Consider the following 57,671-nt stretch of genomic DNA (forward strand, 5'->3'; position numbering starts at 1 on the left):
TAGTTAACTCCTTAGTAATTCTTGAACCTAAAGACCAGCCGACTACTTTTTTACTAAATAAGTCTTCAATACTAGCAAGATAGAGCCATCCCTCATCGGTTGGTATATAGGTTATATCTCCAACCCACTTTTCATTTGGATTATTTGCACTAAAGTCTTGATTTAAAAGGTTAGGAGCAACTGGGTAGTTAAGATTCGAATTTGTTGTTGCTTTGTATTTTCTCTTTAATCTGCTTACAATTCCATTTTCGTTCATCAACCTCTTAATCCTTCTTCTTGAACAAAGTATTCCTTCTTTGATTAACAAGATTCTTTATGTATCCTATTTATTATTACAATTAAATCTTTATCTTTCTTCGTTCTATTACTTTCAGGTCGTTTTTGCCGTTCATACCTGCTATTGCTCGTTTTTCTCATTTGTATTTTTAGAGAATAAGAAAACCAGAAAATTTAATCCAACTCTTATATTCTCTGATGGTGTCTCGAAGGCAAAGTAAAACCCTAAAACTGCATTTACTACAGTTGGGGACTAAAGCTTACGGATAGATTTTACATTTAAAACTTTAAACTACTCTTTTTTTATTAACTTAAAACCATTATAATGTCAAATCGAAGTTTTCCAGGGTATTATCACTATAAAGGCATAAATAAAAACCGGAATAAATATATAGACTTTTATTCCGGCTCATTAATATTGAAGGTTTATATTTGAGCAAAGCTATAATCTTTCTTCAAATCCTCTGCTTACAACTTTTAAAATCATTCTTTTTTCAGGAAGTCGTATTGCCAGAGACTTCTCTGGTTGGCAACTTGTACATTTTTCATTACGGTTCTCTTTTAACTTTATTAACCTTCCACAAATGTAGTCGTTGAGCCAACTACAAACCCCTCATATTGCTTCATGGCATCCAATAAGCTGTTCAACTGCGAACTATTCATATCACGTATATAGGTACTTGCAGGCATCCCAGTTTTACTAACTATGTATCTTATATATGCAGCTGTATCATTTTCTGATGGTGGTGCATATTTATTCATCATTGCTTCAATGGTATAGTCCCTATATGTAGTGGTAATTAATGTCTTCTTTGCATTATAGCCTGTATCGTAATTAGGAAATATTGCAAATTGTCCATCAGTTCCAATAGCACCATTTGAAGAAGCAAAACTTCCATACTTTAGATTACCTGGGTTATTATTTCTCCATGATCGGCTACCTCCATAATTAATAGATACGAGTTTTCTGGAAGAATCAATATTTAATTCGTATCTAACCGCTATCTGGCCATTGTAAGTCGTAGAATATGCAGTAGTATAAGTTGTCGCAAACGCTGTCGCTGATACAATGAGCATGAACAAAGCTGTAATTGTCACCATCAATTTTCTTTTGTTTATTTCTAGTAATTTTTTCATATTTGAATCTCCTTTTTCGTATGTTTTTAAGTTTTTAATTAAATTTAGCTATCGCGATAAGCTATTTTGTTAAAAATTATATCATATATTGTAAAATAATTCAATATAATCCAATATATTATAATTAACTAAATTGTAATTTTAGATAAGAAAAACTGAAAATTCTGCGTAGCCGAAATAAAATAGGTTTCTGAATTTTGGAAGTAAAAAAGCCCCCGAAGTTGTATTTTTGCATACAGGAGGCTTACTTCAAAGATATTCACGATCAGATTATTTAATTACTTAACCTATAAAGACAACAATTGCTTTATCCTGAAATGCCTTTTCAAGCATTGTTTCTAGCCGTGTAACTCTTTCAACCATATAGCAGTTATCACCTTCGCTTAATTTGCTTTTTGACCATTCTTTAAGTTGGTAGGTTTCATTTAAGAAGTTGGGCAAATCTTCCTTTGTTAAATCTATTCCCACCGTAAGGCCTCTAAGCCAATGTAAGTTTAAGGTGTTAATAGCAACCATCATGTCAACAGTACAGTTATTATGAACAAGTAATCCATTACTACCGACAAAATAAGTATGGAAATCCGCTACGTTGAGGTATAAATTGGGTTCTACCCCTGTCCTGTTTTTCTTACTAAATTAAATGGATATATTCCTTCTTGTCTTTAATTATTTATCATTCGGAATAACATACACAGCTATATTTTTTGTCTTTTTCAATAGCCTTGTAATAGTAGATCCCCTTAGAAAGGTTTCAAGAGTTGTTCTTGCAGAGTGCCCAACAATTATTTGTGTTATATGTTTTTCCTGTGCAAATTTAGCAAGCTCTCCTGAAATACTTTCACCAATGAGTTCGGCAGTCTCAGCACCGAGCTGTTTTGCAAGAGCAAAATACTTATCAAGGGTTTCTTTGTGTTCTTTCTTATATCTAGGAGCAAATACATTTGTGCATTTTACACTAGCGACATACCAATCACATTTAAATCTCTTTGAAAGCCGTGCACCTATTCTTATGAGCTTTGTTGCCGACTTTCCTGTACTAATACATACCAGAACCTTTTCAGCAACTTGCCAATTATCTTTAATCCCATGTTCATTCATATATTCCAGCATGTCTTCGTCTACTTCTTCGGCAGTTTGTCTCAAAGCAATTTCTCTTAGTGCATTGAGGTTTCCCTTTCTAAAAAAATTCTTTAAAGCCTGATCTACTTTATCAAGCTTGTATACGCTTCCTCTTTTGAGTCTTTTTTGCAGGGCATCAGGAGTAATATCCACTACAACAATCTCATCTGCTTTTTCTACAACGATATCAGGAATTGTTTCACGTACTTTTATGCCAGTTATATCATAAACCATGTCATTAAGGCTCTCCAAATGCTGAACATTCAAAGTGGATATTACATCTATCCCATGGTTTAGGATCTCCTCAACATCTTCATATCTTTTAGCATATTTGGATCCAGGCACATTAGTATGTGCCAGTTCATCAACAAGGACAACCTGAGGACTTCTTTCAATAATAGCATCTGTGTCCATTTCCTCCATACTCATACCGTTATACAGGATATTTCTTCTAGGAATAATTTCAAGACTTCCTATTTGACTGTCTGTCTCAGCACGTTGATGGGATTCTACATAGCCAATTACGATATCCTTGCCTCTTTTATATCGTCTGTTTGCTTCATTAAGCATGGAATATGTCTTACCAACACCTGGAGCATATCCTAAGAATATTTTAAGGTGGCCTCTTTTTTGGTCATTTACTATCTCAAGAGCCTCTTCTGGTGTTAGTCTGTCTTTTTCGCTCATAATATAACCTCGTTGTAAATATATAGTTATTTTACTTCGTTTGCTATTAAATGAATATCAACATTGTTTAATTTTTTGATTAATTTACTTACAGTTGAACCTCTAAATATCAATTCAAATAAAGTCCTTCTGGGATAGCCTATAAAAATTTGGGTAATGTGTTTTTCGTTGCACCATTTAACAATTTCCTCAGTAACACTCTTCCCTTCTAGAGTAGCAACTTCAGCCCCTAATTGCTTTGCTAACTGAAAGTGGGTGTGTAAAAGTTGTCTATCTTTTAACGATTGCTTTTTAGCAAAACGGTTCGTACAGGTCACCGTGATTACATACCATTCGCACTTATAACGTTTTGCTATTCGGGCCCCTCTTCGAATAAGTTTTTTAGAGGATGGGCCTGCACTGATACATACAGTGATTCTTTCGGCAGTGTGCCAGTTATCCCTAATACCTTCCTTCTTCATGTACTCCGAAAGTTCTTCATCTACTTCTTCCGCAGTTTGTCTTAAGGTAAGCTCTCTTAAAGCATTTAGATTTACCTTTCTGAAAAAATTCTTAAGAGCATGAGTAACCTTTTCTGGATCATATATTTTTCCACGATTGAGCCTATTTTGGAGGGCATCAGGTGTAAGGTCCACTACTACAATTTCGTCAGCTTTATCCACTATATAATCTGGAATAGTCTCCTTTACTTTAATACCAGTGATTTGATAAACAACATCATTCAGGCTTTCAAGGTGTTGTATATTAAGAGTAGTAATTACATTTATTCCTTGGTTTAAAATTTCTTCTACATCCATATACCTTTTCTTGTTTTTTGAGCCAGGAGCATTTGTATGAGCAAGTTCATCAATTAGTACAACTTGTGGTTTTTTTGCAATAATAGACTCAGTGTCCATTTCATCCATTTCGGTTTTATTATAAAGAACTTTTTTTAGCGGAATTATTTCAAGATCACCTATTTGATCGTCTGTTTCAGTCCTGTTGTGCGATTCAACATAGCCAATAACTACATCCTGCCCATATTTTTTCCGCCGATTGCCCTCAGTAAGCATTGTATAGGTTTTTCCAACTCCTGGGGCATAACCTATAAAAATCTTAAGATGGCCCCTTTGTTCCTTATCCCAAATTGTTATAGGCTCGTTAATTGGCAATTTATCTTTATTTTCCATGACATTCTCCATAATTATTTATCTTCTATTTATTTTTAATAGCACTGGTTTCCTCATACTCATTAATATATCTATAAAGAGTTGCCCTGCTTACACCTATCAATTTTGCAAACTCTGTAGCGTTTATTTCTTGCTGATTTCACTTCTTATAATACTTTTCAAAATCTTTTGGTATAGTTCTTTCCGGCCTGCCAATAGCAATGCCACTTTTAGTTCCAAACTTTTTCGCCTTTTCAATTCCGTACCTTACTCTTTCAACAATGATTTCTCTTTCCATCTCCGCAACAGCTTCAAGGATAGCAAGTAAGAACTTATACATATTTCCGTCAGTACTGAAGCCTTCTTTTATAAAATGAACAGTAACACCCTTTTCTTTGAAATATTCAGTGATCTTGCGAAGATCATCAACGTTTCTACCAAGCCTGCTAATACTTTCAACATATATATTGTCACCCTTTATAGATTCGACCATAAGTTTATTTAACTGTGGTCTATCTGAGTTTTTTCCAGTAGCTTTATGAATATACTTCTTGTCAGACAAGCTGTTTGCTAATATCTAATCATATTCGAATAATCATTCGCAATCTTTAGGCTATCAAGAATTTGGCTTATTTGCCCTCGATGATGTGTTTGATGATTGAACACATGCAAAAGTAATTTCCCTTTCGTATAAGAATATGTATTCCGTTATTACACCTGCAAATATAATAATTATGGCACCTATTAATAATAAAATTTTTGAACTTGTTTTTGCTCTTTTCAAATACTTTACTCCTCTATTAAAATCTGCATTTTCCTATTCACTGTTCTTTCAATATGGAGGAAGCATTCTCCTAATAACATAAAATACAATTACAGGAATAAAAATAAGGTTTCGACATAGGCTCAGGCCCCAAAAAGGTTCTTTAATCTGAATTTCAGAAATTCTCTTGCTTCTATTACCAAGTACTTGTGCTATATCTTCAAAATACTTCGTGGGATATGGAAATAAGTAGAAGTTCTTTTGCAAGTCTTCCGGAATTCCTGCCGCTGTTACACTTCCTCCCAGAATACTTCCTAAAATAGCTGCTGTAGTATCAGTATCGCCACCACATTCGATCATTTCTATAATACTTCTTCTAAAGTCCCCCTTATAACTTAGCCATGAATGAATAACTACAGGAACAGTATGATATATATATCCGCTAATTCCTTTTTCTAATCCTATCCGTTTCACATATTCCTTAGAACTTTCTCCATTGTAAATACTCTTTACAACATCTTCAATAAGCTTAAGAAACTCGTTGCTTTCATAATCTATAAGAAGTTTTTTTAATCCCTCATGAAAACTTGAAGGTTCTACTGTCTTTTGTGTACTAGCAATAAAAGCAGCATATGCAATGGTTAAAGCACCAATTTCAGCTTTTGGATCAGTATGGGTAATCCTTGTAGAAATTCCCACCAGACTTTTCATTTTATCGTTATCATTACCATAAATAATTCCTATCAATGCACTCCTCATGGCAGGACCATTCCCAGCTGAAAAAACACCACTCTTTTTTGGTGAAAAACCAAAAAGCAATTTCACACATGCTCTTAACGATGCAAATCCAACCCCCAAAGGCATTGATATTATCCATTTTCTCAAGGATTTTGCAAGATGTTTTAAAAACATCACTTCATCTCCTGAGGAATGGTATAAAGCATGAGCAACCATCAGTGTATGCTCTGTATCATCAGAAATAAGGCTTTTGCCCATAAAAAACTTTTGACAATGGATATTTTTATAAAGTTTTTTTTGATGCTGTGCTGATAACCCTTCATATAATAATCCCAATGAATCCCCAACAGCCGCTCCCATTATTGATCCTAAAACTATTTCTTTCACAATTACTCAGATCTCCCCTCGGAAATTGATTATTCGATATTAAAAATCTTTAATGATGCGAATTATTAATCTTCAAAATATTTTATCATTGCACTTATTAAAATTAATAGTATGCTTACTATGAGTGAATAGTTGAAATAACTCTTAAATAGGTTATAACTCCAGCCATCTTCACCGATAATCCAGTATGCTATAGAATTATTAATTGAATAGCTTCCATCAATTAATGAAGTTGCACCAACAAAATTCAAACCAAGACATATGGTTACAATAATAGATATCATGGTCAATAAAGGTAAAGAGTTTGAGAGCTTAAACCCAGTGCCTTTTCTTTTCATCATAGAAAAGGTGTATATTCCCCAAACAACAAGAACTAAAATTACAAAAAGCAAAGAAATCCCTCCTCAAATCACAATTTAAATATTCCTTTTACTATACTTGAGAATCCCTGAAATATTCATTTGTAAGAACTATTAAATCACCATCCCAATCAGGTATATAAAGACTTCCATTGTAATAATCCATGCTGCAAATTTTAGGTAAGTTCAATTTTAAAGGATCAGTTTCTAGAGGGCTGTTACGCTCTTTAGGAGTAATAAATGTTTTCCCAGCAATTGTTGAAATAATATTTGTATATCTATCTATCATTCTTAATACATGGTTCTGTGTATCGCCAATATATATGTTACCTTTCTCATCTAGAGATAACGACCATGGACCATCAAATTCTTCATTAGGATTGCTTCCAAATGTCGCCTTTAGTGCACTGCCTCCATCACCAGAATACCCGGGTTTTCCTGTCCCTGCAATAGGAATCACGAGTTTCCTTCTAATATCAATCATTCTTACTGCATAATTTTTGCTATCCAATACATATATATTTCCTTCTGGCCCTAAACGAACATCATAAATCCAGTTGAATTGTACATCTCCAAACTTACATGCTTCATCCTGAAACCCCGTTTGACCGTTTCCAAGTGCCTGAATAGCATGTCCTTCTGCGGTAAACTGCCATATTCTACATCCCTGTATATCATTTATCCATATGTTGCCATCATGGTCAAGAACACAATTACCAACACTTGTTAGTCCAAATTCGTTACAGTCAATTAGAACTGCAATCTCCCAATTACTAGTATCCAATTTATATATTTTCTTATTTCCAGAACTCGATACCAATATCTTTCCTTCCGGAGTATCTGTAATATATACTGGATAAAGTAAGTCAAAGGTTATATGAAAAGGACTGTCTTCTATATGTTTACTTCCAGCTGTCCACCTTAAATTATTATCAGAATCTATACAACCAAACCAGCTTTCATTAGTGTTAATCGTATAGTTATTTCCCTGAGTATTATGAAACCCAAATTGGGCATATCCATCCTTCCATAACCCACCAAACTCAAAATTAATAATTTTTTTAATTTTCCAATTCACTTGTCTCCTCCTGAACTAACCAAATAGAACAAATTAAATTTATTACTTTGTGTAAAATAAACTTCAATGCCCTGCTTATTCAAATCCGTGAGTGCCGCTGTGCGGCCGGTGACACGGTTTGGTACTGATCTTCTATATGGAATGGCCAGCAGGGCAATTCTGCATGAATTTCTACCTGCACCTTCACGATCATGTGTTGATATACGTGGCCACATGGCCCTATATTCAGAGAAGCACAGAACGTAATTCTCTCATTCTTTAATGCCGTATTTATTCATAATCTTTTTCATTTCATCGCTCACAATTAAGAATTGTCCACCTTTATATGATGTCTCAAATATGTTTCCACCCCAGTATTGAAAATGTTGTAGGGCTCCACTTTTAAAGGAAAATGTAATTACAGTTCCTGTTGGTCCTTCTTTACGCCAATTACTTCGGTAAAAGCTAGCTCTCGACAGTGAGTTAACTAATTCTAATTTTTCACTTTCCATAAGTTGGATTTGAAAGCCTGTTATTTCAACATTATCAATCTTATCCCATTCAAAATCATCTCTCAATTGTTTCCATTTCACACTATCTGCAAAATTGTGATAATAATCACTTTGAGAAAACACAGAAAAACCTACTATAAGGATTAAAATTAATGTTACAGATATAAAGACTACCTTTTTCATGTCCCCCCCTTATTTAACTAAAAGTATATAATTCGACTCCTGTATACTGGGTATCATCGGTACTATGATAGTATCCGACTACCTTCATGGCATTTGCTTTTCTTGCTTCTTCAGCTTGTCAAGCATACTTCTTTCGAAGCCCTGATGGTTCTGCCTGAGTTCTCATACATTCATGATTTTCGACTAGGTAGTGCATTTGACCCCGGGTGAGTCTCTTTAGGCTTGCCATTAATGCCCAAATCAATACTGCTTTCCACACATTTGACTGCATCAGTCTCATCTAATACGGCACTTTTCGGGGCTCAATACATTTCACTGCTGGTTGCCAAGTCAGTCAATTCTACCTGACTGACTTTCTGTCTACGCTTAAAGTGCTTCGTTACCTAACACTTCCAAGACTCGATACAAGGCTGCTGGCTAAGCTTTGTCTTGACAGGGGTTACACCTGCTTGAATGTATGCCACTTCAGGACGCACCGGATGATAGACCCTCAAATAAACCTTCTATTGGATTCCTAATCCATATTTCCGTATGATATTTAATTCCTTTGCATTAAATAATCCTGCATCATACAAATTAATAAATTCTTGTGAAACACTTTGACCAAAAACTAAAATATCATCAGAATTAACTGTAACTTTTATACCATGATCAAACAAGGTTCTAATTGGATGATCTTTTATACTTTCCACTCGATTTAACATAACATTACTTGTAGGACATATATTTAACTGAATTTTATTATCTGAAAGCCAGTTCATTATTGCCGGAGACTTGTAAACAGAAATTCCATGTTGTATTTCATTTAACTCTAGCTCTTCAACCGCTTCTTTAACAGAATCTGCACAACCCCATTCGCCTACATGAGCTTTCAGCAAAAGTCCTTTTTCTTTGGCTTTTCGGTAAATTGGTTTAAAATTTTTGATTGGCTGAGCCATTTCATCTCCATACAAATCAATTGAAAAAAAACAATCCTTTTCTAGAAATGGTGCAATCCATTCCTCAAGCATGTTTACCGGACAATGCCTAGATAGACCAATTTGAAATCGAAATTCTATTTTTGGAGCAAACATTTCTTGCATTTCCTGAAATGTTTCAATTAACAGATTTACGTTACCGCCATAAAAATGTCCATTTGCCCAAACATCATCACCAATTTCCAAAACAGTGACACCATCATCATTTGCCTGAACAAAAGTAGCTTCAATCGCTAATCTTCTTTTATCAGTAGTACCGAAAATATCACCAATATTTTGCCCAACCCATGTGTGCATTTCATCCATGCTATGCAATTTATTACTTAGTTTAGGTATTGTAATACCTAAACGCTTATTAATATATTCTCTATTTCCACCGAGGAAAAAATGGTTATGTAAGTCTGATTTAGGAATCAATTTTAATGTTTGTATATCCCTATTCTCAATGGCACTAATAAATAACTTATCATAGTCTGACATCATATCCCATCCTTTACTTTAATCTTCAAAGCCCTTCTCAATCCATCTGTGCAGGACGCACGGATTTTTGCGTGGCATTTCATATATCGTTTGCATACAAGAAGCGACCTGTGATTCATTTCTACCCTTGTATGCGTTGTTATGCAAAGTCGCACCCCTAGTCTCAGAGGCCGACAGGACGCCATTAACAATCATCATTTTTTAACATCTATCTTATACTTTTTTACAAGCTGTAAATCCATCTTGTCATCAAATTTAAATTCCACATACTTAGCATCATCATCAACATTAAGTTATACATTAGTAGTTGTTCTTCCAATTTCTAAATCATCTGCATTATATGCTTTTGCTATTAATGTACTTTCAACAGCTTTCGATGCAATAAAATATACAGAAAAACCTTTTCCATCATTCAAAGTTTCTTGCTTAGAAACAGTTTTTGAAATACCAAGATCTGTTACTTCTTTAGATAGTTCAACCTCCACCATTAATTCTTTGTCTATACCTTGCCCTATTCCAGAAACAAATTTTGTTAACCCTTCTCCAACCTTATTTCCAGCATCCTTTTCGCCTTTCCTACAACCTACACATATAGTGCAAATTAAAGTAGCAACTAATAATACCCTTTTTATGAAATATTCCCCCAATGTTTATTTAGTATTAAGTTCTTCAAAAAATTATTTTATAAATCATTAATTAATCATCTTATCAGAACCATATTACGTTTATCAGAACAGAGGTTAAATCCCCGATCCTTACAAAGCCGTGCTTTCACCAACGCTGCAGGACGAGGCGGCTCGCTGCCTATATCGTGTACATGCCCGACGCCGTTTGAGCTGGACCCGCGAAGCAATCTTTATCCCCTTACTCAATCAAGTTTTTGTTATGATCTTGAATTTGTGATTCCATACTAATATATTTATTAATCTTTTCTACTACGTTAATAGCATCCGCAAGCGATTTCAAGTAACCGAAGCGTAATTTTTTACCTTTATAATTGAATTCACATTGAGTCCATATATCAGTTCTTCTCAAAAATTGATATGGTAGCAACGAATCTGAAGCAATAAAAGTTGACATATCTCGGTAATAAAATCTTTTTGTTACTCTAATTTTAAATAATGCCATTTTATAACTAAAGATTCCTCTCTTATTATCAAAAATCAAAATTTCCTTGCCAAAAGTATTAAATAACCAGTAGGTTACTCCATATCCACAAGATACGACTAAAAATACACCAAGAACTATGAACATTACTGAAGTATCTATATTTTTTAAAAATGCTAAGAATACAATATATATTAATGTCAAACCACAACTAAAACCAAGAAATACAAATATCAACATAGGCAAAATCCACTTTTGGCTATCTCTTACTGAAATTTGGATTTTTAGGTACTCGCTATTTTCATAGAAGTTAACGCTTTTCATTTTAATACCTCAACTTCGCTAAATTAAATATACATAAACTAACTTAAATCTTCATAGTCCCTACTTTCAAAATCGGTGCACGGATGCACCGACTTCCTCCCATGTAGTAGAACGTCTCGCATGGAAGACGTCGTTCGAACCAGCCCCAGTAGAAAGACCCGTGAGCGGCAGCTTGTCTGCCCCGCTAAGCAAGAACGGCAAGGATGCTGTGGCCTTACATAATCCTTACCTTAGCAAATACCTTTCTTTTTACAGAGCCTCTTTAATCTTCTTAATTCTCATTGCTTCATTCAGTACTTTTAGACTCCAATCTTTATCATCTTTAGATATAATTAATACATTGAAACCAAACTGTATTCCATTTTGTTTAACCGAAATATCATCATCAATATGTAAATCAATTCTAAATTTTGATGGTACTTTCGATGGCATAACTTCTTTTCTTGTTCCCTGAACAAATTCTTTATGAACCTTTTGATTTATAACATTACTCAACTTTATACGGTAAACGCCAAATAAGTGCTTTATATAACTAATACTTCTTTCTGATGTTGTATAAACACAAATATCAAATCCTAAAGATTTTAGTTCTTCACACAAAACTATTATTCCTTTTCGTAGCTTTTCTTTATAAAATAAAGCTTTAAAGCCCCTAACTGGCTTTTCATATATTGCATCCTTGTCAGTCAATATTAATGTATCATCTAAATCAAATGAAATCTTCATTTAAAACCTCACTGTTGTAGAAATTTCTTCAAAGGCATACCCTAAAACCCCGGCCATGGATGGCCGACAATGCGTGGTATTACACAGAACCGTTCGCCATTTGCGTCGTCGAAGAATCGGGCTTACAAAGCCCTTCTACTTTAGGCGGTGCTTGCACCTGATTGTTCGATGAGGGCAGAATTACTTCATACCTCTGCTCCAGAGAGCTTTCTTTGTGCCTTGCCCTTGATGTGCCCCTTAAACTATAAAATCCCAAAATTCAATCCCTAGTAAAAAACAATATTAACTTTCTCATACTACCTTTTATGTTCTGCAAGTGAGTTTTTATTCTCTTTCATAGCTTCTTCTATTTTGTTATATGTATTATCTGAAATTTCAACTACTGTCCGGTCTTGTTTTAATACAGTTCTACAGTCATCACCAGCTATCCATAATTTGGTTATTTCTTCTTCGTTTTTTGAAATAGTAATTTCATTATCAAAAGGACATGCTGCTGCAATTCCTTTAAAATCCTTGGAAGAAATAATAATAGGTTCTCCTTTAATACTACCAACATCATCTAATATTATATTTGATAAGTTATTACTTTTAACTTTAACTTCACCTTTATTATTTTTGATATGAACTAACATTTCATGTTCTTCTCTTTTTTCATCACTTCTTTTTGATAAACATGATGTAAATAGAGCTAATATACAAGCAATCAATATAACAATAATTACATTTTTCATAAACTAAAAATACTCCCTTTATTTAAGATAGCTATTTGCAATTCCCCCAATTGTCAAGACAATTTTTTTGTTGCTCTAAGTTAGGTCTCCTTTCTTTGTTTGTATTTTATGTTTCACTAGCTCGATTAGGTATCGAAATTTTGAAAATGTAGGGAGGGTGTAGCCCGAGGGGAATTTTCAAAATTTTGCCGCTTCGCGGGATGGACCTAAATAGCCGCTTTAATACTTCTGGCATTAAAATAGATATCTGCTGGTGTTTCATAGCCCAAGGATTCATGTGGTCTTACATTGTTATAGTATTCTATATAGTCCTTTGTAATCTGCTTTAATTTAGATCCAGCATCATAATCCTCCAGATAAAGCTTTTCCCATTTATATGACCTGAAAAACCGCTCTATCCTTTGATTATCTAGTGCTCGTCCCTTTCCATCCATAGAAATCTTGATGGAACCCCTTTTAAAAGGCTTATATATTTTTCGCTTGTAAATTGTGCCCCTTGGTCCCTATTAATTATTTCCGGTGTCCCATGTCTTTTAATAGCTTTTTTAATAGTGTCTGTTACAAAACCCGATATACTTAATTTCTTATTCGTTTTTTCGATCATTTTTATCCGGTCTTCACGGGGACAGGAATCGGCTAGATTTTTTTAAGCCAGGATACCTCATATGAGAGTTGTCCTATTTGCTTTAAAAGCTCATCTTTCTCCTTATCATGTGACTGTTTCACCTTTTCCACTTCATCACTTTCTTTGCTGAAGGCTCTGCCTGTATTCTGGATGAATTCCGCTTTCCATCGGCTAAGCTGGTTAGGATGCACTTCATAATATGCAGCTATTTCGGTAAGCGTTTTTTCTTCCCTTAAGACCTCAAGTACGATTTTTGCTTTTTGTTCCGGTTTGTAATTTCTTCTCTTTTCCATAACATAATTCTAACTTATTTTTGTGTGTTTGTCTGTACAGTTTTCTGGTATCATTATACCCCACTACTTCCTGACAAACCCGCTTTTTTAAATACATCAATTTTAAAACAAAGGTCAATTCTAAGAATTAAAGCTAAAGTTGTCGGGTGGTGTTCAATTGTAAAAAACGGCTCAATTATTTCAGAAGTCGCCCATATTTTGAATGGAGGACGTGGATTAGGAATCCAGGGAAGCCGCTCCCAATTACCTCCTTTGGGTAATCCATATTGCCGAATATCTTTCAAATCATCACCACCTATAATACAAAAAATTGGGATAAGCATTTTATAACTTGTTCGTACTTTATAAACTTTGCGACCTAATTAGAGTAATAAAATGTGCATTATCTAATTGTTGATATTATACACCATTACTATTAGTAACAAGTTGCTTAAATAAATAAATCTCATAATATGCGAGACTTTTAATCTCTTCATTTTGGTATTCTTTTATATAAACTTTATTCTTTTCAAGATGATGATAGTCAAATAAATCATTTTGGCATATCAAAGTTTCCATATCTCTCAGATAGTTGTAATTCTTCCTAAAAATAATTCCATTATATTGTTTGAAAAGCCAAGGTGCGGTTGTATACATAAGAAAACTATCAACCCGATTTATGATACTCATTATAAATAATGGCATTGAACCTTGTATACCGCTTTCAATGATTGTATATTTTCTTTTTTCCATAATAGAATCTATATAATTAAATGCATCGTTTTTTGCTTGTTGTAGGCATATAGATTCACATTTATTGAATTCTTGTTTATACATCCTGCAAATATCACAATAAGAAATATCTGGGTTTTGTGATATAATATCATATATCGGAGGGGTAATAAACTTGTAAAATATATCTCCATAATTTGAAAAGAACTTTCTGTTCAGCATTACAGGAATTACACAAGTTTGTGACATATTTTCCAAATGCTTAAAATTCAAGTATAATAGAAGTGTATCCCGCAATAAAAATATTAGGTCATTATTAAATTTGTTATTTTCCCGTATCCATTGTGCATATCTATGCATTTCGTTTAATACAAGAGTCGTTTTTTCTACCCAATCTTGAGATGCAATTTGTTTTATTACGTCAAAATTTATATCATTTGGACTAATATTTCTCAGAATATTTAAGTAGTCATTTAGCTCGTAAATTTTAACTGGACAAGTATCTTTTTCAAAATGAAAAGATACCTTTTTAGGGAATAAATAAAAAAGGTTTTCCTCTTTACCATTTAAAATAGTTAATCCTCTATTAATAACAGTATCTAATCTATTAATAGCATCTAATCCTATACAAAAAGCATCATATGTATCTTTATATCCTTCTTCTTTATTATCATTCAAAAATTTTTTTAGTGACGATGCTTCACTTAATGTATTCAATAAAGTATCCTTATCTAATTGGCTAAATTCTAAACTTTCATAATGCAGCAATTTATCTATATAATAATTATATATGTAATCGAAAAAGTCCAATACCATCCCTCCTTATTATTAATAAATATGCTCTTCTGGAATTTATGTTATATCCTGTTAATCCATAAGTTAAGTTTACGAAAAAATATATTACGTTAGCATAATATAACTAATGTGAACTTACTAAACTTCAAAGCCTAACCCGAGAACCGTGACAAGGATGTCACGGCAATTGCACCTAGCTTTCATATATCGTGTGTATCTGAGACGTCGATGAATTGGACCCATAAGGAATACCCGTGAGCGGCGTAAGCCCGATGAATCGATGTGGGCAGAATGACCCGTAAGCATGCCCTTTACTCAGATACTTTGATATGTGAAGGCCAGGTGCCCCGCGAAGCCGAAGCCGCACGGACGCGGCCCTTAAGAAAAACTACATCAGCCACTTTGTTTCGCTTTATATAAAGATTGCGAACCAACTTTACTTGGCATTAATGCTTATACTGCACTATAGCAATCTACTTGTCCCTTATCACTTAACAAAATCATTTTGTCCTCTGTAAAAACAATATCACGTGCATAGGACACCACTTTTTCTTTAAAGATTTCATCTCCACTTGTCATATCCAATTTATAAAAGTAATTATCCTCAGAAGATAGGTATACGAAACTATTTAAAATTACTACTCTTGAACTAATTGTATCACTAGCTTTATATTCCCATATTTTATTAATCTTAGATTTTTCCGTAACAAATTCCAAGCAGTACACCATACCAAAATCATTACCGATGAAAATCTTATTATCTTTGATAATTGGCTCTCGGTATATAGCACCGCCTGTATCAAAGTTTGTAATTTCTCTACCAGATGAACTTTCTAAAACATAAACGATGCCGTTTGTTGCACAAACAATAATTAAAGTGCCTAAGAGAAAAGCAGCAGACTTAAAATAAAGATTTTCTCCAAAAGTCCATTTGATTTTTTGTTTTATTAAGTCAAAACAATAGAAATACCCATCACTCAATCCATGATAAATAAAGTCCTCTTTTACAAGTATATGGCAACTTGAATGATTGGAAGGATGCTGGTAAGTCCACAAGACATTCCCTGTTGATTTATCAATATTAAATAGCTCTCCATTAAATGCTAGTATGCTCTTGTCAGTAACACCAATATGCCAATCTGGGTTTCGGTCTCCAAATTTACATTCCCATTTTATTGACAAATCTATATAATCAATACAATACAAGATTGCATTGAATGAGTTAATATATAAATACTCGTTATCAAACAAAACAGTGTTTCTGATAAGATGAGGAACTACTAAAATGATATTTTCTGCACCAGTATCTAAATCTACGGCAATCAACTGACTTTCATAAAAACCACCTTTGTCATATTTCACGGCAAAAAATAGTTTGTTGTCCAATACCACTCCTTTATCAGATATCATTGGTTGTCTGATTCCCTTTATTTTATAATTAAATAACGGTTTTTTCATTTCATTTACATCCCCTTATATAAATTCTATACTTCCCAATCTCCAACTTATTGGTGCTGCGTGATTTAAAACTAACGCGAACTAAAAAACTTCAAAGCCTTACCCAAAAACCGTGACAAGGATGTCACGGAAATTGCACCTAGCTTTCATATATCGTCCCGCATGGCTGAAGTTCCAGAGCTGGACCCTTTAGAAAGACCCGTGAGCGTGCTTGCACCGGCGATGGAATTTGGTGCGGCATTCTTCATGCTCCTGCTCCAGAGAATTTACTTCGTGATCTTCTAACCCGCACCTTTACTGCCATGCATTGTTCTCTGATGTGCGGCGGGCCCGCGTAGCCAGAGCAGCACGGATGCTGCACTTAAATTCAGTTTACGGAAAAGATATCTGATACTTTAAGTATGATCTTCTAAAATCGCCACACAAGTCTTTTCTTCTTTCATTAATAACAGGATGGAATTCAAACTCTTTTAATGTTTCATAAAAAGTACCTTCTTCTCCAAATTCATCTTTAGATGCTATAGGATAAACTTCAGCTATAAGTTTTTTAACGTTTATTCCTTTTTCTTCAGCAGAAATATAAATATCTGATAAAGCGGTTAATGTATCCCTATAATCAAAATTACCATTCTCGATTATTAGTGCAACAAATCCCTTTTTTGCATTTATAAATTCTCCTACCTGTAATTTCTCAGCTACAAAATAAGCATAAGTAAACAAATAACTCATAACAACGTTATTACTTTGTATCTGTTTTCTAACATATTCTCTTTGGGCATCACTATTGTCAATATATAGCACACATAATTTATCAATTAGCTCAATAATACACTCAAAACTACTTGAAAGTCTCTGCTTTTCTAAATATTCATTTACCTCTTTTTTAAACATATCAAAGCAATAATCTTCAGAACCTAACATACTAGATTTCTTTTCAACATATTCGCTTACACCATCATACCATGCCGAATAATGCTTATGGTAAGATTCAAGCTGTTTAACAATCTCAATAATATCCATACTTACTTATCACTCCAAAATATAAATCTACAAAGCCTTTCTTTAAAACTTGCACCCATGGATGGGTGCATTTTCCGCCGCATTTCCAGAGAACATCCCATATCTGTAATAATTACGCCTATGCAAAAAGGCCTGATGCAATACCGTAAAAACTTTCGTATATGCAGCTATGAATTTACTCGTAATAAAACAACTATATTCATAGAATATTTTATCAGATTATATACATATAAGTCCAATTATTTAAATAAAAAAGGACTCTCAATGAGGATCCCGTTATAAATCGAGCTGCATCGCTTAATAAAAACGCGACATCGTTATCTAATACACCTTTAAAGCTACAATAGTCAGATTCACCCATTGTTACAGCAATGCTTGGTATGGCAGTTATGGAAATGATACTGCTGGCACTATTACATGCTTACCTCTAAAGTGATGTGATTTTCCTGATCAAGCTTATCTGAATTTCCTTCAACAAATACTACACAATTATGTATTTTTTCTGTTTTTCATCTTAGAAGCACACCAATATATTACTATTCCTAAAAAAGCCCCTGTACTATCAATAACTACATCGGTTACTTGTGTACTTCTGCCCGGCACATACATCTGGTGTATTTCATCCGATGCTGCGTAAACAATACAAATTAACTGTGCTAACAAGAAACTCATGTGCCGATTGGTTCCACTGCGTCTCAATGCATTAAATACAAGTACTCCCAGAATTAAATATGCAATAAAATGGGCATTCTTGCGTACTAGATGATTTAAACTTTCCAGATTAATGTCTAAATTGGAATCAACTTTCTTAACAACATTATCAATTATCTCTGTTATACCTGTGCTTAATTGGTTGGATTGCTCGGCAACCTGGGACGAGAGGTTAAAAATAAGCAGCATCCAAAGAAACACAGATATCCAGGAAAGAATTTTTCTCATCTACTAGTGTCCTTTCATATAGTGACCTTTTATTGAGGGTGGTTTTATATGAGTCCCCTTATACGCTTCAAAATATAAATTACAAGCCTTCTAATTCTTTTTATAAAACCATAATGTGTATATTTTTTTGTTATATAATTGAAACCGTGATGCAGATAATCGCTCCAGAATTCAGCCCTTTGAGGATTAATAGGTGTTGGGGAGTGAAGATTGTTCTGCCTTGATGCACAATCATTAATATTGCTTTTAATATATTCCATACAATCCGCTGATTCTAAAAAAACTTCTTTGCCTTTATTTGTATTAATTAATATAGCTGAAACTCCCAGCTTATCATAGAACTTTGGAAAGTATTTTTCTACTCCCCAATAATCAGCAATTGTTATGTCTGCAGGTCTTGCAATGCATGCGTATTTGCAGTTATAGCAAGAAGGTCTTAGACATAAATCAGAATAAAACAACTCTTTATGTGCTTGTGACAACCTTGAAGTATAATCATTTCTTCCATTTTCAAATACAGCTTCTTCAGTATGCCCCCAACCATTTACCTTTGAACGAAAGAAATATTGTTTTATCTTGCTTCTATTTTTCTTTTCCAGGTAAAAAATATAATCTTTGAAAATATTGGGACTTGGCACTCCATGGCATATGAGATCTACAGTTATTAGTTTTTTGGTATCTACATGGGCATTTTTTAAATAACTTATTAGTCCGGCTGCCTGGCATCCTGTTCCTGTAAATAAAACAATTCTATCATTTGTTAAGTCTTCCTTTATATCAATGAATGCATTATTTAAGTCACTTTGAACATACTTGGAACCCCTTAACTCATCTCGTTCTTTTGTGGTTTGAGCTCTTTTATGAACGACTCGAAAGCTTTCATCATAAGCTGCCCCGTAAACCACACCGTTTTTTAATAGGATATGATCAGATATTGCGGTAAATGCCCCCCCGGATGAACTTTTTTTTCTGACATCATCATCTTTATGTTTGGCAGCGTAGACTTCCGGCACTCTAATGCTATCAGCTGTATAGTTTTTATTCTGAAAAGCACAAATCCTTTTGCAAAGTCCACAGCTAATACATTGCTCGTGATTTATATCAGGATATAAAAACCCTTCTTCATCTGCAATCATGTTTATGGATTGTACAGGACATATACACTTACAAGCTGTGCATCCACAACAAACTTTTTTATTATCATATACAGTCTGCATTATTACAACACCTTTTCCTATATTTTTACAACTTTCTACTTAATAATACCTTACTTTACAAGTAGCTTGAACCGTGATAAAACATTATTAACTTCCTTCTTGTCAAACAAAAAACCAGTAAAACCAACTACAATAAATGAATAAAGCATTACATTACATGATAATACAAACCATGTTAGATAATTGCTTATATAATAATTTATAACGACAAAAGGAAGTATAATTAAGTCTACTGAAAGAAAAATTCTAATTATCCTGTAAACAGTTGATTTTACAGGTAAATTTGTCAATTTTCTTGGTATATAAATGACAAGATCTATTACTCTGTACAAATTTGATAATATGGAAGCAGATAAAACACCATATATTCCAAGTACAGGTGTTAATACCAAACCTACAATTACAATAATTAGTGCTTGAATGGTTGATTGCATTCTGGTTTCCTTAAACATTCCAGATGCAATAACCAGCATTCCTTGAGGGGTTTTGATATTGTACAACAATCCGTTAAGTACAAATAAAAAGCCTATGACAGGCAAGTTATAATTTATATCTTTAATACCTGACGTATAGATTTTAATAAACGGTATAATAGTAACAAAAGCGACTGAATAAAATATAGATAAAAGTCCGTAATAAAGAAATTCAAATTCTCCATATGTTTTCTGCAAGGTTGCCTTCTCACCTTTAGCGATAACATCACCGAAGGAGGCGGATACACCGTTTACAAAAATACTCAATAATCCATTCAGTGAGGCTGCCACCATGAAATAAATACTATAAACACTAACAATTTTTAGATCATTTGCCATAATTGTCAGTATGACAACAGGAGCACCCGTCTGCACAGCACCCAGTATTTGCAGGTATAATGCATCCCATCTTTTATCTAGACATTGGAAGTTGGGTGTTTCATTAAATAATAAATATCTATACTTTCTTTTTACATAGATCATTAAAATAAATGATCTTAAAAAAATTGAAAGAAGGGCAACAAAACGTTGTACCACTATGTTTATACCCATTATTGCCATAACGACAACTATTATTGTATTAACTATAATATATACGATTGAAGCTGCAGATATAACATAAGTCTTTTGGTCTGCAGTGAGTAAAACTCTATACTTGGCAAGGGTAAAGAACTCCAGAGCTCCGTTAATGCCAAAAATTAAAACCAATAACGCAATATCTATTTGAGAAATTTTGTTTGACTTTACCATAACTGGATATATTATAGCCAAACCGATTGTTAAAGATATAAAAATGTATCCCGATTGTATATAGAATTTCTTTGCAGCAGCCACAACTCCGTTGATAGCTTTGTGATCATTCTCTGCCAAAGGCTTGTATAAAGCGTAAATGGCAGCACCTGAAAGTCCTGCTTCTACAAGGTTAAAATAAACAACAAACTGATTTATTGAGGAAACCAAGCCGTTTATCTCCGACCCATAAAACATTAGCATAACTCTAGGGATGATAAGCCCTGCAATCATAACGATTATTTGATAAAAGGCCGTTGATATTGAATTATAGAAAAAATATTTAGTCCTATTCATTGTTTATATTCATTGCCTTCTTAATAAAATCTATAGACTTTTTCTTTTCAATGTTAAGTAGCTCATTAACTTTTTCGTATTGTATTACAGGATCATAATTGAAATTATTTGTATCACTTATTAGTCTGTCGGTTAATCCCAATTTTGAAAGAAGCTCAACCATTCTAGAGGGCTTTGTTTTATTAGGTATGGTATAAAAAGGTTTTTTATAAATCAACGAAAATACAGTTCCATGAAATGAATCTGTTACTACAAACTCAGCTGAACTTATTAATCCTAGAAATTCACTAGGACCTGCATTTCTAACAATTTTATGATGCTTTTTACTAAAGGGCTTAAAATTCTTTGTTGAAACCTCCAATATATTCAAGCCGGTCATCTTCGAAACCTTGTAAGCTATTTCATAAGTTTCATTATGGCCGGATATAGAATATAAAAGTAAGTATTTACCATGATTCTTGTTAATTTTGATGTTATCCCATTCTTTTATATCTAAAAGAAGAGTTGGATCTAAAACTACTTCTACACGCTTATCAGTTAAAGCTGATATTATCTGATGTGCACTATTTTCTCGAACGCTTATATCGTCCAACTTTTTTATTAGAGCTTTTAATTGGTAATTTTCCTCTTTTGTTAATGAAGATATGCCAATACTGGCCCCATAGGAGATTTTTTTGCAGTTCTTGCCTGCCATGAAATCTCCAAAATAAACCCCGTCATAACCACCGGTTATCCTTGGATTCCATATTTGGTCACTGCCTGCAAAAACATAATCACTATCTATAGCAAATTCTTTTGCTAAATATTTAAATTGCGAGGGTGACAATTTATAATATCGATTCTGAAAACGCTTAAATTTTTTGTACCTTAGCCATGTTGGTAAAACATTATATAAAGATAGTATGAAGCCTTTTAGTGAATGTGTATTTAAAAGTTTGTACTCTCCAGTCAGAGCTTTTGGTCTATAGTCCAATATTTCTACATCTACTAAAAATTTTTCCAATGTTTTTTGCAATGCAAACGCTTGTAAGTTGGCTCCAAAGTTTGGTACACAGTGAAATGTAACAATTAATGACTTGCTCAAAATATCACACCCTAACAAATTTGTACTTAATATTAAAGAGAAAGTAATATAATTTAGGATTAAATGTTAAAATCAAAAGGTAGAGCTTTTTAGTTAATTTATAGGACTTACTGAAAATTACATAAGTTAATATATTTTTTGCATTTAACCGGATCCTTGAATCGCATTCTTTTGAGTGGTTTGGGTCTTTTGCACCTAAAGTCGCCAATTCAAACAAAAATTTGACCTTCATATCGGTGATTATACTAGCAGTATAATTGTCGCCAACCTTTGTAAGTTGTTTGAAAATCTCTGGAATTTTCAAGCAGGACAGTTTTTTTTCATTAAGGGTATTATGTGTAATACTGCCTTCCCTGTAATGATAAAGGGGTTTTGTGTTGATTACAATTTTCTCCGATTTATCAATTAAGCGATACTGATACTCTAAATCCTCCCAATAATGGATGCTTTCGTTTAAATAAAGTCCGTCTATTATAGATCTTTTATATACACACATCCACAATGAGGTTGAGAATTGAAATTTGAGCAAAAGTTCCTTTGCCTCTTCTGATGAGTAAATGGATTTGTCTAGTGGTATGCCAATATTTTTAATATCTCTGTCATTTCTAAAATATGAATTACTTACAACAATATCTGAACTACTAGTTTGAACCAACCCAATCAGAATATCATAGGTGTTTTCTTCCAGCCAGTCATCGCTATCTACAAATGTTATATAATCACCTTTAGCAATATCTATACCAAGGTTTCTGGAAGCTGAAACTCCAGCATTTTCTCTATGTATAACAATTACCCTTCCATCTGTATTTGCAAAATAATCACAAATTTCACCGGACTTATCCTGCGAACCGTCATCAACTAAAATCAACTCCAATTGTTTATAGGTTTGCCCTAATATAGATTCAATACACTTTTTTAGATGTTTCTCAGTATTATAAACCGGAACAATTACTGAAAGCAGCATTATGTACTTAGCCCCCTTTTTGGAGATATGCTTTGTGTAGTTTGATGGGACTTGGAAGCAATACCGCCATTTACAAATTGCCACATCCAGAAAGTAACAATAAGCATAAAGTATGTGGGATATATAATAAGATGACTAAACATGGACATAACTAAAAAAATTGTAAGGGATGCAGAAAAAGCACCGGCACATTTACTCTTTGTCTTTATAAGAAAAATATTGTATTTTATAATATTAAATATCATAGCTAAATAAAGAGACAGACCGAGTATGCCATAATCATACAACACCTCTAAAAAGTCATTATGAGCAGAAAGCTCAACACTACTGGTGAGTTCGACTCCATTAAAACCCTTTCCAATTATCAAAGATTTTATATCAAATGTGCGTATTTCATTCCATACTACCTGATAAATCGTATCTCTGCCTGAACCGCCATCAGTTTCAAGCCTTTGAAATCTTAACATAATATCCATATTGTATTTTTCAAGAATAAAGTTATACATGTATATACTTATAAGCAAGACTAGAAACACTGAACTTATCAGATAAAATCTTTTTGTGATTTTTTTATTGCTTACAAAATAATCGACTATAAAATATACAAAAAGCGAGCCGATAAGTGCAAGAAAAGCAGTTCGCTTAAGAGAAAGAAAAGTCGTAAATGAGATAAGCAATATACATATATTTCTGATTGAAGCGGTTTCAAGCATCATAATAAATGGCAAGAAAAGTAATACATAATAAATTGAACCGGCCATAGAAGGAGTTACAATATTATGACTTTTTATATTTATTGCATATTGTAAGTACAAAATAAAAATAACACAGAAAAATATTAGATGTGTTCTGCTGACGAATTTATCATCATTATTTTTTCTAAATGCTACAAAACTAATAATTAAAACACTCCACCAAAATGACTGAATTGTTATAGGTATCAAAATATTATGTTGTTGAGTATTATAATTCATTAGTGTTGAAATTGCAGAAAAAAATGCAAATCCTGTAGCTGTCCAAATAACAGCCGGGAGTTTGAGTTTATTTAGTAGACTACTCTGCACACTAAAAAAAGCTATTAACAACATTAAAAACATGATTGCATTGCTATACTCTATATTAAATGATATCGAACTCATGCCGTATATAGATAGCATATATGACACAAATAAATATAAAAGTGAACTAATCAGCAGTACAAACATTGACTTTTGACCTTTTATATCCGATCTTATTTTTCTAATATCCTTTTTCATTTTGTACTCCTTTTTTACCTTGGATAAAATAAAAAACAATTCATAAATACCTTAATTCTTTTCTTACATACTCAAGTGACAACAGTTTTTCTTTTATCTTCTCAATACCCAGTCTTTCTACGTTATCAGAATTGTATTCTTCATTAAAAGATAGCTTTTGATCTCCATCTACAAAGTATTTATCATAGTATAGATCTCTTTTATCAGCAGGCACCCTGAAAAAGTCTTCCATATCTTCTGCTACAGCAAACTCTTCTTTTGTGAGAAGTGTTTCATATACCTTTTCTCCATGTCTGGTGCCTATAATTTTTATTTCATTATCCGCATTAAATAGCTCTTTAATAGCCTGGGCCAAATCCCCAATAGTAGCTGACGGCGATTTTTGAACCATAATATCTCCTGCATGAGCATTTTTGAATGCAAAGACAACAAGTTCTACAGCTTCTTCTAGGCTCATTAAAAATCGTGTCATGTTTGGGTCTGTCACTGTTAAAGGGTGCCCGCTCTTAATCTGCTCAATAAAAAGGGGAATGACTGAACCTCTTGAAGCCATTACATTTCCATATCTGGTACCGCAAATAAGTGTTTTTCTGGAATCAACAATCTTAGACTTTGCTACAAACACTTTCTCCATCATTGCTTTGGATATTCCCATTGCATTTATTGGGTATGCACTTTTGTCGGTTGACAGACATATTACTTTTTTCACTCCATTTTCAATTGCAGCTGTTAGGACGTTATCTGTCCCTAGGATATTTGTTTTTACAGCTTCAAGAGGAAAGAACTCGCATGATGGCACCTGTTTTAAGGCTGCAGCATGAAAAATATAGTCCACCCCATAAATTGCGTTTTTTACGCTGGCTAAGTCGCGCACATCCCCTATATAAAACTTCAGCTTATCATTTTTATATTTTTTTCTCATATCATCCTGCTTTTTTTCATCCCTGGAAAAAATGCGGATTTCTTTTATATCCATACTTAAAAACTTTTTCATGACAGCATTTCCAAAAGAACCAGTGCCGCCTGTTATTAAAAGTGTTTTTTCTTTAAACATACCACACCTCATAAACCACAAAACTATATATCAAAATTTATTTAATCGTTTACATATTGAAATCACAATTAAAATAATTTGTTTATTAATTCAATAATTTTTGCGGCTTGACATATATTGTTTTTTTTATTTAAAACAAATTCCTTTGCTCGTATGCCCTTTTCATGTAATTCATCTTTTGAAATAGATAGTATTTCTCTTAATCTTTTAGCCATTCCTACAACAGTTTCATCTTCAAAAGTATATATATAGTCCAGATATTCACCCGGCATCCCCGGAAGAAATGTTGTAAGAACCGGGGTTCCTGATGCCATGTACTCCATGTTTTTTGAAGGGAATGAATATTTTGTAAACTCTTCTTTTGATGGTCTCGGATTAATAAGCAAAGTTGCTTTTGTTTCTTCTTCAACAATTATTTTATTTGGTACAACTCCTAAATATCTTATAGAACTAATTTTTTTACTTAATTCTATTAACTCTTCATCATAATCTCCGCTACCATATATATGAAGCTCCGCATTTAAACAATTGGCTTCAATAAAGGCTTTAACAAGAGTTTCTATACCATAAGCCTTTTGTGTCATTCCAGCATATATACATACCATTTTATTGTATTTCTTTTCTTTTATATTTGTTACATTTTTCATTTTATAATCTACTTGTCCCTCAATAACAACAAATGGCTTATTATTCTTATTTATTAAACTATTCATTTGATCTGTAAGGAATATATACGAATTAAAATTTTTAATTATAAAGTTATTTATCCTTGTAACAAATGAGCTTGGTTTACTTACAATTAGTCCAGGAACATCAGTAACTATGCCAATAATTTTTGTATTTGATAGTTTTGATGCTATTACACACCCAATAGCCAAAGAAATATTTAATACATCGCAAATAATAACGTTTTTATCCTTTGGATTTTTAAGCTTAATACATCTGTATGCTATGCCAATACATGAGCATAGATTTTTAATCAAAGGCAAATTGAAAAGTGAAGTGTAATAGTACTTTATATCATTTATTATTTCTACTTTTCCTTTTAAGAATCTTTTGGGATAATTTTGCAGCGTTATAGGCACTCCGGATAAAACATCAATTTTAAGATTTTTTATATTGGAAAGTCCCTCTACCATAAGCCTGTGATATTTTTGAACCTGCTGGCCAGGAGCCTTCTTAGCATTTGAAAATAGCTCAAAAAATTGTTTCTCAGAGCACAGGCTGGAGACATAAATAATATGCAATGCCATAATTAGACCTCGTTATTACAATTTTTGTCAGAAAATAACCCTTCAAATTTTTTTATTCCCTCATCATATTGATTAAGTATTTTACAGAGTACCTTGTCACACCGATCTATAAACGCATTCCAATCTATAGATATATAATACAAGTAAACACTTTGTGCATAATCTTCACTATTTGGATCTAAAGTAAGCCCCATATTATTTTCATGAACTTTTTCCCCCATAAAAGAGCCTTCATTGCAAAGTTGCGGAATATAAAATAGCATTCCGTCATAATACTTGTTTGATATAGCATTAGTCATTGTCGTGTCGTTTTCATAAACGTTATGTAAAAGGTCTGTCTCTTTAGCAAATTGATATCTGTCCTCAGGTTTATACTCACCATGGAAATAAACATTTTTTATATTGTTCATTTCACAGTATCCTCTTAACATTAAACCTACTTTTTGCTCACGCCCATGGTAATGAAGTTCAAACCTTTCATCATTAGCAAATCTGTCTATTAATACCATGTTTATTTCTTCATGTCTTATTAGCCCCCAGAACCTTATCCTTATTGGATAATTGCTGCGTTTATTAGTTCTGAACTCATCTCTATATTTTAAAGAATCTATCAATAAGTTATGTGAGGTATATATTTTGCTTGTTTCAGGCAGGAATTTTCTAAATGCGTCGGAACTGACAAAGGTAAGGCTTGATCTTTTTACCAAACCATGAACAATTTTTTTAAAGAAACCTATATGTTCAAAGGTACAATCTCTATAATCTAATATAAAACGATTCTTAAAGCCCTTCCTTAAAATGTTATAAAGCAGAACTCCCGGAAGAGTGTGTAAGGTTATTACAAAATCAAAATCACCCGATTTTATGATCTTATTTGCTTTCTTTCTATACCCTAAAAATGCCCTTATTTTTCTCCACTTTGGAATAAAATCTTCCATGAAAAATTCATATTTATATGATGTAACATCTTCAGGAACAGGGCAATCCGGTTTCCCGTCTCTGTCCCAGTATAAAAGATGAGTCTCACATTTTGTTTCTCTTAACCTATCCAAATAAAAATTCAAATATGGCATATATGATATTTTGCCAAACCCAATAATTAAAACCTTCATTCTGTTTTTGCCGCTTTCTTGGACAATCTTTTTAAATAGTTCGATATATTTAATAGTATTTGAACTTCTTGCATAATACATCTCGCCAAATTTCTGACCGTTTTTAGCTAACATTCCACGCTTTTCTTCATTCTTATACAAATTCAGTATTGCTTGGGCTACAGCTTTAGGATCATCATTTGAGACGGCAACTCCTATATGGTTCTCATTAAACATTCTAAAGTAACTTGAGTCTTTATCAACACAATTAACAATAGCCCGGTTACACGCCATCAACAATCCGGCTTTACTTGGCACAGAATTACCGATGATGCCCTTCTTCAATGGAATGAGGCAAACAGAGCAGGCACTATAAACATCTGAAACCATATTCTGAGGCTGGAGAGGGTAAAATGCTATATTATATAGCCCCATTTCATCCATCTCTTTGATGAAGTCAAATTTCTGGCTTCCCTGACCTATCATTTGGAACTCTATATTCTTATACTCTTTTAAAAACAGTTTTGCTACATTTAAGACCATCTTGTAATCAAAAACATAACCCATGGTACCTGCATATTGAATATAAAATTTATCCTTAGTCAGATTGTATTTTTTTACAAATCTGTTTTCTTCCCAGGATACCTCACGAACTGAACTATCATCATACCAGTTTACTATTGTGACTATTTTTTTATCTGGAACTCCTTGTTCAATAACTCGCTGTTTCATATCTTCAGAAATAACTACAATACTGCTTACAACCTTATAAGCTATCTTTTGCAGCTTATAAAATATAACTTGCATTAACTTGTTTTTCATTATTCCGCTGTGTATTGAACTTCCAGGAAACATATCCTGAATGTTATAAACAATAGGCTTGTTCTTTCCAAAAAGTTTTGCGGCGAGTATAACATATAAAGCAGTGGGACTTGATTGCACAAAAATAACATCATGATCTTTTGATTTTTTTATAGGCTTTACACATGCAAACGCATAACCAATGCCCTCAAGATAACGTTTTGCAAATGCGTTTTTTGGGATTTTTTTGCGTGGTACTATACCATATGATAATTTTTCGTATTTTTTTAGATTATCTGGAACATCACTGTTCTTTCCAGTTATACGGCTCGCTATCATATGCACCTCAATCCCGCTTTTTAGGGTATCTTCAATAAGAGCATTCATTAAATGAATAGAAGGATTTGGTGTGTCAAAGCCTTCACTGAAAAGGAAAAGTGCTTTCAATTTCCTTCCTCCTGTCCTAAAGATTCCACAAATGATAGATTTGATGACACCCGATTTGTTCACATCCAACCTTATGGTAAAAATTAATTGCTCCCATATTTCTAACCTGAGTGCCAACCCTTATTTCATCACAGCCGCGTTCATACGCTGCGTATTCCACATTCCTGAATAAACCTGAACCTATGCCTCCGTTAGTCTTATTCTTGGAAACTGCAATCAGCTCAACGATACATTTGTTTTTCTCATAAGAGTGGAGCAGGAATCCGTTTATTTCATTATCACAGCCCCGGGAAACAGCAAAGTATTTATCGTTTTTTCCAAACGAGTTAACGATCCACTGATGATATACCTCCGCCCCCCCTCTCTTTAAAAGCTCAGGATCTTCTGTAAATTTTGAAATTTTAAAATCAGCTATTTCTAAGATTCCTTTTTCTTCCTTGAGGTTCTGATGAATTTTAATAGTGTCTTTCCATCTGTATATATCATTTTGCCTAGAAGAAGTATTCAATTTCTTTCTAAACTGGATATTAACATCAGCTAGAAATGCAGTTGTGTCCTTACCTATCATCTGAGCATTAGATGGATTCGAATCAATATTTTCAATTGAAACAAACTGGTAATTGCCAAATTTTCTTTTTAAAACTGTCCATTGGCTTTGTAAGATAGGTTTTGTTAAAACAGCTTTAGAACAAGCTAATCCAAAATATTTTGTATCCCAAGGTAAATCAAAGAAAGCAACCCCATCATCTATGTTTTTGTTACTCATGAATCGCTAAAAGCCTCCTACATTTTTTTATTGTCCAATGTCTGGCTTTTTGTCACATATATACCTCTCTGCCATAATACAGATATAACTGTTTTAATAAAAATTTTTATATCAAACCAGATTGAAAGGTTATCAATATAATAGATATCGTACTGAATTCTTTCTTTCCATGGAATTGTATTCCTGAAATATGCCTGGCTATATCCTGTAATACCAGGTCTTATCTCAAGTTTTCTTCCTTCATTTCCTTCATACAAAGCTAAATGTTCAGGTAAGTCAGGCCTTGGTCCGATAATCGACATATCTCCCTTAATGACGTTTATAATCTGAGGAACTTCATCAATACTTGTTTTACGTATAAACTTTCCTACTTTTGTCATTCTTGGATCATTATTAGAATTAAAAGTTGAACCGTCCTCTTTTCTTATATCTGGAGCATTCATCTTCATAGAACGAAATTTATACATCTTAAAAGTAACACCGTTTTTACCCAACCGTGAAGCTCTATAGAATATTGAACCTCTATCATTTAAATAAATGATTGGACCAATGATAAATAAAATTATTAACAAAAACGGAAGGGCAATTATAGATAGAATTAAATCTAACAATCTTTTTACTACTCGAGTATACATACTTTTTCACTCCACTTGCTAAACAAACGCAAACTATCATGAATAAATCAATATCCGTCTTAAATTATCGCAAATATATTCAACATCATCTTCACTTAGTAAAGAATAAAGAGGCAAAGAAATTTCATTTTTATACATTTCATATGAATTTGGATAATTACTTATATCGAATCCAAGGTTTTTGTAAGCGGTATGCATAGGGAGAGGCTTGTAATGCACATTAGTGGCAATACCTCTCTCAGCCATTTTTAAGATTATCCTATTTCTATATTCTTCATCCTTACCGTTTAATCTAAGAAGGTATAAATGACCGCTTGAAAATGATTCTTCTGTAAAATGTTTAAGGCTTGTAGTATCGGTTTCTTCAAGTAGTTGATCATACAATTGGATAAGGCTTTTTCTCTTTTTTAATATCTCAGGATACCTTTTTAGCTGAACCAGCCCTAAAGAAGCCAGAATATCAGTCATATTGCATTTATAATTGGGCTCTACAATATCATATTCCCAATTGCTTAATTGTGTTTTTGCAAGAGCGTCTTTTGACTGTCCATGTAGAGATAAGAGCATAAACTTTTTATAGATGTCTTCATTTTCTATGCCATCTATATCTCCCCAGGTAATTGCTCCTCCTTCAGCAGTAGTAAGATTCTTTACTGCGTGAAAAGAAAACGATGTAAAATCAGAAACACTTCCGCACTTTTCCCCTTTATAAACTGCACCGAGTGAATGTGCAGCATCTGCAATAACAGCAACCCTTCCAATGGATTCTTGTAACTTTGAAGAAGGTTTAAATAAATCCCTCTTATTATTTATGGCTTCAAATATCCTGTCATAATCACACATAACCCCAGCAATATCGATGGGAATGATAGCTTTTGTCCGTTTAGTAATGCTATCTGCTACTAAATCATAATCTATATGAAATGAGTCTTTTCCACAGTCAACCAATACAATCTTAACACCTAGATGATGAATTACACTTGCAGATGCCGAATATGTATAAGATGAAGTAATTACTTCATCTCCAGGCTCAACTCCAAGAAGTCTTAATGTCATTTCCATGCATGAGGTTGCAGAGTTCATAGCTGCTGCTTTAGAGGTGTTGCAATACTCGGCTATTCTATTCTCAAATAATTTAGTTTTAGGACCAGTGGTGATCCATCCGGACCTTAGTGTATCTGTTACTTCATCTATCTCAGCCTGGGTAATATCTGGAGGTGAAAATGGAATAATCTTCATAGCTATTCACCTTTACTTTAAAAAAATTTTAATCCAATTTTATTGATCTGACTTTTTGTATTCAGGAATTATACGCTTGATAAAATCTGTTATATCTTTTGGGTCGTTGAGTTGTTTGTATCTTATTCTATTTATTTCACTAATAATTTTTTCGTAATCAAGTTCTACAGATTTTTCAATAAAAATGTTATTGTTTTTTGTAATGTTTACGCTATCGTTATTTATTAACAGCTCTTCATGAAGCTTTTCTCCCGGGCGAAGACCGGTAAACATAATGTTTATATCTACATCCGGGGTTAGTCCTGACTGGGTAATCATTATTTTTGCCAGATCAAGTATCCTAACCGGTTCACCCATATCCAAAATAAATATCTCTCCTCCCTTAGCCATTGTTCCTGCTTGAATGACCAAGCTTGCCGCTTCAGGTATTGTCATAAAATATCTTGTTACTTCCGGATGAGTTACAGTAACAGGACCTCCCTCCTCAATTTGCTTTTTAAATAAAGGAATAACACTTCCATTACTTCCTAACACATTTCCAAACCTCACAGCCGTGAAGATAGTTTTACTTTTTTTATCCATATATTTAATCAGTATTTCGGAAATTCTTTTTGTTGCTCCCATTATGTTTAGTGGGTTAACAGCTTTATCTGTGGAAATAAGAACAAATTTTTTGCAGTTAAATTTGTCTGCACACTCAGCAAGATTTAATGTTCCAATAACATTGTTTTTAATAGCTTCCCCAGGATTATCTTCCATAAGCGGGACATGCTTGTGTGCAGCCGTGTGAAATATAACAGAGGGCTTATATCTTGAGAAAACACTATCCAGCCTTCCCCTGTCTCTTATAGAACCTATAATTATATCCATATTCAGTTGTAGATTATATTTTTTTAGCAATTCATTTTGTAGATCATAAACTCCATTTTCATAAATATCAAATATTAAAAGTCGTTTAGGTCGAAATCTAGCAATTTGTCTGCATAGTTCTGAGCCTATTGAGCCTCCACCACCTGTTACAAGAATTACCTCATCTTTTAAATAGATAGCTATCTCATCTAAATTTAAATCTATCTTGTCCCGTCTTAATAAATCTTCGATATTGAAATCTTTTAACTCTTTGATATCAAAATCATCTTTCAATAAATCAAAAACTTGAGGGAGTATTTTTAATTTGCATTTAGTCTTTTTGCATATATTAAAAATAATTTCTATATCCTTCTTTTGAACTGATGGCATAGTAATAATTATTTCATCAATTTTAAATCTCTTAACCGCCCAATGAATCTTGTCTCTTCCGCCAATTACTTTTATTCCATTTATCTTTGTTTTATGTTTTGAATTATCATCGTCTATTGCTACTACTGGAGTATATTTTGAATTTGTGTTGTTTTTCATTTCTTTTATTATTAGTGAACCAGCTACTCCTGCACCAACTATCATTATTTTTTTTGTGTGTTGGTCTGAAGTTAATTGCTTTCTTATATTAAAATAAAAACGAGAACTTAGCCTAAACCCTCCTATAAAAACAAATGTTATCATAAAAAAAATCAAATTGGCGGAAATAGGTAAATACAATGGGATAATTAATTCCACAATAAATGTTAATAGTGCTCCAGTAATTGTCGCTAGTAAAATTTGAATAAGTTCTTCAATGCTTGCATAATTCCAAAGCTTTGAATATAGCCCGAATAAGCTGAAAGTAGATATGTTGACTAGAGTTATCATAAAAAATATTCTTGGCAATATATCAATATAGCACTTTGGGATTTCAGTATCAAACCTTAACAATAGGGCTGCATAAATTCCAGCATTCAAAATTATGCAATCACCTAATAAAAATAATATTTTTTTTACAGTTAATTGCAATTGTGTTTCCCCCATTTGTTCAAATAAATCTATATAAAGATCAAATATTTTGTTCAGTTTCATTTCTCAAAAGTAATTCCTGGTTTTTTCTGTAAAGTGCATCAGCATAGTCGGTACCCACCCACCTTATTACCTTGTGATAGGAAGGCAAAAACAAGCTAATGTAGTCCTCGGATGAATGGGCATCAGAAGCGATAAAATGGGCCAATCCAAGCTTTAAAACTTTTTTGCAGAAAGCCTTGACCCTTCTTCCGTGATAACCTATAATGCTTCCAGCATCAAGCTGTACCATGCAGCCGGCTTCAATAAGATTTATAAACATGTCGAAATTTCTCAGAAAGTAAACATACCTTTCAGGATGAGCAATTATAGGTATAATATCATTAAGATGCATCTTCAATATAATATCTATTGTATTATTGGGATAAATATCAAAAGGCAGCTCAAACAAAAGATAATTTGAAGCATTTAGTGTAAACATTTTTTTATTCACAATACAATCTGATAAAATTGAATCCACAAAAACCTCATACCCCATCTTAAGTTCGATATCACAATTTTTCATTCTAACAACCAGTTCCTGAAAATTTCTTTCAGCATTTTTAATATCAAAGTATTTTTTATTATAGTGAGGAGTAGCAATAATAGTTTTGATACCGATTTTTTCAGCTTCAAGTATCATACGCATCGATTCTTTTACGGTTGAAGGTCCATCGTCCACACTAAAAATGATATGACTGTGTATGTCAATCATATTTGATCCCTCTTTTTTATCAATTGCTTTTTAAGCAATTTGCTAATTTTTTTCCCTTTAGAGCCATAATAGTCATAGCCACCATAATAGTTTTTATAATCAAGCTTACTTACTTTATTGAGTATTGCACCTATTATATTTGCATTAGCTTTCTCCAGCTGATCTTTCATCATAATTGCGTTCCTTAACTTGACCTTGTTTTGGGAAATGACTATAATGGAAGCATCTGTAATTGATGCGATTAAAGCTCCGTCAATTACACTGCCTAAAGGCGGTGTATCAACAATAACAAAGTTGTATCTATCTTTCACCATGTCAAGAAGCTCGCCTAATTTTGGTGAACATATAAGTTCTCCAGGATTATGAGTCTTAATTCCGCATGAAATAAAATGGAATCCTTCTATCTCAGTCTTATTTATGATTTCATTTAACTCAGCATGCCCCATCAAATAATTTGACAGACCTTTAAAATCTCTACTGACAAGGCTTTTAAAAAGCATGGGCTTTCGTATGTCTGCATCGACATAAAGAATTTTTAGTCCTGATTTTGCCATGGAAACTGATAGATTTGTGGAAGCAAAAGATTTACCTTCATCAGGACTATAGCTTGTTATAGAAATTGTTTTATACTTATTTTCAGGATCACAAAAATTGATATTTGCCCTTAATACCTTAAAAGCTTCTTCAACTGTCTCATTCATTACAAATATAGAATTATTATTGGCATCTGCCATTGTAATACCCCCTTATCAACCAATTTATATTATATATTGTTCTTGAAAAATTTTACTTATTGGTTTTTACTAGAGGTATAGTACCTAAAACACTTATTGATAGATACTCTTCTATGTCTTCTTTACTCTTTATTCTATCGTTGAAATACTCAAGAAAATATATTGTACCAAGTGTAAGTATAAGGCTTAGAAACAGTGCAAGTACTGTATATGTAAATGGTTTTGGTTTCTCTGGAATTTTAGGAAGTTCAGCAGTATCAACAACATTTATATTATCAACACTCATTAGGCTGACAGACTTCTCTATAAATTTTTCACTAACTTTATTTGTAAGGTCCATAGCTTTCTTTGGATTTTTATCTTCAACACTAATCTGCAATACCCTTGTATCGGTTTTTAGACTAACACTGATTTTTTTTGCCAGTTGATCATGACTCAAATCTTTTATATTCAAGTCTTCAAGAGCAGCTTTAGTTACATTTCTGCTTTTTATAAGCTCTCTATAGTCTTTTACCAGTTGTTGGTTTGTAAGAATATCATCATAATTTATTGACTTCTGTGCATCACTCTTGTTTATAATATAAAGTGTTGTTGTGGTCTTATATACAGGATCTATCAAAGTTAGGCTGGCAATTAAAGTTATAAAGGATACCAGCAATGGAATAGCTATTATAAACTTTATCCTCTTAAAAAGCAAATAAGAAATTTGATTTAAATTCATTTTATCACCCTTATTATTTATTATTTGAAATGGAAAAAAGTCTATCATAGCTTAAACATATGCGTTGATCATATTTTTCGTGCATAGCCAACGAGAAATTTTAAATGTAATATATTAGCTGCTACCAAAGTACAAGGGGCTGTTGCATAAATGAACAGAACAAAATCATGAAATGATTTTGTCAACTTTGATTAAGCAGAATTTTACAACAGCACCCTTAAAAAGAATAAGAGATATTATATTTATAAAATTAGAAGTATATTATCTTATTCTCTGCAGCAATGGTGTTTAATCTTAGTACATTTGCATAGTATACCAACAATTATGCCAAGTATTATTGCCAGTACAATAGACAATATTGCAAACTTGACTGTAAAGCTTAAGCAGTTAAAATAAACCAGAAGATCATCAATGGTCTGTATTAATTTGATAAACCTAAGCCAAAAAAGGTTGATAATAAGTAGTACCAAATCAAACATTAATGCTCCCCAAATAAACTTAGAGGTGTATTTCGTTCTGTGTCTTGAAACGAATTCACTAGCTGTCATGGCAAAAAGTCCAGGCACTAATAAAATTAGTAAATAGAATAAAATTAACATTAGATCCTACCTCTATAGAATAAGTTTCCTAGATTATAATATGTAATTCACAGGGATTTGTTCATGTTTATGAAATTATTGTAAACTACACTATAACCTGTAACAACAACTTAGTAGTTATTTATTATTTACTAAAATATAATGTTCAGTAAACATAAAATCTTGCCGATATATAGTATATATATTCTTGAAGGAGTAACAATTATGGATATGTTGAGGTTTACCAAAGTCAGTATGAATAATTCCTATGAGCTGTCATATGATGAGTCTTCCAATTGCTTATTTGTAGCTTTATTTGGATTGTGGGACAAAATGTCACAATTGGACTATTATATTGACGATATTAAAGCTACCATATCACATTCCAAGCCTAGCTTTAACATCATATACGACTTGACACAGTACAAGGGCTGTATAACCCAATTGACTAACCTTCAGGTAGAGGCTCAGAATTTATTACTGGCGGCTGGATTGAATAAAACTGCTGTATTGATAAAGGAAAATCAGCTATTAAAAGCTTCTGTCGAGATTATATTCCAAATGTCCGGCATATCTGCGACTTATTTCAGCAATATCGGTACTCTTCAAAATTGGCTGGATAGCTTTAAATAAAGAACAAAACCATAATATCCTAGAAATTTAAAAAACTGTAAGATGGTCCTAAACCACCTCACAGTTTTTATGCTGCTTTATGAAATAATAGTTATACCTTAAAAAATTACTTCAGGATAATTTGAGGATGTCATACTGAAATGCTTTGCTATTATCAGTATATCGCTCATATTTATTGAACCGTCGGCATTAAAGTCTTGCTCTGCAACATACTTTGAAGAGTCAGTTGTAGAGTTGAAGGCTTTTGCTATTTCTATGACGTCAGCCATGTTTATTGATCCATCCTGTACTCCGCTTCTTGTGATGTCACCTGCCCAAATATCAACCGGTGATGACGATGTACCGATGATTGCATTTTTATTTGTAGGAATGTCTTGAATTATCCTTGTAAGATACCCGGGTTTACTAATCTTAAGATCAAATGTATCGGAATTCAGTATTGGATTCCTTATTTCAAAGTATCCATTCTCGTCTGTTATTGCATATATAGATACATCACCCGAAACTTCTATCTTAAATCCTGCCTTTACTTTTGAAGCAGCTGAGGTTGAATATGTGAAATCAGGTGAGATATAACCCTTTGTTTTAGGTAAAGTGCTCGAAGGCACTGGAGTATTTGTAGGCTTTGATGTACTTGGTACAGGAGTTTCGCCTGGCTCAAGGCCTGCCACCTTTACCCCATTCTTGTATATTGCTATTTTGTCTGTCCTAGTATATTTGGTTGTAGTGAGATCGGTAATAGAGTAATCATTTGCTGCATTCCATTTGCCGCTGTAATTTGCCAATGCAAACTGGATGTAGCTTCTTGAGTATAGCTTTTCATTAGGGAATGAAAACTCTATGTAATAAATATTCTTAGCCTTATCAAAGACTTTAACTTCGGAATACTTAGCTCCCTTTATGGGTGAATAATAAATGTCCGCTTTTGTAGATGTTGGGTCAACATTAGCACTTACCAACTCCGATAAGTCCATGAAATATCTGAATGATAAACCTGTCTCAAATCTAGGCGGTGCAGTCAGAATGTTATACATATTTAAATCAATAACGGTACTTTGAGCATCCTGCTTGTAAATCTTTGCTTCAGCATAATAAAGGTCAGGCTCGCCTTCTATTCCTGGTGTTGCCTCAGGCTTTTGTCCTGCACCATAGTATTTCGACATGCCTGCAAGGGCACCTACAAGACCTGCATTGTAATCAAGACCTGTTTCGGTATAAACATATTTATCTATATCGTCATAATAAACACCGCTTTTATCAGGTCCTCCTACCAAAGCACCATATAGAATATGTCTTTCAGGTGCAACCTTCTTTTCATCTGCCGGAGGTCCTTCAAGCATACCGCTTGCCGCCCTGTGATGAGGGAATTTAGGATATTTTTCTCCAAAACCTACCATGTAAGACATGTTGTTGGGATTTTTACCGAGAATGAAGTCTATCTGGCTTTTTGCATAGTCAAGATATTTCTGATCCGGTTTGATTTTATAGTATGTAAGTGCGAGCATAGCTTCTGCTGCAGGGTATTTTGCAACACCCCAACTGTCAAGATAGCTTAAGCCGCCAGGAACTTTTGATAGGGTATTCATCCAGTAATCAAGGTTTTCTTCTACTATTGTGATGTATTTTGGCTTTTTGGTTACTTCTGCCATCTTTAATGCAACTCCGCCAAATATATCGTCCCAGCAGTTTGTCCAATGGTTTTGGTAAGTATTGTCTCCACCCAGACCTTTTTCATCCATGAGCTTTTCTATATCGTCCATGTATTTCTGTTCATTTGTAGCAATATAGAGCCATATACCTCCCCACATGAGTTCATCATAATAGCTTCTTGGAAGATAGTAGCTCTGACCTTTGCTGTTACCTCTGTAAGCCTGACCGAATGCATACAAATCCTTTGCATATGTGAGGCATTTTGCAGCATATGTTGGATCGCTGTCTTTCATATTGAGATATGTAAGTGCCAAAGTAGCGGCTGCGGAACCGGCTACATCAGAGCCAGGGTTTGAAGGTGTTGCAGCATAATATGCAGGCCTGGTATAAGTTTGAAGCTCCGGAGGACCCCAGAATTTGTGGTCTTCGTCACCATCACCTAACTGGTAATAGAATGTTGTTTTGTTTGGAAAACACTTCATAAAATAATCCGCAAAATGTTTCACAATATTAAGCATGTACTTGTCCTGCCCCTTTTCGATAAAGGTGTCCTTGAACTCATAATAGGCCCAAGCTAATGCAGAAGCAGAAGTACACTGAGGCAAACCAAACTTCACATGGTCACCGCAGTCATGGAAGCCACCGGTCAGATCAAGTCCCACATCCTTACCATCCTCTATGTGGCAAGGTCCGCGCCATTTGATTCTGTTATTGCCAGCGTCAGGTCCGCACCAGTTTGCCTCATAGAAAAGAATGGATTTTGCAAATGCGTCAACATAGTTAAGGCCACCTGCTGCAGATGCAGTTTTTGGAATTATGCTTGCGAGATAAACAAAAAGCAGAGTGATAATTAAACATTTTTTCTTCACATAAAATACCCCCTATTTTAAAATTATCTATGACTTAAGATAATCTTACCATATTTTATTTTTTGCTACAATTGTAATGGGTGTATATGTAGGGGCAAAGCGAGATTTTTGCAATTTTCGATAGCAATTATACTTGTTTTCAAATGCTTATTTCAAAATATTACAAAAAACTGTATAATTAAAAAGGGAGTCTAAATTTCTGGAAAAGAATTTTAATATTAGGGAGGTTTAAATATGGATAAAGAATTGAGAACTTCAGCAGAAATGACTGATGAAGAATTAATGGACATGTTTGGTGGTTTTGAAGAAACTCCAGTTGTTACAGAGCCTATAATTGTTAAGCCATTATACGGTATCAAACCGCCTATTGACGTAAAGCCATTATACGGAATTGTTGTAAGACCCTTATACGGAATTAAGCCTATGTATGGAATTAAACCTTTGTATGGCATAAAGCCTACTGAGTAGTATTAGTCTTTTTTATAATAGAAGTATTAATTATATAGAAGATTTATGTTAGATACTTACATAAAAGGAAAACCAGTTGTCCGGAATATTTAGACTATCAGGTGCATGGTACGGGTATTTAAATGAGCAGCAATAAAGCTTTATTAATACAGCCATGCACCACCCCAAATTTTAAATATCTAGGAAATGCGACAATAATCAAGGGTGTAAAATGCAAGAAATTCTGTTATTCAAATTTTTGCGGGAGGGGTATTATGAGTATAGATTACAGGCCAATTACAGGTGTGTGGGAGATAACAATGGGATGCAACATGAGGTGCAAGCACTGCGGTTCTTCCTGTGAAAATAGATTAAGCGGAGAGCTTACAACCGACGAGGCCTTAAAGCTTTGTGATGACTTGGCTGAGCTGGGATTTAAGTGGCTTACACTGTCCGGAGGTGAGCCCACAACCAGAAAAGACTGGGATATCATTGCAAAAAGGCTTAATGATAATGGGGTTATACCCAACATGATAACAAACGGCTGGCTGATAGATGATGAGATAGCCAAAAGAGCAAAGGCTGCGGGAATAAACACTATAGCCATAAGCCTTGACGGTCTACAAAAGACTCATGATTTTATCAGGCGTGAGGGTTCATATGAAAGAATAATGAATGCCTTGGACATATTAGTGGCAAATGAAGTAAACTGCTCTGTTATTACGACTGTAAACAAAATGAATCTTGGTGAACTGGAAGAAATGCACAAAATCCTGTGTGAAAAAGGAATATACGGCTGGCAGTTCCAATTGGGGCTTCCTATGGGGAACATGGTCAAAAACAGTGAGCTTGTGGCACAGCCTCATCATACCGATGATGTTATTAATTTCGCCTATGATGCCATGCAAAAGGGTGGCGTGGATATACAACTGGCCGACTGCATGGGGTACTTTAACAAAAAGGAAATTGAAGTAAGGAAAAAATCCGATTCATCCGATGAGTACGACTGGAACGGCTGCGGAGCCGGAAAGTATGTTATGGGAATACTTCATAATGGCGATATAGTGGGATGTACTTCTATAAGAGACAGAAACTTCATAGAAGGAAATATTAAAGAAACACCTATACTTGATATTTGGAACAATCCTGAAAAGTTTGCCTGGAACAGGAATCTTACTAAAGAAATGCTTCAGGGAACCTGCCAAAAGTGCCAGTATGGCAATCGCTGCCACGGTGGATGCGGCAATACAAGGCTTACAATGGAAGGAACAATATACGGGCAAAACAGATACTGTTCCTACAATCTTGTCGTTAAGAAGGCTGAAAAGCAATTTGAGGGTATTAATGACATTGATGAGTTAATGAATAAAGCTCGCAAATTTGCACCACAAAATCAGCACCAGCTTGCGGAAATATTGCTGTCAAAGGTTCTTTCCCTTGACCCTGAAAATGAAGAAGCATTATCATTATACGGATATACTTCCTTTATGCTGGAAAACTACAAAAATGCTGTGGAAGCAAATGAAAAGCTGCTTCAAAAGGACAGCAGCAACATATACGCAAATAAAGGTTACGGACTCTCCATTTCAAGGCTTGGGATGGTTGATGAGGGCATAAAATATCTTAAAAAGGCAATTGAATTGTCAAAAGGTACTTACCTGGACCCATACTATGACCTTGCAGTGGTTTATTTTGAAAACGGAAAACCGGCCAAAGCTATGGAAGCCTTAGAGGAAGGGTTTAAGGTTTCTGATGAGTTTGAAAAGAGCTATCGGGATTTTTACAATCTTCTACAAGAACAGGTTAAGGAAGGACAGGCATGATATTTAAGAAAATTTTGAGCTTGACCAAAAGGTACCCTGTAGTTAGGCAGCATGACGTAACAGACTGCGGTGCCGCGTGTCTTGCTTCAATTGTGAAATATTACGGCGGAAATATCTCAATAGCCAGGCTAAGAGAATACTCAGGTACAGGTAAAGAAGGTACAACAGGGTTTGGGCTTGTGAAGGCATTGCAAAGACTTGGGTTTACTGCAAAGGGCCTTAAAGCTCAGCTTGAGCAGTTGGTAAATGAGGAATTTCCGCTGATTGCACATGTGATAAAAGACAATGACGGTAAAAAGCTTGAGCACTATGTTGTGGTTTATAAAATAGATGATAGCAGTATAACTTTCATGGACCCTGCTAAAGGAGTTGTCAGGGAGAAACTTTCCCTTTTTTATGATGTTTATACGGGAAGGGTAATATCCTTAAAGCCGGGAGATAGCCTTGACATAAAAACAAGTAACAACAGGGCTTTATTTGGGTTGATAGCATCCATAGTTAAAGTACTTAAGCTCTCCATTTTTATTATTGTTTTGATATCCTTTGTATTTACAGGGCTTGGAATATTAAGCACCTATTATATGAAGTATTTGTTTGATACGGTTATCGGAGAAGGGGTATTTAATCAGCTTACTTACGTATCCCTTTTCTTTATCGGTATTTTCTTTTTCCAGCTCCTTTTAGGGATATTAAGAAGCCTTATGGTTACCAAATTGGCATTAAAGATAGATAAAGAGCTTATGCTGAGCTATTTTAAGCATGTATTAAGGCTTCCCATGAGCTTTTTTATTTCCAGGAAGGACGGCGAGATAATATCCAGGTTCATGGATGCCTCGAAAATCCGTGAAGCCATATCAGGCATAACCCTCACCCTTTCCATCGACACAGTTCTTGCTATAGCTGGCGGAGTTATTCTGTTTATGTCAAATAGGTTTCTCTTCTTTATAACATTATGCATCATGGTGCTGTATGGAATAACTGTGTTGTGTTTTATAAGGCCCCTAAGAAAAATAAACACGCTTCAGATGGAAAGCAATGCACATCTTACCTCTCATCTTGTTGAGAGCTTAAATGGTGTTGAAACATTAAAGTCATTCAATGCTTTAAATGAGACTGATAAGACTGCGGAAAAAAACTTTGACGATCTCATAAAAAAAGTATATAAAGGCAGCATACTCTACTCTGTGCTGACTACCCTTACATCTGCCATCAATGGTCTTGGTACCATATTGATACTTTGGTTCGGTATTATTGAGATTTCTACAGGAAAGATGTCTACCGGCGATCTTCTTGCCTTTAATGCATTACTCCAATACTTTCTTACCCCTGTCAAAAATCTCATTGACCTGTCATCGGAGATACAAACAGCTGCAGCTGCATCAAGCAGGCTTGGGGAAATATTAGAAATAGAAGGGGAAAAATACATAGACCCTGAAAGAAGTGTAATACCTGACACCTTGTCGGAGGATATTGATATAGACAGCATAACATTTAGATACGGATATAAACGGCCTGTAATAGAAAATCTGTCCCTCCACATAAATGCGGGAGACAAGGTTGCTGTTGTAGGTGGCAGCGGATCGGGAAAAACAACACTTGCAAGGCTGATTATGAATTATTACCTTCCAGAGAAGGGCACAATAAAGATCGGTGGAATTGACTTAAGAAATATACCTTTAGAGACTATCAGGAAAAAAATTGCATTCATATCCCAGGATGTGTTTCTTCTAAGCGGCACAATAGCAGATAATATAAGACTTGGCAATCCTCATGCCTCCATGGAGGAAGTGATGGAAGCGTCTCAACATGCAAACTGTCATGAGTTTATTGAGAAGCTGCCACTAAAGTATGAAACCTACATAGAGGAAAACGGTTCAAACCTTTCAGGTGGTCAAAGGCAGCGAATTGCTATTGCCAGGGCCTTCTTGCTAAAGCCTGATGTTCTAATTATGGATGAGGCCACAAGCAACCTTGACACCATCACCGAAGAGGCCATATCAAATACCCTCGACCTTTTTGATAAAAAGGTTACAAGGATCATAATAGCTCATCGCCTATCTACAATAAAAAGATGCCGGAGAATATTCGTACTTGAAAACGGCAGAATATCCGAATCCGGCACCCATGAAGAACTCCTTTTGAATAACGGGCTATATAAGGAAATGTTTAATTTATTGTAAAAGTCAGGTTGTATATGTTGGGTGAACTTGGCTTCGGACAGAACAGGGTCAATGTATTCCCTTCTTCTCTAAGCCTTCCGTAATCAACCAGGGGATCTGAGAAAAACTTATCCTGATACTCTGTACTGATCATTTTCCAATCACTCCAATTTGACGATGCTGATGCTGCGGCAATTCGAAGATTTGGCAGTATTGCGTAAATATTGTTTGATTTTGAAAATGCCAGCTTGCCTCTGAAGTTTAAGACTGAAGGGAAAGTAGTGTTTGTTCGGTGCCATACACCGCTTGCATCCCTCCAATAATGGAAGTAAACAGTCTTGTTCCTTGCGTTGGTAAAATTGGAGTCGTCAGCCTGGGAATCAGGCAAATGGGATAAAAGAACATGTATCTGCCCGTTATTATCCACCATTTGTGCTTCCTGGTTGATAAGCCCCCTGTTTTGATTAATTGTCCAAACCTTGACCCCCGTCGTATTTTTATTCACAAAACTTGAACCGGTAACTGCTACGGTTGTTCCGGCATTATTCTTCCAGGTACGGCCGTTATCGTCACTATAAATATACATAAGATCGTGGTTGGTTGTTGCATCAGGGGTTTCACGCCAGCACCAGGTTTCATGGAGCCTGCCGTTTTTGTCATAGGTAATGCCATGGGCGTAGGCATTATTATTCTGGGATATCCCATCTATATATTTACCTAAGGAAGTCCATTTTTTAGTTGATCCGTCATACTCCAACAGATACTGGTCTCCGCTTCCGCTCTGGCCATATCTGTATTCAAAGAGAAGCTTGTTGGACGGTGTTGTTATAAATCTTGGGTATGTAACAAGTGTTATTTTATTACCAGGTATGAGACTGCTGGTAACTGCACCGAAAGTTGACGCATTCCATGTAAAGTTTTGAGGGTTTGCAGCAAGGCCTGGTACCGATACACGATAGTGAAGGTCATTGCCGTGGTGGTCAAAAGCAAGGTGAATTGTTCCGTCCTGAGGGCAAATTCCTATAGATATTGTGTTATGTGCGTCAACGGCTGACAGAGGGTGGTCTGTAAATTCGAATTTTGCCCACTCGCCGTTCGGTAATTTCCTTCTGCACATTACAACATGCTTGTTTGTGTTCCAGAAGGCTGAATACTGGTATCCATTGTAAGATACTATTCCATCCTGCTGAAAGGATTCTCCGTTTAAATATCCTCCGTATGATACGCTTGTAAGCCCTGAATATGTCATTAGTGAGTCTTCTGTTTTAACTAAAGACGGCATAACATTTTGTATTGTAGGTGTTGGTGATTTGGTTGGAGTCGGAGTCCAAGCTGGAGTATTTGTGGAAGTTGGAGTGTAGGTTGAAGTTGGAGTATAAGTTGAAGTTGGAGTACCTGAAGGTATTGATGTTATATAGCTTGCAATTATTACGGGATACTCTGACGAAACTTTATTAAAATTGGCGGCTATAAGAATCAGGTCTGTCATGTTGATAGCATTATCTTTATTTAAATCATAATCTGCCTTATACTTCGCATCACCTTTAACTGCGTTGAATACCTGTGCCATAAGTATTATATCCGACATATTTAAAGAACCGTCGCCATTAAAATCTCCAGGCCATAAGTATATCGGTGAACTCTCGGTTCCCAGCTGCAAACTACCTGTTAACTGAATGCTTTGTGAGCTTCTTGAAAGGTATCCTGTCTTTATAAATTTTATCACGTAGCCGTTTGCGTTTGCAGGAACATTAGGAATTGTAAAGTAGCCATTTTCATCGCTTAAGGCCCATAACCCTGTGCCGGATATTTCTACTCTGGTCCCTGAAAGGATAAGCTGGGCAGCAGATACAGGGTATGTAAAACCGCTGTTTACATAGCCGGAAATGGAGTTCCCTGCCCCATCTGCGTTTACAGGTACAAACAAGCCGGTAATTAATGCTGATACTATCAATAATATAACAAATAGATTTTTCTTGTGAAACATTATAACTCCTCCTTAACTAAAACTTAGATAAACTGAAATATTAAAAGATTTATCATTCGTGCTTTAATATATAAATTACGAAAAATCGATTACATTCCGTTTTCGCACGTATCCTTGAATCGTTGGTTACATGCTCGCCGTAATGTAAGATTTTTATCGTAATTTATTTAGTTATATTTTAACATATAATTTATGTCAAATTCATTAATATAGATTTTTAAGTAAAAATTACACCTTAGATTCTTCATATGCATATTAGAAGTATTATTTTATTTAACACTTTTTCACCGTTTGACAATCTTTTCATTATTAATTACCATATGATATAATTTAAATAATAGTATAAGAAACTAAAAACCATAATTTTCTTAAAGGGGTGTATGTAAAATATGGGGGAATTTTTTAGAAGAGTACTGTCTTTGTTAACAGCCATTACAATGGCTTGTTCAGTACTTTTAACCATGCCTGCAACAGTTCAGGCAGCCAATTCAGTACCTGTAGATGTTGAAGCGGAAGCTTGTACTCTCAGCAACGGTGCTGTTGTCGTTACCAATGTCTATGGGACTAATTATCCTGGGTACTCGGGAAACGGATTTGTTTGGGCAACCAATGCAGGTACAATATCGCTGGAGGTAAATGTTCCTAAAGACGCTATGTATGAGCTTAAAACAAGATGTTGGATGTATTTAGGAAAAGAGGGCGAAACCAGGCTTCAGGCTGTTACCGTCAACGGCGTATCATACAGCGATTTCTATATTCCAAATAAAAATGGATGGATTGATTACAGTTTTGGATTTTTCTTTCTTAAAGCAGGTACAGCAAAAATTGAGATCGGCACTTCCGGAAGCTGGGGCTATATACTTTATGATAAAGTGAAATTTGACTATGCAGACATGCCAGATCTTAAAATCGACCCGGCTACATGTGATACTAAAGCAACTTCTGAAACAAAGGCTCTTAAAAAATACCTCACCAGTGTATACGGCAATAAAATTATTTCCGGTCAACAAGAAATTTACGGCGGCGGAAATAACGGAAATATGGAATTGGAATTTGATTACATATATGATAAAACAGGCAAATTGCCTGCAATCAGAGGCTTTGATTTTATGAATTACAATCCTCTATACGGATGGGAAGACGGTACAACAAATCGCATCATCGACTGGGTAAAAGAGAAAGGCGGAATTGCAACAGCATGTTGGCATATCAATGTTCCATCTGATTTTACAAGCTATAAAATCGGTGATAAATTGGATTGGACAAAATGTACATATAAGCCGACAAAAAGCTTTAACACGGCAAACTGTCTAGATAAATCAACAAAGGAATACGCTTACCTGATGCTTGCAATTGATGATCTTGCCAAACAGCTCCTCATTCTTCAGGAGGCAAATGTTCCTGTGCTTCTGCGCCCTTTCCATGAAGCAGAAGGCAACAACAACACCGATGGCTCAGGAGCATGGTTCTGGTGGGGTACCGGTGGTGCGGAGGTTTACAAAGAGCTATGGAAACTTCTTTACACTACACTAACTGAAAAGTATGGTATTCATAATGCTATATGGGAAGTAAATCTTTATCTAAATGCAAATTCAGCACAATGGTATCCTGGAGATAAATATGTAGATATCGTTGCATATGATAAGTATGAAGGATCACCTTATACATGGAAAACAAGTGCAGCTACAACAGCATTTCTTAAACTTGTAAATTACACAAACGATACAAAGATGGTTGCAATGACTGAAAATGACGTTATTCCCGATATTCAGAACATGGTTAATGAAGGTGCTTGGTGGCTGTATTTCTGCCCATGGTATGGTGAGTTTATTACCAGTCCAAGCAAAAATGATCCGAAACTTCTCAATACTATCTACAACAGCCAATATGTAATTACGCTGGATGAACTGCCGCCAAATTTATATGAATTCACACAAACTGTTACACCAACGCCAACACCTGCAAACAGTCTTGACTTAAACCATGACGGTGCCATAAACATGGCAGATGTCGTTATTTTGGCGAAAGTATTTAATTCAGTCCGTGGTGATTCAAAATATGTTGATGCATATGACCTGAATAAAGACGGAGCCATAAATATGTCGGATGTAATAATGCTTGCATCTAAATTCAACACTGTTGTTTAAGTTCCGGATTGACATACAATAAAAACAGGTTACCTATAACCATGGTAACCTGTTTTTTATGTAAAGCCAATTTTTGATCGGGCTTAAGCTTTTTTAGCAGCTGAAGCAGTAGTCTTGATGCTCTTAACCAAGGCATCATAAGCTGTCTTCTTATCTTTAAACTCTTTGTAAAGCTTAAAAAGCTGATCATTCAAAGACTTGATTTTTGCTTTGTCCTTAGGCTTTGTTTTAAGAGCTGTTTTCAAATCTGCATTAACAGTTTTGATTTTTGCGTTTACAGCAGCAACATCCTTATCATATGTTGCTTTAGCAGTTTCCAATTTGGCTACTGCGTCAGCACCATACTTTGCTATCATTTTAATTTTTTCAATGGATGAATTTAAAGCCTTTTTCTTATCAGTCATATCTTTGCAAACAGTTTTGATCTGATCTTTCAAGCTTTTAACCTTTTCTTTGTCAACTGTTGTAGCTTTAAGAGCTGCATCCAGATCTTTATCTAAAGTATTAAGCTTTTCCTTTAATGGAGCAATATCCTTTTCGTATGCTGCTTTAGCTGCTTCGATTTTAGCAACAGCATCAGCACCATACTCCGCTGTCAACATTACCTTCTCGATTTCTTTAGCCAAAGCCGCCTGCTTTGTGCCGATTTCCTTCTTTATTGATGACATAAGGTCTTTGAGTGCAGTAACCTTAGCGGAATCTACAGGATTTGCTGCCTTTGCAGCGTTCAAATCGGCTGTGACAATTTTTAACTGCTCGTTTAAGGGTGCTACCTCTTTATTGAAGGCATCCTTCAAAGCCTGTATTTTTGCCTGTGCCTCAGCGTCAAGCTCTTTAACGGGTTTTTTAGAAAACTTTAAGCCTTGATCACCCAGCTTTTTAGGAGCAGCGTTTTTTACCTGAAAGTTTCCTTTACATGCAATAGCACCGGTTGATATAGTAAGTAGCATGGCCGCAGCTGTAATCCCAGAAATAAACTTTTTCATTAATAAATCATCTCCTTCTTAAAACTAATTAATTAAGTTACACTAGAATATACAGCCTTCGGGATCGTTTTATGACGTATATAATATTTACAGTTTTGTTACATCAATATCACAAAATTATTACACGATTACTTATTTTAAAGTGTTTAATCCAATATTTAGCTAAAATGGTAAATGGTGTCTTCTTTGATCTTCATTAAAAATTCTGCATCAAAAGTACCCCAACCCTGCTAAAGTTAAAAACATTTATCAGATTAGTTTATGTTACCATATTGTTCTACTACATAGCCGGACGTAACCATCTCACCATACCAGTTTGCAATCATTGTACCATCTATAGGATTTGATAGAGTGGGACAGTTTTCGAGCGTAACCGTAGTGCTTACTTCCTGCAGTATTTTAAAGCCTATCTTTGAAACAATCCCGGTAGTTTCAGCTATACCACCATCTCTGTAACCAGCCAGATACATATATCCCCTCATAGCGTCTATTGTGCCATTGGAATGATCAAACACAGCTGCTTCATATGGGTAATAAGCACTGTTTAACAAAATCTCTCCCATTAGTTTGTTCTCAAAATTTATTGAATTAACTCTTTCTGGATATGGCTGTCCTGTCACTAGATCTACTGCTTGTAAAACTGTAGGATCATACTCTAAGTGGAATTGGATTCCAGAGAAGTTAGAAATGTTTTCCACGTTGATATTAGCAGTAATGATCTCCCCAACAGTTGCATTAGATCTGTCAAAGCTTAAAATTACTTTAGAAGGGGGTACATCAGTGGCACTGACTGGTAAAAAGTTAAAACAAACCATTGATATTGCTAGAAAAAACATACAAAACGACTTTAACCTCTTATTCATAATTATACCTCCTAATGTAAATAATGTCATAAATTAATCATAGCATTATATGATATTAATGTCAACTATACCAGTTTGCTACAAATCAAGCTTATAGAATGGATTCAGCGATTCAAGCACCCTAATCAGCACACTTAACTACTATATCTAAGCAATATTCAACCAATTTCATGTGTGGTGTATAATGGATTTCTAGTGTGTTTATATTTCTCTATGTCAATTTCCACAATTTCCATTATTTTGCACATTAATTCATCACTTCTTCTAATAACATCCATCTTGCTTTTTAGCAAAAGAAGAATATGATTCTTTGGAAACGTTTATTGCTAATAAAATGCGAATTGCTGAGTTCATCATTGTATTGATTTGACTCACGGTATGCGTAAATGCTAAGGTCAGTAGAATCTTGAGTAAACCTTCTTTGGGCATATCCGTCAAATAATACCCCACTGCTATAATGAAATTACTGTACCAAAATCAAAATAATGTATTCGGGATTTTGATTTAGTTCTTTAACAGTATTGATTGAGAAATTACTATGCCCGCCAAAACCAATTAGAATGCCCAATTCTTTACATCGGAAGGCAAGAATGTACGATGTTTGATTATCTATAGTTTTCTTAATCCTGTATGAGTCGGAAATACTTAGAGAGTCAACTAGATCTTTGCTTTTTCTTGAAAGAATCGATAAAATTTTTTCAGCACAAATTGTACGAACTTTACCCTCAGACTGTATATGGGTCTTTGCATTCACTGCTGTGTTTCAGGATGCACCAGATGGCGTTCCCCTGCTCAAGACCTCCAAGTCATAGCTCTCTTTTATTAAAAAATTTACCTCAAAAGCTTAATGTCATTATTTATTTTTACCAAAAATCTTTTCTATCCATGATATACTTTTTTTCTTTGTTGCATTAACCACTTCTTCCTTTTTATTTCCATCATATAATTCACCATCATCACCTTGGACTACGGCACAAAAATACTTTGCTATTTCAATCATTTTAGAAATTAAAATCTCATCAGGATTTTTTGTATAGATATTACCTTCAAACCAATCAAGCCAATATTCCTGTTGACTATTGTGTTTCCAAATAGCAAAGTATTGACCATTTACATGATCAAAAGAAAACTCTGAATTGCTTTCAACAAACTTAATCCACTCATCAGCGGTAATATCTTGTCCTTCCTCACACCAAAATTCTTTTCTTGTTATATGTAAATCATAGCCCATACGATTACTCCATTCTAAAAGATTTTAATAGCTTTACAAAAACTCTATTGTTTTAACATCTGCAAATCAAATTAAAAGTGCCGCAATAATATCTGCACCAAGGATGTACGAGCGACCTGTGATTCATTCTACTCATGTATATGTAAAGATGCGTGTCTCCTAGTCCAGAGGCTGACAGGACGTAAGCCTCTTATAAAATAGCTTCAGTATGCTATAAATCTACTGGTTACTTTTTATTTTCAAAATACTAAAATACAAAAAAGTAAATACTAATCCAATTATTTGTCCAATACCAAATACTATGAGAACTAAGCCTCTGAAGTCGAAATCAAATAGGTCTCCTTCAATACTAACTCTTGGTTTTAAACTCTCAAGCCACGTATAAATACATATATAAATAATATTTAATACAAACGCCCCTATTATATAGGCTTTGGCTTTTGAGATGTTTAATCGAATTAATATAAAAGAAACTAGTATTATTGCAACAATAGGACTTATAATCCAAGTAAACAGTAAAAAGTTTGTGCCTTCCACATTAATCATAATTGGTATAAATAACCCAAACAAAGCATATACTAAAATAATACCTATATTTACAATGATTTGTGATAACAACTTTTTGAGCATAATATTAACCCCATCGAAGTCCTTTTATGTTTTAATTTACACGCGATTTTATATATCGTCAGCATACAAGAAGCCTTTGAGGGGTTACATAGCTCTTATGTCCCCGAAAAGGTTTGCTGAGCTACCCGTAATTCATTTCTACCCTTGTATGCATTGTTATTTAAAATCGCACGCCTTCGAAGTTCAGAGGCTGACAGGACGTAAGCTTCTAAACTCAAAATTGGCTTACATACTAATATTTAATTTACACACATAACGCAATTCCTATTATACAGAATACCTACGTGTTACTAATTCTCCTGCCTTTTATTTTTTTGACTAAACGTTCTAAATAGTGTAAGAAGAAAAAATAAACTAATAATAATTCCTAAAAGATTAAAGATACCTACCTTCTCATGTAATTCTGGGCTGTTAAATCTAAAAGCATCAATTGGTCCACCATTTTTAAAAATCACTAAAAATGAGGCAAGTAAGATAAAGTACCAAATAACAAAAAGAATCTTAACTCTACTTTTTATATTTATATACTGCTTTATTTTTATCAAAAAAGTTATTGTTCCAAGTATCATAAATGCACTAGCAAAAAATGAAGAAATCTCCATTATAGCTACAGAGCCTTGAGATACCTCCCAATCTGGCCCACTTTGACAAACTGAAAGTAGGTTTATCAAAAACAATGAACATATGAATAAAAAAATCACAGAACTTCTTAACATTTTAACCTCCACATTTTATGCTAATTCTTGAAAATTTCTTAAGGGCACATCTCCAATAACACGACATAGGACGCATCGGGTCTGCATGAGATTTTATATCGTGTACATGCCCGACACTGCTTGAGCCGGAACCCAAAGGAATACCCGTAAAAGTCGATTTGCGGCCGGCGAAACGGTGTAGTGCGGTTCTTCAACTTGGGATGATCTCGAAGCAATTCTTCATGGTCTTCTACCCGCACTTTAACGGGCGTGTATTGATATGTGAAGGCCAGGTGTCCCGCGAAACCAGAGACGGACGCAGCCATTTAGGAACCCACATCAGCCACATTGTTTCACTTAATATAAAGTGTAAGAGGTAAAGAGTATTCTAATAATCAATTATACTTGCAAGTTCTAAATTTACCCTCTATCCAAAAAGTCGCTTCTATTGTGCGAAACTTTAGTAAACGGAATTTTGGATCAACAATGCCTTTGCTGAAAAATTTTCTATGAGACTCATTCCAAAGCTGTTCTTGCAATTCCCTATCATCAACAAATTCGACATTTCCAATCAAAGTAACACTATCTCCACCCAACGTATAACAAACACTTGCTTTACTGTTTTTTTCGAAATGGGTTACTTTACCATTTAATTCAGAGCGTTTTGAAGTAATAAAATAAATATCAGAGAATTTTGTTGCTTTCAGCTTTGAAATTGCACAAATTCGAGGATATCCATTTTCATTGATGGATGCAAGGGTTAAAACAGAGCATTTTTCTAATAATGCACTTGCTTTTTCTTCAATCTCTTTTCTTCTTTCTTTTTGAATTTCACTTGCTGCTTTTGGCATAGTAATCATTTCTCCTATCGGTGCAATTTGCTTATTTGGCAAATCACAGACGTTTATTTTATCTTTATCGGTGTCAGCAAATCGAGTTGAATAAATTGTTTTGCCTTTTCATTACCTGCAAAATATGAATATGCGTTAAGATGCTCTTCTAAGCAACCATTCATTCCGAGTGGTTCCCGTGCATCATATTCATATTCGCTACTGTTCATAACCCATTGATCAAGAAGATGCCATTCGTGGAAATGACCCATCTTGATACAATGAGCTGCATACAAGCCGCCCTCGAAGGATTTTTTTTGTAACGAAGATGGCACATCCAAATCATCAGGAATGGTTACCCACAATTCATAACCATATGTTTCATTACCAGTTGGCGAAGGATTATTAAACCCAAACATTCTCAAATCGGGTTTTATTTTTTGAAGCTCAATGCTTCTAATAAATTCATTGAGTGGTTTCCCTGCATTATCTTCGGGATTTTCGCCAAAATAGTGGCTTGCCGCAACGGTGCAAGGGGGTAGATAAATAATACGCACATTCTTTAAAGTTGATAAAGTTTCATTTGCTTTGTTTAGGTCGTCCACAGAGCACTCCCCCTTAAAATTAATTTTTGAAAGACTAAGCGTTTGAATAACACTCATGATATCAGCATCATCGAGCATGTCAAGTTTGATGTGTGTGTGCACCACTGAATTTAATCGTGTAATAAATATACTCAAAATATCCCTTATTGTTTGAAGTGCAGTTATCTCATCATCAAGCTCATCTATACCTTCCTGAAAAATTTCAATAATTTTTGTTTGCTTGATATCATTAAAAATTAAAGCGATTTTTTTCAACGAAATACGAAGTTTCCGCAGTGTGATAATCTGTTGCAGGCGTCTTATAGCAAACTCATCATACACACGATACGCATAGTCTTGCTTGCGAGTGCTGGGCAATAGTCCAATTTCATCGTAATATCGAAGCATTCTTGTTGAAACATTAAAAGTTTTTGTAACTTCGCTGATTGTCATCAGTTTCATCTGTTCGCCTCCTTTCTGAAATTATTGTAATGGAAGACACGACGTCAAAGTCAATAGGCTTTCATAAATATTTTAATGTTATAAATAATCGCAAGTTCGCAATATAAAACTACCGTGAAGCAAAATAGTCTTCATAGCCTCACCCTTATAAATCCGTGATAGCCATAGGTAAGCCTTTGAAGTAATCTCAGGCTTTTCCCCTGCTCCAAACCGGACAGGAAACTTTCGCTTCATCCGGCTTTCCAACAAACTAACCTACTTACCCCCATCGGCTTTCAACCCTGCTACTTCACAATAGCAGAATGTTTCAATTCTTTGACAATGTCTGTAGCTGCTTTTCAAAATTTCGCCGCTTCGCGGAATGGGCCCTAAATAGCCGTCTAAATACCTCTGACATTAAAATAAATATCTGCTGGTGTTTCATAACTCAAGGATTCATGTGGTCTTATATTGTTATAGTATTCTATATAGTCCTTTGTAATCTGCTTTAATTGGGATCTAGTATGATAAAGCTTCTCCCATTTATATGACCTAAAAAATCGCTCTATCCGTTGATTGTCTAGTACTCGTCCCTTTCCATCCATAGAAATTTTGATAGAATTCCCTTTTAAAAGGTTTATGTATTTCTCGCTTGTGAATTGTGCTCCCTGATCACTACTAATTATTTCCGGTGCCCTATGCTTTTTATTAGTATCTATTACAAAACCCATTTCAAGGGTATTTGAAAGTGAATATCCTACTATATAGCGTGAATACCAATCTATAATTGCAACCATGTACATAAATCTATGATGCATCCTGCAGTAAGTTATATCAGCTGACTATACCTGGCTTGGGTGATCAATTTTCAAGCCTCGAGGTAAGTATGGGTAAAGGTATTTAACGTGTAACCTTTTGCTAAGATTCGGTCCAGGACAAAATCCATGAAGCCCCATTTCTCTCATGTATCTGCGTGTACGCTTTCTGTTGATCCTGATGTTAAAATCCCTGTTTAAGAATATTGTCATCCTACGGTAACCTAAGTCTGGGTGTTTGTATATAGCTCATCTATTTTTCGTTTGATATATAACTCTTCTTGGCTTATGGACACAGGTATATAGTACAGGCTTGTACGGTTGATTGTAAGCAACTCAGCCTGCTTTGATATGCTTAATTTTTCATTTTCTTTTTCAATCATTTCTACCCGGTCTTTTCGGGTACAGGAATTGGCTAGATTTTTTTAAAAGCCAGGACACTTCATATGAGAGCTGTCCTATCTGCTTTAAAAGCTCGTCCTTTTCCTTTTCATGGGACTGTTTGACCTTTTCCATTTCATCAGTTTCTTTTCTGAAGGCTCTGCCTGCATTCTGGATGAATTCCGCTTTCCACCGGCTAAGCTGGTTAGGATGCACTTCGTAATATGCAGCTATTTCGGTTAGCGTTTTTTCTTCCCTTAAGACCTCAAGTACGATTTTTGCTTTTTCTTCCGGTCTATAATTTCTTCTCTTTTCCATAGCATAATTCTAACTTATTTTTTTGTATTTGTCTGTACAATTTTCTGGTATCATTATACCTCCGCACAAAACATTAATTATAAAAGATTCTACTCAATCAATCCATATTTTATCTTTATTCTCTCCAATTTTTCTATCATTGGGACAGAAATAACCAAGAGAAAAAAAACTGTTGCCAATGCATGTATGAGATCAAAAGGAATTCCCATGAGATATGAAGAAATAAACATATTCGTTGTAGGCTTTGCCTGCCATATTATAACCGAAGCAGTGTTCATGACACTTCCATATATTAAAAATGTTGCAAAGCCGCCGAATATACACAGTGAGCTTCTTAATTTCATCAAAAATCCCTTTTGAGAAAGAATACCTGCTAGAAAACCAATTATCCCAAATGCAAACATCTGCCATGGAGTCCATGGCCCCTGTCCAAAAAACATATTGGAAACAAAACCTGTTACGGCTCCAACAAGGAATCCTGTCTCACCTCCAAAGCAAACACCAGAAATAATGACTATAGCTACCACAGGTTTGAACTGAGGCAGCATGAAAAATGCAGCACGCCCAGCAACTCCCAAAGCACAGAGAACAGAGATAACTATAAGTTCCCTTGCTTGAGGCTTTCTCCTCTCAAAAACTAAGACAAAGGGCAGCATAGTTTCTAAAATGATAACTAGACTGATAAAGTAATATTTTCTGTCACCCAAGAAGTAGATTCCCACATATATTGTTAACGGGATGGCTAATAGTATCATAGCCATAGCTGCAAGTGTACGTTTGGAAAGCTTGTGCTCATTTCCTTTATGGCTTAAAGAAGGCTTCACCTGTTTATGATTAACATCAATGTTACTAGGTATAAACAGCCCATTTTCGCCCACAGCTGGCATTTTAGCTGGTTCATCGACCTCGCCGCCCAAAGCCATAATAATATCTTCTGGAAGGATGGCTGTGGAAAGCAGGTTTCGTGCCATACGGTTTGCGGTAGTGGTATAAAAGTTCTTTCCCGAGAAAAAGCGGTGGGGCGTGTCCTCGCTTACTATGCTTCCATCAAAGAACATCCCGCAGCAGTCGGCATAGCGGGCACAAAAATCAATGTCATGGGATACCATAACTACCGTTGTTCCAGAAGCTATAAGGCTCTTTAATATTCCCGCCAATTTTTCTTTCAAGTATGCATCAAGGCCCTTTGTAGGCTCATCCAATAACAGTATCCTGGGCCTGCCAAGAAGCACCTTTGCTATGGCAGCACGCTGCTGCTCGCCTCCTGATAGATCGTAGGGATGCATTGAAAGAAGACCATCAAGCTCACAAAACCTCGACACTTCCGCAATAAGGTATTTTTGCTGATCTTTACATACTTTTCTGCCTGCAAACATCTCAAGTAGGTCCAGCTCAACTGTTTTTTTTACAAACAGAGCCTTAGGATTTTGAGGCAATATGCCTAGAAGTCCATTGTATTTCTCATAATCAGTAATATCTGAAAGCAGCCGTCCACATATCTTCACCGTTCCTCGATATGGTTTTAATATACCTGATATTAAAGAAAGGCTGGTAGTCTTACCAGTACCATTGCCTCCAACAATGGCATAAACCTTGCCTGGATAGATT

The 57,671-nt window shown here is 34.6% G+C and carries 57 protein-coding genes and 2 pseudogenes (1 of these 59 running past the window's edge); 5 read left to right on the forward strand and 54 right to left on the reverse strand.

What is annotated here, in order from left to right:
* From VIO64_RS02545 to VIO64_RS02745, 42 genes and pseudogenes are all read right to left on the reverse strand, one after another.
* The coding region (locus tag VIO64_RS02545) for a DDE-type integrase/transposase/recombinase (protein WP_414705225.1) at positions 1-256 on the reverse strand (256 nt) is incomplete at its 3' end.
* Between the two features lie 590 nt (positions 257-846).
* Positions 847-1,413, reverse strand: coding sequence for a hypothetical protein (locus tag VIO64_RS02550; protein ID WP_331914836.1), 567 nt, complete (start codon positions 1,411-1,413; stop codon positions 847-849).
* 282 nt (positions 1,414-1,695) lie between these two features.
* Positions 1,696-1,881 (reverse strand): hypothetical protein, encoded by a 186-nt coding sequence (locus VIO64_RS02555; protein ID WP_331914838.1) that lies wholly within the window; start codon positions 1,879-1,881, stop codon positions 1,696-1,698.
* A gap of 198 nt (positions 1,882-2,079) precedes the next feature.
* On the reverse strand, positions 2,080-3,219 hold the full coding sequence (locus VIO64_RS02560; RefSeq protein WP_331914839.1) for a universal stress protein: 1,140 nt from the start codon (positions 3,217-3,219) through the stop codon (positions 2,080-2,082).
* 26 nt (positions 3,220-3,245) lie between these two features.
* Positions 3,246-4,388, reverse strand: a complete 1,143-nt coding sequence (locus VIO64_RS02565; protein ID WP_331914841.1) for a sensor protein KdpD — start codon at positions 4,386-4,388, stop codon at positions 3,246-3,248.
* A gap of 25 nt (positions 4,389-4,413) precedes the next feature.
* On the reverse strand, positions 4,414-4,515 hold the full coding sequence (locus VIO64_RS23000) for a helix-turn-helix domain-containing protein (RefSeq protein ID WP_414705226.1): 102 nt from the start codon (positions 4,513-4,515) through the stop codon (positions 4,414-4,416).
* Between the two features lie 12 nt (positions 4,516-4,527).
* Positions 4,528-4,929, reverse strand: coding sequence for a recombinase family protein (locus VIO64_RS02570; protein ID WP_331914843.1), 402 nt, complete (start codon positions 4,927-4,929; stop codon positions 4,528-4,530).
* Positions 4,930-4,937: 8 nt separating this feature from the next.
* Positions 4,938-5,033 carry a hypothetical protein gene (locus tag VIO64_RS23005; RefSeq protein WP_414705227.1) on the reverse strand — a complete coding sequence of 32 codons (96 nt, stop codon included), beginning with the start codon at positions 5,031-5,033 and terminating at the stop codon, positions 4,938-4,940.
* Between the two features lie 166 nt (positions 5,034-5,199).
* Positions 5,200-6,255: an ADP-ribosylglycohydrolase family protein gene (locus tag VIO64_RS02580; RefSeq protein WP_331914847.1), complete on the reverse strand. Its 1,056-nt coding sequence runs from the start codon at positions 6,253-6,255 to the stop codon at positions 5,200-5,202.
* Positions 6,256-6,320: 65 nt separating this feature from the next.
* Positions 6,321-6,647 carry a hypothetical protein gene (locus VIO64_RS02585; protein ID WP_331914849.1) on the reverse strand — a complete coding sequence of 109 codons (327 nt, stop codon included), beginning with the start codon at positions 6,645-6,647 and terminating at the stop codon, positions 6,321-6,323.
* A gap of 40 nt (positions 6,648-6,687) precedes the next feature.
* Positions 6,688-7,692, reverse strand: coding sequence for a hypothetical protein (locus VIO64_RS02590; RefSeq protein ID WP_331914851.1), 1,005 nt, complete (start codon positions 7,690-7,692; stop codon positions 6,688-6,690).
* A complete protein-coding gene (locus VIO64_RS02595) occupies positions 7,689-7,907 on the reverse strand; it encodes a hypothetical protein (protein ID WP_331914853.1) in 219 nt (72 codons plus the stop codon). Before VIO64_RS02595 ends, VIO64_RS02590 begins: the two co-directional genes overlap by 4 nt.
* A 36-nt stretch (positions 7,908-7,943) precedes the next feature.
* Positions 7,944-8,366 carry a hypothetical protein gene (locus VIO64_RS02600; protein WP_331914855.1) on the reverse strand — a complete coding sequence of 141 codons (423 nt, stop codon included), beginning with the start codon at positions 8,364-8,366 and terminating at the stop codon, positions 7,944-7,946.
* A gap of 503 nt (positions 8,367-8,869) precedes the next feature.
* On the reverse strand, positions 8,870-9,823 hold the full coding sequence (locus VIO64_RS02605; RefSeq protein ID WP_331914857.1) for an adenosine deaminase: 954 nt from the start codon (positions 9,821-9,823) through the stop codon (positions 8,870-8,872).
* Between the two features lie 293 nt (positions 9,824-10,116).
* The gene (locus VIO64_RS02610) at positions 10,117-10,470 is read right to left on the reverse strand and encodes a hypothetical protein (protein WP_331914859.1); all 354 of its coding nucleotides are present in this window, start codon (positions 10,468-10,470) and stop codon (positions 10,117-10,119) included.
* A gap of 53 nt (positions 10,471-10,523) precedes the next feature.
* Complete coding sequence (locus VIO64_RS02615; RefSeq protein WP_331914861.1) at positions 10,524-10,676, reverse strand: hypothetical protein; 153 nt, start codon at positions 10,674-10,676, stop codon at positions 10,524-10,526.
* Positions 10,677-10,687: 11 nt separating this feature from the next.
* Complete coding sequence (locus VIO64_RS02620; RefSeq protein ID WP_331914863.1) at positions 10,688-11,254, reverse strand: hypothetical protein; 567 nt, start codon at positions 11,252-11,254, stop codon at positions 10,688-10,690.
* Between the two features lie 249 nt (positions 11,255-11,503).
* A complete protein-coding gene (locus tag VIO64_RS02625; protein ID WP_331914865.1) occupies positions 11,504-11,980 on the reverse strand; it encodes an HAD family hydrolase in 477 nt (158 codons plus the stop codon).
* A gap of 79 nt (positions 11,981-12,059) precedes the next feature.
* Positions 12,060-12,236, reverse strand: a complete 177-nt coding sequence (locus VIO64_RS02630; protein WP_331914867.1) for a hypothetical protein — start codon at positions 12,234-12,236, stop codon at positions 12,060-12,062.
* 40 nt (positions 12,237-12,276) lie between these two features.
* The gene (locus VIO64_RS02635) at positions 12,277-12,711 is read right to left on the reverse strand and encodes a hypothetical protein (RefSeq protein ID WP_331914869.1); all 435 of its coding nucleotides are present in this window, start codon (positions 12,709-12,711) and stop codon (positions 12,277-12,279) included.
* Between the two features lie 206 nt (positions 12,712-12,917).
* Positions 12,918-13,629, reverse strand: a pseudogene (locus VIO64_RS02640) (integrase core domain-containing protein).
* A gap of 53 nt (positions 13,630-13,682) precedes the next feature.
* Positions 13,683-13,913, reverse strand: coding sequence for a hypothetical protein (locus VIO64_RS02645; RefSeq protein WP_331914871.1), 231 nt, complete (start codon positions 13,911-13,913; stop codon positions 13,683-13,685).
* A 115-nt stretch (positions 13,914-14,028) separates the two neighbouring features.
* A complete protein-coding gene (locus tag VIO64_RS02650) occupies positions 14,029-15,150 on the reverse strand; it encodes a hypothetical protein (protein WP_331914873.1) in 1,122 nt (373 codons plus the stop codon).
* Positions 15,151-15,588: 438 nt separating this feature from the next.
* Positions 15,589-16,593, reverse strand: coding sequence for a PQQ-binding-like beta-propeller repeat protein (locus tag VIO64_RS02655; protein ID WP_331914875.1), 1,005 nt, complete (start codon positions 16,591-16,593; stop codon positions 15,589-15,591).
* A gap of 372 nt (positions 16,594-16,965) precedes the next feature.
* The gene (locus VIO64_RS02660; protein WP_331914877.1) at positions 16,966-17,613 is read right to left on the reverse strand and encodes a hypothetical protein; all 648 of its coding nucleotides are present in this window, start codon (positions 17,611-17,613) and stop codon (positions 16,966-16,968) included.
* 489 nt (positions 17,614-18,102) lie between these two features.
* Positions 18,103-18,552: a VanZ family protein gene (locus VIO64_RS02665; protein ID WP_331914879.1), complete on the reverse strand. Its 450-nt coding sequence runs from the start codon at positions 18,550-18,552 to the stop codon at positions 18,103-18,105.
* Positions 18,553-18,596: 44 nt separating this feature from the next.
* A complete protein-coding gene (locus VIO64_RS02670) occupies positions 18,597-19,769 on the reverse strand; it encodes a Coenzyme F420 hydrogenase/dehydrogenase, beta subunit C-terminal domain (RefSeq protein WP_331914881.1) in 1,173 nt (390 codons plus the stop codon).
* 50 nt (positions 19,770-19,819) lie between these two features.
* The gene (locus tag VIO64_RS02675; RefSeq protein WP_331914883.1) at positions 19,820-21,328 is read right to left on the reverse strand and encodes a hypothetical protein; all 1,509 of its coding nucleotides are present in this window, start codon (positions 21,326-21,328) and stop codon (positions 19,820-19,822) included.
* Entirely contained in the window at positions 21,321-22,412 is a 1,092-nt protein-coding gene (locus VIO64_RS02680; protein WP_331914885.1) for a polysaccharide pyruvyl transferase family protein, read from the reverse strand. The genes VIO64_RS02675 and VIO64_RS02680 overlap by 8 nt, the downstream gene beginning before the upstream one ends.
* A gap of 4 nt (positions 22,413-22,416) precedes the next feature.
* Positions 22,417-23,376: a glycosyltransferase family 2 protein gene (locus VIO64_RS02685; RefSeq protein WP_331914887.1), complete on the reverse strand. Its 960-nt coding sequence runs from the start codon at positions 23,374-23,376 to the stop codon at positions 22,417-22,419.
* A complete protein-coding gene (locus VIO64_RS02690; protein ID WP_331914889.1) occupies positions 23,376-24,632 on the reverse strand; it encodes an O-antigen ligase family protein in 1,257 nt (418 codons plus the stop codon). Before VIO64_RS02690 ends, VIO64_RS02685 begins: the two co-directional genes overlap by 1 nt.
* Before the next feature lie 40 nt (positions 24,633-24,672).
* Entirely contained in the window at positions 24,673-25,686 is a 1,014-nt protein-coding gene (locus VIO64_RS02695) for a polysaccharide biosynthesis protein (RefSeq protein ID WP_331914891.1), read from the reverse strand.
* A 68-nt stretch (positions 25,687-25,754) separates the two neighbouring features.
* Positions 25,755-26,939, reverse strand: a complete 1,185-nt coding sequence (locus VIO64_RS02700) for a glycosyltransferase (RefSeq protein WP_331914893.1) — start codon at positions 26,937-26,939, stop codon at positions 25,755-25,757.
* Between the two features lie 2 nt (positions 26,940-26,941).
* Complete coding sequence (locus tag VIO64_RS02705) at positions 26,942-29,278, reverse strand: glycosyltransferase (RefSeq protein WP_331914895.1); 2,337 nt, start codon at positions 29,276-29,278, stop codon at positions 26,942-26,944.
* Positions 29,279-29,294: 16 nt separating this feature from the next.
* Positions 29,295-30,044: a GNAT family N-acetyltransferase gene (locus VIO64_RS02710; RefSeq protein WP_331914897.1), complete on the reverse strand. Its 750-nt coding sequence runs from the start codon at positions 30,042-30,044 to the stop codon at positions 29,295-29,297.
* Between the two features lie 17 nt (positions 30,045-30,061).
* Positions 30,062-30,679: a sugar transferase gene (locus VIO64_RS02715; RefSeq protein WP_331914899.1), complete on the reverse strand. Its 618-nt coding sequence runs from the start codon at positions 30,677-30,679 to the stop codon at positions 30,062-30,064.
* A 36-nt stretch (positions 30,680-30,715) separates the two neighbouring features.
* Positions 30,716-31,918 carry a DegT/DnrJ/EryC1/StrS family aminotransferase gene (locus VIO64_RS02720; protein WP_331914901.1) on the reverse strand — a complete coding sequence of 401 codons (1,203 nt, stop codon included), beginning with the start codon at positions 31,916-31,918 and terminating at the stop codon, positions 30,716-30,718.
* Between the two features lie 39 nt (positions 31,919-31,957).
* Entirely contained in the window at positions 31,958-33,802 is a 1,845-nt protein-coding gene (locus tag VIO64_RS02725) for a nucleoside-diphosphate sugar epimerase/dehydratase (RefSeq protein WP_331914989.1), read from the reverse strand.
* Between the two features lie 25 nt (positions 33,803-33,827).
* Complete coding sequence (locus tag VIO64_RS02730; RefSeq protein WP_331914903.1) at positions 33,828-34,541, reverse strand: tyrosine-protein phosphatase; 714 nt, start codon at positions 34,539-34,541, stop codon at positions 33,828-33,830.
* A complete protein-coding gene (locus VIO64_RS02735) occupies positions 34,538-35,275 on the reverse strand; it encodes a CpsD/CapB family tyrosine-protein kinase (RefSeq protein WP_331914905.1) in 738 nt (245 codons plus the stop codon). The genes VIO64_RS02730 and VIO64_RS02735 overlap by 4 nt, the downstream gene beginning before the upstream one ends.
* Before the next feature lie 52 nt (positions 35,276-35,327).
* A complete protein-coding gene (locus VIO64_RS02740; protein ID WP_331914907.1) occupies positions 35,328-35,996 on the reverse strand; it encodes a YveK family protein in 669 nt (222 codons plus the stop codon).
* Positions 35,997-36,262: 266 nt separating this feature from the next.
* Positions 36,263-36,475 carry a hypothetical protein gene (locus VIO64_RS02745; protein ID WP_331914909.1) on the reverse strand — a complete coding sequence of 71 codons (213 nt, stop codon included), beginning with the start codon at positions 36,473-36,475 and terminating at the stop codon, positions 36,263-36,265.
* A gap of 324 nt (positions 36,476-36,799) precedes the next feature.
* Between VIO64_RS02745 and VIO64_RS02750 the strand changes: the two genes are divergently transcribed.
* Entirely contained in the window at positions 36,800-37,207 is a 408-nt protein-coding gene (locus tag VIO64_RS02750; protein ID WP_331914911.1) for a hypothetical protein, read from the forward strand.
* A gap of 98 nt (positions 37,208-37,305) precedes the next feature.
* Here the strand turns inward: VIO64_RS02750 and VIO64_RS02755 are convergent, their stop codons facing one another.
* On the reverse strand, positions 37,306-39,726 hold the full coding sequence (locus VIO64_RS02755) for a glycoside hydrolase family 9 protein (protein WP_331914913.1): 2,421 nt from the start codon (positions 39,724-39,726) through the stop codon (positions 37,306-37,308).
* 234 nt (positions 39,727-39,960) lie between these two features.
* Here VIO64_RS02755 and VIO64_RS02760 point away from each other — a divergent pair, with 234 nt between their 5' ends.
* The 3 genes from VIO64_RS02760 (at position 39,961) to VIO64_RS02770 (ending at position 44,176) form a co-directional block, all read left to right on the forward strand.
* Complete coding sequence (locus tag VIO64_RS02760) at positions 39,961-40,194, forward strand: hypothetical protein (protein WP_331914915.1); 234 nt, start codon at positions 39,961-39,963, stop codon at positions 40,192-40,194.
* Positions 40,195-40,448: 254 nt separating this feature from the next.
* Positions 40,449-41,996 (forward strand): radical SAM/SPASM domain-containing protein, encoded by a 1,548-nt coding sequence (locus VIO64_RS02765; protein ID WP_331914917.1) that lies wholly within the window; start codon positions 40,449-40,451, stop codon positions 41,994-41,996.
* Positions 41,993-44,176: a peptidase domain-containing ABC transporter gene (locus VIO64_RS02770; protein WP_331914919.1), complete on the forward strand. Its 2,184-nt coding sequence runs from the start codon at positions 41,993-41,995 to the stop codon at positions 44,174-44,176. The genes VIO64_RS02765 and VIO64_RS02770 overlap by 4 nt, the downstream gene beginning before the upstream one ends.
* On the opposite strand, the gene VIO64_RS02775 is transcribed toward VIO64_RS02770, so the two are convergent.
* A complete protein-coding gene (locus tag VIO64_RS02775) occupies positions 44,163-46,142 on the reverse strand; it encodes a BNR-4 repeat-containing protein (RefSeq protein ID WP_331914921.1) in 1,980 nt (659 codons plus the stop codon). The two genes, VIO64_RS02770 and VIO64_RS02775, sit on opposite strands and share 14 nt — an antisense overlap.
* Before the next feature lie 389 nt (positions 46,143-46,531).
* Between VIO64_RS02775 and VIO64_RS02780 the strand changes: the two genes are divergently transcribed.
* A complete protein-coding gene (locus VIO64_RS02780; RefSeq protein WP_331914923.1) occupies positions 46,532-48,289 on the forward strand; it encodes a glycosyl hydrolase in 1,758 nt (585 codons plus the stop codon).
* An 83-nt stretch (positions 48,290-48,372) separates the two neighbouring features.
* On the opposite strand, the gene VIO64_RS02785 is transcribed toward VIO64_RS02780, so the two are convergent.
* The 10 genes and pseudogenes from VIO64_RS02785 to VIO64_RS02830 all read right to left on the reverse strand — a co-directional run.
* Entirely contained in the window at positions 48,373-49,275 is a 903-nt protein-coding gene (locus VIO64_RS02785; protein ID WP_331914925.1) for a hypothetical protein, read from the reverse strand.
* Between the two features lie 254 nt (positions 49,276-49,529).
* Positions 49,530-50,138 carry a cohesin domain-containing protein gene (locus VIO64_RS02790; protein ID WP_331914927.1) on the reverse strand — a complete coding sequence of 203 codons (609 nt, stop codon included), beginning with the start codon at positions 50,136-50,138 and terminating at the stop codon, positions 49,530-49,532.
* Between the two features lie 853 nt (positions 50,139-50,991).
* The gene (locus tag VIO64_RS02795; protein ID WP_331914929.1) at positions 50,992-51,369 is read right to left on the reverse strand and encodes a hypothetical protein; all 378 of its coding nucleotides are present in this window, start codon (positions 51,367-51,369) and stop codon (positions 50,992-50,994) included.
* A gap of 219 nt (positions 51,370-51,588) precedes the next feature.
* Positions 51,589-51,999: a hypothetical protein gene (locus VIO64_RS02800; RefSeq protein WP_331914931.1), complete on the reverse strand. Its 411-nt coding sequence runs from the start codon at positions 51,997-51,999 to the stop codon at positions 51,589-51,591.
* Positions 52,000-52,289: 290 nt separating this feature from the next.
* Complete coding sequence (locus tag VIO64_RS02805; RefSeq protein ID WP_331914933.1) at positions 52,290-52,715, reverse strand: hypothetical protein; 426 nt, start codon at positions 52,713-52,715, stop codon at positions 52,290-52,292.
* A 374-nt stretch (positions 52,716-53,089) separates the two neighbouring features.
* The gene (locus VIO64_RS02810) at positions 53,090-53,545 is read right to left on the reverse strand and encodes a pyridoxamine 5'-phosphate oxidase family protein (protein ID WP_331914935.1); all 456 of its coding nucleotides are present in this window, start codon (positions 53,543-53,545) and stop codon (positions 53,090-53,092) included.
* 53 nt (positions 53,546-53,598) lie between these two features.
* Positions 53,599-54,570, reverse strand: coding sequence for a MerR family transcriptional regulator (locus tag VIO64_RS02815; protein ID WP_331914937.1), 972 nt, complete (start codon positions 54,568-54,570; stop codon positions 53,599-53,601).
* 78 nt (positions 54,571-54,648) lie between these two features.
* The gene (locus VIO64_RS02820) at positions 54,649-54,804 is read right to left on the reverse strand and encodes a hypothetical protein (protein ID WP_331914939.1); all 156 of its coding nucleotides are present in this window, start codon (positions 54,802-54,804) and stop codon (positions 54,649-54,651) included.
* Between the two features lie 146 nt (positions 54,805-54,950).
* Positions 54,951-56,063: pseudogene (locus VIO64_RS02825) on the reverse strand (IS3 family transposase).
* Positions 56,064-56,152: 89 nt separating this feature from the next.
* On the reverse strand, positions 56,153-57,671 hold the 3' portion of the coding sequence (locus VIO64_RS02830) for an energy-coupling factor transporter ATPase (RefSeq protein WP_331914941.1). 977 nt of this gene lie beyond the right edge of the window; the window shows 1,519 of its 2,496 coding nt (coding positions 978-2,496); the start codon falls outside the window, past its right edge — the gene reads right to left on this strand; its stop codon occupies positions 56,153-56,155.

The organism is Pseudobacteroides sp., assembly GCF_036567765.1.
In the GTDB taxonomy this organism is placed as follows: domain Bacteria; phylum Bacillota; class Clostridia; order Acetivibrionales; family DSM-2933; genus Pseudobacteroides.

What these genes read in the sequence shown, in the direction of transcription:
- VIO64_RS02550 (WP_331914836.1), bottom strand. Translation starts at nt 1,413, where the DNA reads ATGAAAAAATTACTAGAAATAAACAAAAGAAAATTGATGGTGACAATT.
- VIO64_RS02560 (WP_331914839.1), bottom strand. Translation starts at nt 3,219, where the DNA reads ATGAGCGAAAAAGACAGACTAACACCAGAAGAGGCTCTTGAGATAGTA.
- VIO64_RS02565 (WP_331914841.1), bottom strand. Translation starts at nt 4,388, where the DNA reads ATGGAAAATAAAGATAAATTGCCAATTAACGAGCCTATAACAATTTGG.
- VIO64_RS02595 (WP_331914853.1), bottom strand. Translation starts at nt 7,907, where the DNA reads ATGTGGCCACGTATATCAACACATGATCGTGAAGGTGCAGGTAGAAAT.
- VIO64_RS02600 (WP_331914855.1), bottom strand. Translation starts at nt 8,366, where the DNA reads ATGAAAAAGGTAGTCTTTATATCTGTAACATTAATTTTAATCCTTATA.
- VIO64_RS02605 (WP_331914857.1), bottom strand. Translation starts at nt 9,823, where the DNA reads ATGTCAGACTATGATAAGTTATTTATTAGTGCCATTGAGAATAGGGAT.
- VIO64_RS02620 (WP_331914863.1), bottom strand. Translation starts at nt 11,254, where the DNA reads ATGAAAAGCGTTAACTTCTATGAAAATAGCGAGTACCTAAAAATCCAA.
- VIO64_RS02625 (WP_331914865.1), bottom strand. Translation starts at nt 11,980, where the DNA reads ATGAAGATTTCATTTGATTTAGATGATACATTAATATTGACTGACAAG.
- VIO64_RS02635 (WP_331914869.1), bottom strand. Translation starts at nt 12,711, where the DNA reads ATGAAAAATGTAATTATTGTTATATTGATTGCTTGTATATTAGCTCTA.
- VIO64_RS02655 (WP_331914875.1), bottom strand. Translation starts at nt 16,593, where the DNA reads ATGAAAAAACCGTTATTTAATTATAAAATAAAGGGAATCAGACAACCA.
- VIO64_RS02660 (WP_331914877.1), bottom strand. Translation starts at nt 17,613, where the DNA reads ATGGATATTATTGAGATTGTTAAACAGCTTGAATCTTACCATAAGCAT.
- VIO64_RS02665 (WP_331914879.1), bottom strand. Translation starts at nt 18,552, where the DNA reads ATGAGAAAAATTCTTTCCTGGATATCTGTGTTTCTTTGGATGCTGCTT.
- VIO64_RS02670 (WP_331914881.1), bottom strand. Translation starts at nt 19,769, where the DNA reads ATGCAGACTGTATATGATAATAAAAAAGTTTGTTGTGGATGCACAGCT.
- VIO64_RS02675 (WP_331914883.1), bottom strand. Translation starts at nt 21,328, where the DNA reads ATGAATAGGACTAAATATTTTTTCTATAATTCAATATCAACGGCCTTT.
- VIO64_RS02685 (WP_331914887.1), bottom strand. Translation starts at nt 23,376, where the DNA reads ATGCTGCTTTCAGTAATTGTTCCGGTTTATAATACTGAGAAACATCTA.
- VIO64_RS02690 (WP_331914889.1), bottom strand. Translation starts at nt 24,632, where the DNA reads ATGAAAAAGGATATTAGAAAAATAAGATCGGATATAAAAGGTCAAAAG.
- VIO64_RS02695 (WP_331914891.1), bottom strand. Translation starts at nt 25,686, where the DNA reads ATGTTTAAAGAAAAAACACTTTTAATAACAGGCGGCACTGGTTCTTTT.
- VIO64_RS02700 (WP_331914893.1), bottom strand. Translation starts at nt 26,939, where the DNA reads ATGGCATTGCATATTATTTATGTCTCCAGCCTGTGCTCTGAGAAACAA.
- VIO64_RS02710 (WP_331914897.1), bottom strand. Translation starts at nt 30,044, where the DNA reads ATGAGTAACAAAAACATAGATGATGGGGTTGCTTTCTTTGATTTACCT.
- VIO64_RS02715 (WP_331914899.1), bottom strand. Translation starts at nt 30,679, where the DNA reads ATGTATACTCGAGTAGTAAAAAGATTGTTAGATTTAATTCTATCTATA.
- VIO64_RS02720 (WP_331914901.1), bottom strand. Translation starts at nt 31,918, where the DNA reads ATGAAGATTATTCCATTTTCACCTCCAGATATTACCCAGGCTGAGATA.
- VIO64_RS02725 (WP_331914989.1), bottom strand. Translation starts at nt 33,802, where the DNA reads ATGGGGGAAACACAATTGCAATTAACTGTAAAAAAAATATTATTTTTA.
- VIO64_RS02730 (WP_331914903.1), bottom strand. Translation starts at nt 34,541, where the DNA reads ATGATTGACATACACAGTCATATCATTTTTAGTGTGGACGATGGACCT.
- VIO64_RS02735 (WP_331914905.1), bottom strand. Translation starts at nt 35,275, where the DNA reads ATGGCAGATGCCAATAATAATTCTATATTTGTAATGAATGAGACAGTT.
- VIO64_RS02740 (WP_331914907.1), bottom strand. Translation starts at nt 35,996, where the DNA reads ATGAATTTAAATCAAATTTCTTATTTGCTTTTTAAGAGGATAAAGTTT.
- VIO64_RS02745 (WP_331914909.1), bottom strand. Translation starts at nt 36,475, where the DNA reads ATGTTTGATTTGGTACTACTTATTATCAACCTTTTTTGGCTTAGGTTT.
- VIO64_RS02750 (WP_331914911.1), top strand. Translation starts at nt 36,800, where the DNA reads ATGGATATGTTGAGGTTTACCAAAGTCAGTATGAATAATTCCTATGAG.
- VIO64_RS02760 (WP_331914915.1), top strand. Translation starts at nt 39,961, where the DNA reads ATGGATAAAGAATTGAGAACTTCAGCAGAAATGACTGATGAAGAATTA.
- VIO64_RS02765 (WP_331914917.1), top strand. Translation starts at nt 40,449, where the DNA reads ATGAGTATAGATTACAGGCCAATTACAGGTGTGTGGGAGATAACAATG.
- VIO64_RS02770 (WP_331914919.1), top strand. Translation starts at nt 41,993, where the DNA reads ATGATATTTAAGAAAATTTTGAGCTTGACCAAAAGGTACCCTGTAGTT.
- VIO64_RS02775 (WP_331914921.1), bottom strand. Translation starts at nt 46,142, where the DNA reads ATGTTTCACAAGAAAAATCTATTTGTTATATTATTGATAGTATCAGCA.
- VIO64_RS02780 (WP_331914923.1), top strand. Translation starts at nt 46,532, where the DNA reads ATGGGGGAATTTTTTAGAAGAGTACTGTCTTTGTTAACAGCCATTACA.
- VIO64_RS02785 (WP_331914925.1), bottom strand. Translation starts at nt 49,275, where the DNA reads ATGAAAAAGTTTATTTCTGGGATTACAGCTGCGGCCATGCTACTTACT.
- VIO64_RS02790 (WP_331914927.1), bottom strand. Translation starts at nt 50,138, where the DNA reads ATGAATAAGAGGTTAAAGTCGTTTTGTATGTTTTTTCTAGCAATATCA.
- VIO64_RS02795 (WP_331914929.1), bottom strand. Translation starts at nt 51,369, where the DNA reads ATGGGCTATGATTTACATATAACAAGAAAAGAATTTTGGTGTGAGGAA.
- VIO64_RS02800 (WP_331914931.1), bottom strand. Translation starts at nt 51,999, where the DNA reads ATGCTCAAAAAGTTGTTATCACAAATCATTGTAAATATAGGTATTATT.
- VIO64_RS02805 (WP_331914933.1), bottom strand. Translation starts at nt 52,715, where the DNA reads ATGTTAAGAAGTTCTGTGATTTTTTTATTCATATGTTCATTGTTTTTG.
- VIO64_RS02810 (WP_331914935.1), bottom strand. Translation starts at nt 53,545, where the DNA reads ATGCCAAAAGCAGCAAGTGAAATTCAAAAAGAAAGAAGAAAAGAGATT.
- VIO64_RS02815 (WP_331914937.1), bottom strand. Translation starts at nt 54,570, where the DNA reads ATGAAACTGATGACAATCAGCGAAGTTACAAAAACTTTTAATGTTTCA.
- VIO64_RS02820 (WP_331914939.1), bottom strand. Translation starts at nt 54,804, where the DNA reads ATGAAGCGAAAGTTTCCTGTCCGGTTTGGAGCAGGGGAAAAGCCTGAG.